General features: G+C 69.2%; 49 protein-coding genes (1 of these 49 only partly in view). 33 read left to right on the plus strand and 16 right to left on the minus strand.

Annotated features, from left to right (window positions below; genetic code table 11):
- Positions 1–70 precede the first annotated feature (70 nt).
- The 7 genes from SLW55_RS18195 to SLW55_RS18225 all read left to right on the plus strand — a co-directional run bounded on the left by SLW55_RS18195 (position 71) and on the right by SLW55_RS18225 (position 9,998).
- Positions 71–700 carry a DUF3828 domain-containing protein gene (locus SLW55_RS18195; RefSeq protein ID WP_295965215.1) on the plus strand — a complete coding sequence of 210 codons (630 nt, stop codon included), beginning with the start codon at positions 71–73 and terminating at the stop codon, positions 698–700.
- 332 nt (positions 701–1,032) lie between these two features.
- A complete protein-coding gene (locus SLW55_RS18200) occupies positions 1,033–3,411 on the plus strand; it encodes a TonB-dependent receptor (protein WP_320745514.1) in 2,379 nt (792 codons plus the stop codon).
- A gap of 856 nt (positions 3,412–4,267) precedes the next feature.
- A complete protein-coding gene (locus tag SLW55_RS18205; RefSeq protein WP_320745515.1) occupies positions 4,268–6,523 on the plus strand; it encodes a TonB-dependent receptor in 2,256 nt (751 codons plus the stop codon).
- Entirely contained in the window at positions 6,523–6,813 is a 291-nt protein-coding gene (locus tag SLW55_RS18210) for a hypothetical protein (RefSeq protein WP_267103381.1), read from the plus strand. Before SLW55_RS18205 ends, SLW55_RS18210 begins: the two co-directional genes overlap by 1 nt.
- Positions 6,803–7,075, plus strand: coding sequence for a hypothetical protein (locus tag SLW55_RS18215; RefSeq protein ID WP_017916978.1), 273 nt, complete (start codon positions 6,803–6,805; stop codon positions 7,073–7,075). Before SLW55_RS18210 ends, SLW55_RS18215 begins: the two co-directional genes overlap by 11 nt.
- The gene (locus tag SLW55_RS18220; protein WP_320745516.1) at positions 7,072–8,619 is read left to right on the plus strand and encodes a PepSY-associated TM helix domain-containing protein; all 1,548 of its coding nucleotides are present in this window, start codon (positions 7,072–7,074) and stop codon (positions 8,617–8,619) included. Before SLW55_RS18215 ends, SLW55_RS18220 begins: the two co-directional genes overlap by 4 nt.
- Before the next feature lie 203 nt (positions 8,620–8,822).
- Positions 8,823–9,998 (plus strand): GGDEF domain-containing protein, encoded by a 1,176-nt coding sequence (locus tag SLW55_RS18225; RefSeq protein WP_320745517.1) that lies wholly within the window; start codon positions 8,823–8,825, stop codon positions 9,996–9,998.
- Positions 9,999–10,181: 183 nt separating this feature from the next.
- On the opposite strand, the gene SLW55_RS18230 is transcribed toward SLW55_RS18225, so the two are convergent.
- Both SLW55_RS18230 and SLW55_RS18235 read right to left on the minus strand, forming a co-directional pair.
- Entirely contained in the window at positions 10,182–11,681 is a 1,500-nt protein-coding gene (locus tag SLW55_RS18230; RefSeq protein ID WP_320745537.1) for a carboxylesterase family protein, read from the minus strand.
- A gap of 302 nt (positions 11,682–11,983) precedes the next feature.
- The gene (locus tag SLW55_RS18235; RefSeq protein ID WP_320745518.1) at positions 11,984–13,087 is read right to left on the minus strand and encodes an alpha/beta hydrolase; all 1,104 of its coding nucleotides are present in this window, start codon (positions 13,085–13,087) and stop codon (positions 11,984–11,986) included.
- A gap of 254 nt (positions 13,088–13,341) precedes the next feature.
- On the opposite strand from SLW55_RS18235, the gene SLW55_RS18240 reads away from it, so the two are divergent.
- The 9 genes from SLW55_RS18240 to SLW55_RS18280 all read left to right on the plus strand — a co-directional run bounded on the left by SLW55_RS18240 (position 13,342) and on the right by SLW55_RS18280 (position 21,874).
- Positions 13,342–14,166, plus strand: a complete 825-nt coding sequence (locus SLW55_RS18240; protein WP_152239778.1) for a 2-keto-4-pentenoate hydratase — start codon at positions 13,342–13,344, stop codon at positions 14,164–14,166.
- A gap of 35 nt (positions 14,167–14,201) precedes the next feature.
- Positions 14,202–15,203, plus strand: coding sequence for a TRAP transporter substrate-binding protein (locus SLW55_RS18245; protein WP_017914540.1), 1,002 nt, complete (start codon positions 14,202–14,204; stop codon positions 15,201–15,203).
- Between the two features lie 10 nt (positions 15,204–15,213).
- Entirely contained in the window at positions 15,214–15,732 is a 519-nt protein-coding gene (locus tag SLW55_RS18250) for a TRAP transporter small permease (protein WP_167522044.1), read from the plus strand.
- 2 nt (positions 15,733–15,734) lie between these two features.
- Positions 15,735–17,018 (plus strand): TRAP transporter large permease, encoded by a 1,284-nt coding sequence (locus SLW55_RS18255; protein ID WP_017907812.1) that lies wholly within the window; start codon positions 15,735–15,737, stop codon positions 17,016–17,018.
- A gap of 188 nt (positions 17,019–17,206) precedes the next feature.
- Positions 17,207–18,265, plus strand: a complete 1,059-nt coding sequence (locus SLW55_RS18260; protein WP_017907811.1) for a LacI family DNA-binding transcriptional regulator — start codon at positions 17,207–17,209, stop codon at positions 18,263–18,265.
- A gap of 592 nt (positions 18,266–18,857) precedes the next feature.
- Complete coding sequence (locus tag SLW55_RS18265; protein WP_017907810.1) at positions 18,858–19,247, plus strand: VOC family protein; 390 nt, start codon at positions 18,858–18,860, stop codon at positions 19,245–19,247.
- Between the two features lie 157 nt (positions 19,248–19,404).
- The gene (gene kduI, locus SLW55_RS18270; protein ID WP_010343055.1) at positions 19,405–20,259 is read left to right on the plus strand and encodes a 5-dehydro-4-deoxy-D-glucuronate isomerase; all 855 of its coding nucleotides are present in this window, start codon (positions 19,405–19,407) and stop codon (positions 20,257–20,259) included.
- A 61-nt stretch (positions 20,260–20,320) separates the two neighbouring features.
- Positions 20,321–21,076: a 2-dehydro-3-deoxy-D-gluconate 5-dehydrogenase KduD gene (gene kduD, locus SLW55_RS18275; protein ID WP_010343054.1), complete on the plus strand. Its 756-nt coding sequence runs from the start codon at positions 20,321–20,323 to the stop codon at positions 21,074–21,076.
- 141 nt (positions 21,077–21,217) lie between these two features.
- Positions 21,218–21,874 carry an RpiB/LacA/LacB family sugar-phosphate isomerase gene (locus SLW55_RS18280; RefSeq protein WP_267084915.1) on the plus strand — a complete coding sequence of 219 codons (657 nt, stop codon included), beginning with the start codon at positions 21,218–21,220 and terminating at the stop codon, positions 21,872–21,874.
- Positions 21,875–21,953: 79 nt separating this feature from the next.
- Here the strand turns inward: SLW55_RS18280 and SLW55_RS18285 are convergent, their stop codons facing one another.
- Positions 21,954–22,472 carry a hypothetical protein gene (locus SLW55_RS18285; protein WP_148827398.1) on the minus strand — a complete coding sequence of 173 codons (519 nt, stop codon included), beginning with the start codon at positions 22,470–22,472 and terminating at the stop codon, positions 21,954–21,956.
- Positions 22,473–22,896: 424 nt separating this feature from the next.
- On the opposite strand from SLW55_RS18285, the gene SLW55_RS18290 reads away from it, so the two are divergent.
- The 3 genes from SLW55_RS18290 to SLW55_RS18300 are packed head-to-tail and all read left to right on the plus strand — an operon-like array spanning position 22,897 to position 24,739.
- Entirely contained in the window at positions 22,897–23,691 is a 795-nt protein-coding gene (locus SLW55_RS18290; protein WP_267084916.1) for a CsgG/HfaB family protein, read from the plus strand.
- Positions 23,692–23,711: 20 nt separating this feature from the next.
- Positions 23,712–24,083, plus strand: a complete 372-nt coding sequence (locus tag SLW55_RS18295; RefSeq protein ID WP_017914534.1) for a DUF4810 domain-containing protein — start codon at positions 23,712–23,714, stop codon at positions 24,081–24,083.
- On the plus strand, positions 24,080–24,739 hold the full coding sequence (locus SLW55_RS18300) for a DUF799 domain-containing protein (RefSeq protein ID WP_167522045.1): 660 nt from the start codon (positions 24,080–24,082) through the stop codon (positions 24,737–24,739). The genes SLW55_RS18295 and SLW55_RS18300 overlap by 4 nt, the downstream gene beginning before the upstream one ends.
- A 55-nt stretch (positions 24,740–24,794) precedes the next feature.
- Here the strand turns inward: SLW55_RS18300 and phhA are convergent, their stop codons facing one another.
- On the minus strand, positions 24,795–25,685 hold the full coding sequence (phhA, locus tag SLW55_RS18305; RefSeq protein WP_267084917.1) for a phenylalanine 4-monooxygenase: 891 nt from the start codon (positions 25,683–25,685) through the stop codon (positions 24,795–24,797).
- A gap of 127 nt (positions 25,686–25,812) precedes the next feature.
- On the opposite strand from phhA, the gene SLW55_RS18310 reads away from it, so the two are divergent.
- The 4 genes from SLW55_RS18310 (at position 25,813) to SLW55_RS18325 (ending at position 31,090) form a co-directional block, all read left to right on the plus strand.
- Positions 25,813–26,292: an Lrp/AsnC family transcriptional regulator gene (locus SLW55_RS18310; protein ID WP_010343045.1), complete on the plus strand. Its 480-nt coding sequence runs from the start codon at positions 25,813–25,815 to the stop codon at positions 26,290–26,292.
- A 235-nt stretch (positions 26,293–26,527) separates the two neighbouring features.
- Positions 26,528–28,723, plus strand: coding sequence for a TonB-dependent siderophore receptor (locus SLW55_RS18315; RefSeq protein WP_267098963.1), 2,196 nt, complete (start codon positions 26,528–26,530; stop codon positions 28,721–28,723).
- A 132-nt stretch (positions 28,724–28,855) separates the two neighbouring features.
- Entirely contained in the window at positions 28,856–29,725 is an 870-nt protein-coding gene (locus SLW55_RS18320) for a hypothetical protein (RefSeq protein ID WP_267098964.1), read from the plus strand.
- Positions 29,726–29,758: 33 nt separating this feature from the next.
- The gene (locus SLW55_RS18325) at positions 29,759–31,090 is read left to right on the plus strand and encodes an XVIPCD domain-containing protein (protein WP_167522046.1); all 1,332 of its coding nucleotides are present in this window, start codon (positions 29,759–29,761) and stop codon (positions 31,088–31,090) included.
- 169 nt (positions 31,091–31,259) lie between these two features.
- Here the strand turns inward: SLW55_RS18325 and SLW55_RS18330 are convergent, their stop codons facing one another.
- Entirely contained in the window at positions 31,260–32,291 is a 1,032-nt protein-coding gene (locus SLW55_RS18330; RefSeq protein ID WP_267098965.1) for a patatin-like phospholipase family protein, read from the minus strand.
- Between the two features lie 206 nt (positions 32,292–32,497).
- Positions 32,498–33,511: a TIGR00266 family protein gene (locus SLW55_RS18335; protein WP_267082466.1), complete on the minus strand. Its 1,014-nt coding sequence runs from the start codon at positions 33,509–33,511 to the stop codon at positions 32,498–32,500.
- Between the two features lie 280 nt (positions 33,512–33,791).
- Here SLW55_RS18335 and SLW55_RS18340 point away from each other — a divergent pair, with 280 nt between their 5' ends.
- The 3 genes from SLW55_RS18340 to SLW55_RS18350 are packed head-to-tail and all read left to right on the plus strand — an operon-like array spanning position 33,792 to position 37,579.
- Positions 33,792–34,961 carry a hypothetical protein gene (locus SLW55_RS18340; RefSeq protein ID WP_017908406.1) on the plus strand — a complete coding sequence of 390 codons (1,170 nt, stop codon included), beginning with the start codon at positions 33,792–33,794 and terminating at the stop codon, positions 34,959–34,961.
- A gap of 10 nt (positions 34,962–34,971) precedes the next feature.
- Positions 34,972–35,391 (plus strand): hypothetical protein, encoded by a 420-nt coding sequence (locus SLW55_RS18345; protein ID WP_017917181.1) that lies wholly within the window; start codon positions 34,972–34,974, stop codon positions 35,389–35,391.
- 19 nt (positions 35,392–35,410) lie between these two features.
- Positions 35,411–37,579 (plus strand): methyl-accepting chemotaxis protein, encoded by a 2,169-nt coding sequence (locus SLW55_RS18350; protein WP_267098966.1) that lies wholly within the window; start codon positions 35,411–35,413, stop codon positions 37,577–37,579.
- A gap of 52 nt (positions 37,580–37,631) precedes the next feature.
- Here SLW55_RS18350 and SLW55_RS18355 read toward each other — a convergent pair whose 3' ends face one another.
- From SLW55_RS18355 to SLW55_RS18365, 3 genes are all read right to left on the minus strand, one after another.
- Positions 37,632–38,462 carry a phosphatase PAP2 family protein gene (locus SLW55_RS18355; protein WP_267098967.1) on the minus strand — a complete coding sequence of 277 codons (831 nt, stop codon included), beginning with the start codon at positions 38,460–38,462 and terminating at the stop codon, positions 37,632–37,634.
- Positions 38,463–38,660: 198 nt separating this feature from the next.
- Entirely contained in the window at positions 38,661–39,446 is a 786-nt protein-coding gene (locus SLW55_RS18360) for a rhomboid family intramembrane serine protease (RefSeq protein ID WP_267098968.1), read from the minus strand.
- Between the two features lie 102 nt (positions 39,447–39,548).
- Entirely contained in the window at positions 39,549–40,502 is a 954-nt protein-coding gene (locus SLW55_RS18365) for a TerC family protein (RefSeq protein ID WP_017913055.1), read from the minus strand.
- Positions 40,503–40,760: 258 nt separating this feature from the next.
- Between SLW55_RS18365 and SLW55_RS18370 the strand changes: the two genes are divergently transcribed.
- The 3 genes from SLW55_RS18370 to SLW55_RS18380 all read left to right on the plus strand — a co-directional run bounded on the left by SLW55_RS18370 (position 40,761) and on the right by SLW55_RS18380 (position 44,147).
- Complete coding sequence (locus SLW55_RS18370; RefSeq protein WP_295911634.1) at positions 40,761–41,942, plus strand: class I SAM-dependent rRNA methyltransferase; 1,182 nt, start codon at positions 40,761–40,763, stop codon at positions 41,940–41,942.
- A gap of 87 nt (positions 41,943–42,029) precedes the next feature.
- Positions 42,030–43,187, plus strand: coding sequence for a glycerate kinase (locus tag SLW55_RS18375; RefSeq protein ID WP_320745519.1), 1,158 nt, complete (start codon positions 42,030–42,032; stop codon positions 43,185–43,187).
- A gap of 558 nt (positions 43,188–43,745) precedes the next feature.
- Entirely contained in the window at positions 43,746–44,147 is a 402-nt protein-coding gene (locus tag SLW55_RS18380) for a DUF2628 domain-containing protein (protein WP_017909243.1), read from the plus strand.
- A 45-nt stretch (positions 44,148–44,192) separates the two neighbouring features.
- Here the strand turns inward: SLW55_RS18380 and SLW55_RS18385 are convergent, their stop codons facing one another.
- From SLW55_RS18385 to SLW55_RS18410, 6 genes are all read right to left on the minus strand, one after another.
- Entirely contained in the window at positions 44,193–44,918 is a 726-nt protein-coding gene (locus SLW55_RS18385) for a DUF6882 domain-containing protein (protein WP_152239766.1), read from the minus strand.
- A complete protein-coding gene (locus SLW55_RS18390; protein ID WP_152237227.1) occupies positions 44,915–46,360 on the minus strand; it encodes an amino acid permease in 1,446 nt (481 codons plus the stop codon). Before SLW55_RS18390 ends, SLW55_RS18385 begins: the two co-directional genes overlap by 4 nt.
- A gap of 287 nt (positions 46,361–46,647) precedes the next feature.
- Positions 46,648–47,265, minus strand: coding sequence for a response regulator (locus tag SLW55_RS18395; RefSeq protein WP_017912890.1), 618 nt, complete (start codon positions 47,263–47,265; stop codon positions 46,648–46,650).
- On the minus strand, positions 47,262–48,332 hold the full coding sequence (locus SLW55_RS18400; RefSeq protein WP_320745520.1) for an ATP-binding protein: 1,071 nt from the start codon (positions 48,330–48,332) through the stop codon (positions 47,262–47,264). The genes SLW55_RS18395 and SLW55_RS18400 overlap by 4 nt, the downstream gene beginning before the upstream one ends.
- A 42-nt stretch (positions 48,333–48,374) precedes the next feature.
- Positions 48,375–49,103, minus strand: coding sequence for an MgtC/SapB family protein (locus tag SLW55_RS18405; RefSeq protein ID WP_017912892.1), 729 nt, complete (start codon positions 49,101–49,103; stop codon positions 48,375–48,377).
- A 126-nt stretch (positions 49,104–49,229) separates the two neighbouring features.
- The gene (locus SLW55_RS18410) at positions 49,230–49,556 is read right to left on the minus strand and encodes a hypothetical protein (protein ID WP_148827365.1); all 327 of its coding nucleotides are present in this window, start codon (positions 49,554–49,556) and stop codon (positions 49,230–49,232) included.
- 383 nt (positions 49,557–49,939) lie between these two features.
- Between SLW55_RS18410 and rmuC the strand changes: the two genes are divergently transcribed.
- From rmuC to SLW55_RS18430, 4 genes are all read left to right on the plus strand, one after another.
- Complete coding sequence (gene rmuC, locus SLW55_RS18415) at positions 49,940–51,529, plus strand: DNA recombination protein RmuC (RefSeq protein WP_295966269.1); 1,590 nt, start codon at positions 49,940–49,942, stop codon at positions 51,527–51,529.
- A 527-nt stretch (positions 51,530–52,056) separates the two neighbouring features.
- Positions 52,057–52,599, plus strand: coding sequence for a glutathione peroxidase (locus SLW55_RS18420; protein WP_320745521.1), 543 nt, complete (start codon positions 52,057–52,059; stop codon positions 52,597–52,599).
- Positions 52,600–52,741: 142 nt separating this feature from the next.
- Complete coding sequence (locus SLW55_RS18425) at positions 52,742–53,686, plus strand: IS481 family transposase (protein ID WP_320745522.1); 945 nt, start codon at positions 52,742–52,744, stop codon at positions 53,684–53,686.
- A gap of 765 nt (positions 53,687–54,451) precedes the next feature.
- Positions 54,452–54,742, plus strand: a complete 291-nt coding sequence (locus tag SLW55_RS18430; protein WP_320745523.1) for a hypothetical protein — start codon at positions 54,452–54,454, stop codon at positions 54,740–54,742.
- Positions 54,743–54,753: 11 nt separating this feature from the next.
- On the opposite strand, the gene SLW55_RS18435 is transcribed toward SLW55_RS18430, so the two are convergent.
- Positions 54,754–55,749: the 3' portion of a VacJ family lipoprotein gene (locus SLW55_RS18435; RefSeq protein WP_267093233.1), read on the minus strand. Its footprint extends 90 nt past the window's final position; 996 of the gene's 1,086 nt are visible here — the last part of the coding sequence; its start codon lies off the right edge, out of view — the gene reads right to left on this strand; the stop codon is at positions 54,754–54,756.

Below are 55,749 nucleotides of genomic sequence, written 5' to 3' on the forward strand. Positions count from 1 at the left end.
AACGGGCATTCCCGGGAAAGCCTGTCGCGGCTGAAGCCGCTCTACGTGGTTGGAGTTCCGGTGAAATCGGATGTCTCCTGTTCCTAGGCATCTGGTTGCTGCGGCCACGCCGGCCGCTGGCGCACGAGGCAGCGCTCGCATTGACGCCGCGCAGCCACTGGTCGAGGATCGCCATGCCGCATCTGGCGGCCCGAGGTGGCAACGGTCCATGAGGGGAATGCGCGTTCTGTGTGCGATAAGTCTGTGGCTGAGCGCGTTCGCCGCCATCGCGGGCGAGTCGCCGGCGCGCACGGTCCAGACGTTCTATGCCTGGGCGATCGCGCCCAAGCACGCCGATGGCGACGTTGCGCAGGTGCGGCATCTGCTTGGGCGGGAACTGTTCGCGGCGCTGGAGGCGCAGCGCGCCTACGAGGCAGCCTGCGCCAAACTTGTGCCTGCAGACGTCAAGCCGCACATGCTCGACCAGAGCCCATTCTTCCTGTGGCCGGACCAACCGACGGCGCTGGTCTCGACGACCGCGCAAGTCGCCGGCGACACCGCGCAGGTGCGCGCCCGTCTGGCCATCGATGACCAGCAGTGGACGGATACGTTGGTGCTCGGTCGCCAGGACGATCGCTGGGTGATCCTCGACATCGCGTGGCAGGAAGGCACGCTCACCCAGCGCCTGGCCGCATTCGCCGCGCAGCGCTGCGCGCCTTGATGGCAACGACGCAGACGAGGGAAGGCGCGGTGGATGAGTTCGGTCGCCGCACCGCGTTCGACCTTGGCCTCGCTGTCTGCAACATGCGGTGAAGTGCGGACCCGCTCGGGCGATCGGGCAGCGTGTGCAGACCCAGGCATGTCCACGGCACGCACCTGGCGTGACGTGATGCGGTCACGCATCGTCGCGCCGTGGCCGCCGCGCCGTCATTGCAATGGCGGTGCAACACAGACGACATATCGTGCCGCGCTGCGCCACAGTCTGGCGCATGCCGTCGCGGGCTGCTGCGCAAGCCGAACGGACTCGATTTTGCGCGCTCACAAGGATCCGACATGCTGCATCCCCATCTCTCCCCGCGGCCGCTGACCGCGCGCGCCGCGCCGGCCCGTACCCGTCTGGCGCAGGCCTGCGCCGTCCTGGTGCTGGCCTCGGTCGCCGCCGCCGCCGCCGCGCAGGACAGCGCGCCGTCGCTGGCCGGCAGCGAGACCCGCCCGGCCAACGCCGCCGGTACTGGCGATGCGGCGACCTCGCTGGACACCATCATCGTCACCGCCGAGCACCGCGAGCAGAACCTGCAGGACGTGCCGGTATCGGTGGGCGTGGTGCAGGGCGAGGCGATGCGCGACTTCACCGCCGGCGGCGACGACACCCTGCTGGCGCTGTCCGGCCGCGTGCCCAGCTTCTACGCCGAAACCACCACCGGCCGCATCTTCCCGCGCTTCTACATCCGCGGCCTGGGCAACATCGACTTCTACCTCGGCGCCTCGCAGCCGGTGTCGATCATCCAGGACGACGTGGTGCTGGAGCACGTGGTGCTGAAGTCCAACCCGGTCTACGACGTGGATCAGGTGGAAGTGCTGCGCGGCCCGCAGGGCTCGCTGTTCGGCCGCAACACCACCGCCGGCATCGTCAAGTTCGACAGCATCAAGCCCAGCGACGACTACACCGGCCGCGTCACCGCCAGCTATGGCAGCTACAACACCGTCTCGGTGGACGGCGGCATCGGCGGCCCGATCAACGACGTGCTGTCGTTCCGCGTGTCCACGCTGTACCAGCACCGCGACGACTGGGTGGACAACACCTACACCGGCCCCAGCGCCGACGGCACGGTCACCCCGAAGAAGGACGCGATGGGCGGCTACGACGACCGCAACGCGCGCCTGCAGCTGCTGCTGAAGCCGAGCGAAAACTTCTCCCTGCTGGGTTCGTTCCATACCCGCGACTACGACGGCACCTCCACCCTGTTCCTGCGCGGCGCGCTGCGCAAGGGCTCGAACAAGGTCGACGTGCCGCGCGACCAGGTGGCCTACGACGAAGCCCACGACAACCCGCAGGCGTACAAGACCCACGGCGCCTCGCTGAAGGCGATCTACGACTTCGGCGGCGTCTCGCTGACCTCGATCAGCGCCTACGAGACCACCTCCGGCTACAGCCGCGGCGACACCGACGGCGGCGCCGCGGCCAACTTCCCGGTCAACGGCGTACCCAACGGCTACGGCCAGTCGATGGGCCAGGTGCGCGACCTGGACCAGTACACCCAGGAACTGCGCCTGGCCAGCGAAGGCGACGCCCCGCTGCAGTGGCAGGCCGGCGCGTTCTACTTCGACGGCAAGGACACCACCGACTTCTACCAGCGCGCCTATTTCCTGCAGACCGCTGCGCGCAATCCCAACAACTGGGTGCGCCTGCACAACAGCAACACCTCCTGGGCCGGCTTCGGCCAGCTGACCTACAAGGTCACCGACGCGTTGACCCTGACCGCCGGCGTGCGCCAGACCCGCGACAGCAAGGAGACCAAGCTGCTCAAGACCGCCGACACCGCGTCCGGCGTGGTCACCTACAAGGGCCGCCGCGACGTGCGCCTGGCCGACACCCAGCCGAGCTGGGACCTGAGCGCGATGTATGAGATCAACCCGAACGTCAACGTGTATGCGAAGGTCGCGCGCGGCTTCCGTGGCCCGACCATCCAGGGCCGTTCGGCGGTGTTCAATTCCGACTTCACCACGGCCGACTCGGAAACCATCCTGTCGTGGGAAGCCGGCATCAAGAGCAACCTGTTCGACAACCGCCTGCGCCTGAACGTCACCGGCTTCACCTACACCGTCGACGACATCCAGCTCAACGGCAACGACTCCAACGGCAACGGCGTGCTGTTCAACGCCGACAAGGCCAAGGCCTACGGCATGGAGGCGGACCTTGACTGGCGCCCGATCCCCAATCTGTCGCTGACCGCGGGCCTGAGCCTGCTGCACAGCGAGATCCAGGACAAACGCGTGTATGCGCAGGTGTGCGGCCTGAACGGCGTGGTGGTGTGCACGGTGAAGGACCCGACCATCCGCATCGGCAACAACACCTTCGCCCAGATCGACGGCAACCCGCTGCCGAACGCGCCCAAGTACAACGTCAACCTGGCCGCGCGCTACGACATCCCGGTCAACGACGGCGGCGCCTTTTTCGTCGCCACCGACTGGAACAAGCAGGGCTACACCAGCTTCGTGCTGTACGACTCCACCGAGTTCACCTCCAACGGCAACTTCGAGGGCGGCCTCAAGCTGGGTTACACCGGCGACTACGGCGCATGGGAAGTGGCCGCTTTCGCCCGCAACATCACCAACGAGAAGAACCTCAAGGGCGTGATCGAGAACTACATGGCGGCCGTGTACAACGAACCGCGCATCGTCGGCGTCTCGTTCAACCTGCACTGGCACTGATCGCAGCACGTCGTAGCACCACGCCGGCAGCACCTGCCGGCACCAGCGGGCGGGAGGGCGACAGTCCTCCCGCCCGTTTACGTTTTCGCAGCAGTAAATAGCCGGTAACTGTAGCCATGGCGATAGCCTTGCTGTTGCTGTTGTCGTGCTGTTGTCGTGCTGTTGTCGTGCTGTTGTCGTGCTGTTGCTTGGCGTTGGCTCTTGCTTTTGCCTTGCCGGGTTCCCTTCCGAAGCGGCGGATGGACCGGGGAAAAACCCCGAAGGGGCGGCGCACAGGGACGTGCGCCGTTCGCGGCAGGGGCAGGATGCCCCTTCCGCGAATCCCCGGTGCATCCGCGGACCCGGAGCGCGCAGCGCGGAGGGCGCGTAGGCAGGGCGCGCTTTCTTTTGGTTACCTTTTCTTTGCGCGAGCAAAGAAAAGTAACTCGCCGCCAGGCGAAAGCCTTTGCTGTTGCTTCAAGCTTTACTGTTGGATGAGAAGAACCGTAGTAGCGAGCGGCTTCAGCCGCGACGCGCGACGCGCCAGCCTCGCTATGCCCCTGGGACGATGGCCCCCTGCATCGCGGCAGCCGCCGGTCACGGCGTCGGGACTGAAGTCCCTCCCACAACACGTGTCTGCGCGTGACGCATACGTTGGCGATGCCCACCCGTAGGAGCGGCTCCTACGCTCCCAAGACCCCCGAGCAAACCTGCTACCCATCCCAAATCCCATGGCAGCCCCGCCCCCGCTCTGCTAAAGTCCGCGCCCAGCGCTGCCGCGTCCGGCAGCCAGGCACAGCCGCCGCCATGCCTTCAACCGTGAGTCTTTCGGGGGAAGTGGTGTATGCGCGTCGCGCGGTCCGTGTTGTCCTTATGCGTGGTATCCGTCTTGCTGAGCTGGGCGCCGCCAACGCGCGCTGCCAGCGCCGATGCCGCGCCGCCTCCTGATCCCACCACCCTCGACCAGATCGTCGTCACCGGCGAGAAAAGCGGCCGCAGCGTGCAGGACACCACCAGCTCGGTCGCCGTCACCACCGAAGCGCGCATCGAGCAGGAGAACCTGCAGAGCGCCTACGAGGTGTTCAACCGCACCGCCAACATGGCCCAGACCTACGGCGATGCCGGCTTCAGCATCCGCGGCATCCGCAACATCGACGGCGGCAGCGATGCGCCGCTGGCTACCATCTACCTGGACGGCGCCGCCCTGCCGTGGAAGGCGATCAGCTGGGCGCCGCTGAGCCTGTGGGACCTGCAGCAGGTGGAAATCCTGCGCGGCCCGCAGTCCACCCTGCAGGGCGAGAACGCCCTGGCCGGCGCGATCGTCCTGCGCACCGCCGAGCCGACCATGGACTGGCAGGGCAAGCTGCGGGTGCTGGCCTCCGATCCGTCCGACCGCAGCGTGGCCGGCGCGGTCGGCGGGCCGATCGTGGCCGACGAACTGGCGTTCCGCGCCTCGGTGGAGCAGCGCAGCTTCGACGGCTACACCTGGAACCTCACCCGACAGGCCGCCGACGACGCGCAGGTCTCGGCGATCTACCGCGGCAAGCTGCTGTGGACGCCGTCGGCGATCGCCGGGCTGAAGGTGCAACTGGGCTACACCCGCTCGCACCGCACCGGCCCGTACATGTACACCTACGTGCGCACCGACCTGCCCGATTACCTCGAGCACCGCTACGCCACCAACAACACCCCGGACCGCACCCGCAGCGACAGCGACATCGTCACCCTGCAGGCCGATTACGTGCTCTCCGACGCCTGGTCGCTGTCCTCGGTCAGCGCCTGGAACAAGGTCACCTCGTCCAGCCTGTGGGACATGGACCATGGCCCGGACAACGCCGGCTACGCGCGGCGCCAGCTCGACGACACCACCGCCTCGCAGGAATTGCGCCTGCACTACGCCGGCACCGCGGTGCAGGGCCTGCTCGGCGCGTACTGGGCGCGGCACGTGGAAGACAACGACGCGCAACTGCTGAACAACGTCGCCACGCCGACCACCACCATCGCCGGGCTGCTGCGCAGCGCCGGCTTCCCGGCCGCCACCGCCAGCGCGATCGCCACCCGCTACGCGCAGGCGCTGCCGGTGATTCCGGTCGACTACGTCAGCGCCAGCCCGACCCGCTCCAGCAACCGCGCGCTGTTCGCCGACGGCCAATGGCAGATGGGCAGCGGGTTCTCGCTGCTCGGTGGGCTGCGCTACGACCGCCAGCGCTACGCCATGGCCTCCGACACCACCGCGGCCTTCGCCGGCCGCTATCCCGACCCGGCCGCCTTCGCCGCCAGCGGCACCGCGTTGTATCGGGCCATCGTCGCGATCAACCAGGGCGTGGCCGGCATCGTGCGCTCGGCCAACGGCGAGGTGGCCTGGAACACGCGCGACTTCGACGCGCTGCTGCCCAAGCTCGGCATGCGCTACGACTGGAACCCGGACCTGTCGACCAGCCTGGTGGTGCAGCGCGGCTACCGCTCCGGCGGCTCCAGCTTCAACTCGGCGCGCAGCCAGGCTTTCCCCTACGATCCGGAATACACCTGGAACTACGAAGCCGCGCTGCGCTCGCAGTGGCTGGACCGGCGCCTGACCCTCAACGCCAACGCCTACTACATCGACTGGAAGGACAAGCAGACCACCGCCTACTTCGGCCTCAACAGCTTCGACTTCAACACCGTCAACGCCGGCCGCGCGCATCTGTACGGGGCCGAGCTGGAGGCCAGCCACCGCCCCAACGAGGCGTTCGACTGGTACGGCTCGCTGGGCTATGCGCGCACCCGCTACGACAGCTTCGCCACCATCGCCGGCGCCTCGGTGATCGACTACGCCGGCCGCGAGTTCGCCTACGCGCCGCACTGGACCGCGGCGCTGGGCGCCAACTGGCGCTTCGCCGAGGGCTGGCTGGCCAACCTCAACGCCAGCTTCCGCGACCGCGTGTACACCGACATCGGCGCCGGCGCCGTGCAGCTGGCCTCGCGCACCGTGGTCAACGCCAAGTTCGGCTACGAAAACCTGGACTGGAGCGCGTGGATCTTCGCCAACAACCTTCTCGACCGCCACTACGTGCAGTACCGCTGGGCCACCGATCCGGTCGCGATCCTGGGCGCGCCGCGCGTGGTCGGCATCGGCTTCGAGGCGCGCTGGTGATGCTCGCCTTTGCCACCGCCGGTTATCTGCTCGCCGCCGCGCTGGCGGCGCTGGCCTTCTACCTGGCCACCGCGCACCAGCGGCTGCGTCCGGCCTGGCGCCGGCACGCGCGCGCGCTGCGCGTGGCCGGCACGCTGCTGTGCGTGGCCGCATTGGGTGCGGCGATTTCGGCGCTGGGCGTGTGGGCCGGCGTGTTCGCCGCGCTGAGCGCGACGATGCTCGCGGCGGTGGCCCTGCCGTATCTGGATGCGTGGCGGCAATTGCACCAAGGGGCTGGCGATGTGGGCTAGGTGGCTGGCGGCGATCGTGCTGGGCCTGCCGCTGGCGGTGGGCGTCATCGGCTTGTGCGTGCTGCTGTGGCCGGGCGACCTGCAGGTGCACACGCTGCCGTGGCTGTTGCTGGTGTTCCCGCTGTGGGTCGGCGCCATGTCGCTGGCTTTCGTGTTTCGCAGCGGCGCGCGCGCGTGGCTGTGGCTGGGCGCTGCGACCGCACTGTGCTACGTGGCGCTTTACCTGCTCAAGGCCACCCACCTCGTGCAGGTGAGCGCATGAAGGCCGCGACCCTGCGCCAGTTCCTGTCGGCGCACAGCTGGATGGGCCTGCTCGCCGGCATGGCCTTGTTCATCGCCTTCTACGCCGGGGCGATCAACGTGTTTACCCACGACCTGGAGCAGTGGCCGCGCCCGGCCGCGGTGCAGGCCCCGGCGTTGCCGCCGGAGCAGGCCGCGCAGGCGCTGGCCGATGCGGTGCTGGCACGGCATCCGGCGCTGGCCGAGTCGTACACGCTGATGCTGCCCGGCGAGGGCCGCACGCAGCCGCAGTTGTTCGCGTTCGGGCCGGCTGCGGAGCAGGCCTTCGGCGGCATGGTGCAGTTCCAGCCCGGTGCCGACGGGCAGCCGGTGCAGCTGCCGCAGCGCAGCGGCTTCGTCGCGTTCCTGTACGACCTGCACTTCACTGCCGGGCTGCCGCGCACCTTCGGCACCTACCTGTTCGGCGTGGTCTGCCTGCTGTACGGGGTGGCCCTGGTCAGCGGCGTGGTGCTGTACGCGCCGGTGCTGCTCAAGGACCTGTTCGCGCTGCGCCGCGGCCGCAACGTCAAGCGCCTGTGGCAGGACGCGCACAACGCCATCGGCATGCTGTCGCTGCCGTTCCACGTGATCTTCGCCTGGTCCGGCGCGGTGCTGACCCTCGGCGTGCTGCTGCTGGCGCCGTTCCAGTACCTGGTGTTCGACGACAAGCTGATGCAGGTGCTGCAGCCGGACTTCGAACTGGCGCCGCACGTGCAGCCCGCGCACGTGCCTGCGCCGATGCTGCCGGTGGCCGAGCTTGTGAAGCGGGCACGCGCGGCCAATCCCGGTTTCGTGCCGGAGAGCCTGTCCTTCCACGATGCCGGCGACGCCAACGCGCAGGTGGAGCTGTACGGCCACCAGGAGCAGCGCCGGCTCAACACGCTCGGCGGCGTGGCGCTGCGCGCGGCCGACGGCCAGGTGTTGCGGGTGCTGTCGCCGCAGACCATGTCGCCGGGTGTGGCCGCGCTGCGCGGCCTGCAGACCCTGCACTTCGGCGACTACGGGCGCTGGCCGCTGCAGTGGCTGTACTTCCTGCTCGGGCTCGGCGGCGCGTTCCTGTTCTACAGCGGCAACCTGCTGTGGGTGGAAGCGCGGCGCAAGCGCCGCCAGGTCGCGCAGCCGTTGCGCACCCACGTCATGGCGCGGCTGACCACCGGCGTCTGCCTGGGCTGCGTGGCCGGGGTATCGGCGCTGTTCGTGGCCGCGCGCCTGCTGCCGCCGGGGATGGAACGCGGCGCGTACTACGCCGTGTTCGCGCTCGGCGTGGCATGGGCGCTGCTGCGGCCGACCGCCCGCGGCGCCTACGAACTGCTGCTGGCCTGTGCGGTGCTGACCGTGCTGGTGCCGCTGGCCGGGTTGCGCGGCGCCGCCGGCTGGGTGGCGCCGTGGAGCAGCGGGACGCTGCTGGCCATCGACGCCTGCGCGCTGGCGCTGGCCTGGGCCTACTGGCAGATGGCGCGCGCCGCGTATCGCCGAGGGCAGGGCGGCGATCCACACAGCGTGTGGGCGTTCCCGCCGCCGCGCTGACGCGCGCCCTGCCGTGCCAAGGCGGCGCGGCAGGGCGCTGCTGTCACGCAACCGATCGTCCCAAAAGTGGACAATCACGCGCCGGTGCTTTTTCATGGTCTCGACGTGGGCACCGCAGCGTCCGCGCGAAACCGAATCGGGTGACACGATCTGATGTGACCTGATCCGCACTTCGCGCCGCGTTGCCGTCGACAGGGGACTGCATGCACGAGCGTTACCAGGAGCCACACGACGCACCGCCGGGCGAGGCCTACGCGGCGCAATTGCGCAAGGGATTCGCCGCGCTGCGTTTCGATCCTCCGCTGGAACGGGCGTACCGCCACTACACCGCCGCCACGCTGGGCTTCGCGCAGCGCGTGGCGGCCTCGCTGGGCGTGTTGATCGCGCTGCTGCTGCTGGGCTGGGACGCGGTGCATTTCGGCTGGCGCGGCGGCGGCCTGCTCGGCTATGCGGTGGCGGTGCGCGTGGCGACCCTGCTGGCGTTGCTGTGGGTGGCGGCGGCGATCCATCGCGCCGACACGCACGGCCCCGGCCATGCCGCGCTGTTGCTGCTGGTCGGCGGCACCGGGCTGGTGCTGTCGAGCATCGGCTACCCGCCGCAGGAACTGCGCTATGCGGCGGCGGTGATGACCCTGGTGATCGTGGCCGGCTTCTTCCCGTTGGGCATGGCGTTGTGGCAGAGCGTGGCGGTGGCGCTGCTGCTGTGCGCGATCAGCGCCGTGGCCGGCCACCTGCTGTTGGACGGAGCAGCGCACGATGCCTACCTGCGCCTGCAGTGGCTGCTGTGGACCGCGGTGCCGGTCGGTGCGGCCGGCGGCTACCTGCGCGAACACTCGCGCCGCGAAGGCTTCCTGCAGCGGCGGGTACGCGACGACGAGGCCTTGCGCGACGCGCTCACCGGCCTGGGCGACCGCCGCCGCTTCGACGAACACCTGGCGGTGGCGCTGGCCGAGCGCGGGCGCCTGCAGCGCGGGCTGGCGCTGATCCTGGTCGAACTCGACGGCTTCGCCGCACTGAACCAGCGCAGCGGCGCCGGGGCCGCCGACCGCGCGGTGTTGGAGGTGGCCGAGGCCATGCAATGTCTGCTGCGGCCGCTCGATGTGGCCATGCGCATCGGTGCCGACCGCTTCGCCCTGGTGCTGTACGACGCCAGCGGCGCGCACCTGCGCCAGGTGGCGCCGGCGCTGCGCGACATGGTCGAGGTGATGGCAATCGCGCAGGATGCGGCGGATGCACAGGCGCTGACGGTCAGCGTCGGTGCGCTGCTGGCCACGCCCGAGGACACGCCGGCCACGCTGATGCAACGGGCCGAGGCATTGCTGGATTCCGCGCGCGCCGTCGGCAACCGCGTGGTGCTGGCCGAGGACACCGGTTGGTAGCGCGGTGATCCGGCGCACCAGCCCTCGCGACCGACGCCGCCGCAGCCGCCGCCACTGTGGGAGGGACTTCAGTCCCGCCGCAGCACCCCAACCGACCCGGGAAGCGCGCCTCTGCTTTCGACAGGCGCGCACGGGTGTTTCGTCACGGCCACGCGCGCCGCGCGCGGCGATCGTGGCACCGCCTCAGAACGTCCCTCGCTGCACGAACGGCACCTGCGCATAGAGCCGGCGTTCGCCTCCACGCGGGTCGTGCGCCAGGCGGCTGTCGGTGTCGAACAGCAGGGTTTCGCGCTGGGCCAGCGAATACGGTTCCCAGCGGGGCAGGCCGGCGTGGTTGGGGTCGCCGTGGCGGGCGAAGGCCAGCAGCGCTGCGCTCATCGCATCGGCCATGCGCTGCGCGCCGGCGCCGTCGCCGGTGCGCGACCCGGGCTGGCGGATGTTGTCGAACACCAGCGGGATGTCCAGGGTGTGGAAGGCGCCGAACTTGCCGCCGTCCAGTGGCGAACCCCAGTCCAGTTGGTAGACCCAGGTCGGTGCGCCCTGCCGCGCGCGCGCCTCGGCTTCCTCGACCGCGCCACGCCAGGAGCGGCCGGCGGTGGTGGCGGCGAAGAACACCTCGCTCGGTGTGTAGTGCGGATACAGCCGTCGGTACTCGGCGATCACCACCTGCGGCGACAGGTCCACGTACTGCTCCTGCGCCAGCTTGTCCGGCAGCGCGTCCCAGGTCAGCGCGAAGTTGGCCGGATCGTGGCCGAGGAAGGCGCGGGTCTCGTCGTGGGTGTTGCCGATCACCATCGGGATGCGCGCCGACTGCGGCGGCGCGTCCGGCCAGAACGGATGCCGGTGCAGCACCTGCGCATCAAGCACCGGGCCCAGGTACAGCGCGGTGTCCTCCGCGCGCGATGGATCGCGGATGCGCGTGGCCTCGAGCACGCGCTGCAGCGGCAGCGTGCGCAGCGCGTTCAGTTGCGATGGTTCCAACTGCAGGGCTTGCAGCAGCAACTGCGCGCGCTGGCCGGCGGCACGTGGCCCGGCGGCGGTGACCTGCTGCCCGCTCATGGTCCAGGCGCGGTGGAACAGGCTCTGCGCCGCCGGCATCGCCATCAGCGTGGCGATCTTGGCGCCGCCGCCGGACTGGCCGAACACGGTGACGTTGCCGGCATCGCCGCCGAACTCGGCCGCGTGCGCGCGCACCCACTGCAGCGCCTGTACCAGGTCGAGCTGGCCGACGTTGCCGGAGGCGGCATAGGCCTCACCTCCGAACGGCGCCAGGTACAGATAGCCGAACGCGTTGAGGCGGTGATTGACGCTGACCACCACCACGTCGCCGCGCTGGCACAGGCGCACGCCGTCGTACAGCGGGTCGCTGCCGGAGCCGTTGTTGTAGGCGCCGCCGTGGAGGTAGAACAGGATCGGACGCTTCGCACCGTCGCGCAGGCCCGGGGTCCAGACGTTGAGGAACAGGCAGTCCTCGCTGACCGGCTCGGACCCGCGCTGCGGCGCCAACGCACCATAGGCGCCGCAGTCGCGCACACCGTGCCAGGGCCGTTCCTGTAGCGCCGGCTGGAAGCGCCGCGGCGCGGTGTCGGCGCCGTAGGGAATGCCTTTGAACACGCACACGCCCTGCTCGCGCACGCCACGGATGCGGCCGCTGCGGGTGTGCGCCAGCGGCGCCGCCGGCATCGGCACCGAGGCCGGCGCCAGACCGGGCAGCGCGCCGCTCAAGGCCAGCGCGCCGAGCGCGCCGTCGCGCAGGAAGCGGCGGCGGCCGTGGTCGTCGGGGGCGGCTGCGTCGGGCACGGTGAGGAGCGGGGCAGGCAAGCGAGGGCGGGCGGTCATGCGTGGACGGTGTCCTGGCTAGGCGATCGGGGACGCGAGAGGTGTGGCGGCGTGGCCGTGTTTGCGACGGCCGGCGGTCCGGCGGCGTGCGTGGGACGGGCGAGGCGGGCGCCGCCGCGTGGTGGAGAGACCGTTCATGGGCAGGCTCACGGCGTGCCCGCCGGTGGCGGGATCGGCGCGCGGGCGCGGGGATCGTCCTGCACGCTGCGCATCCAGCCCAGCGCCAGCTGCGGCCATGCCGCCAGCGGCAGGCCGGCGATGCCGCGGGTGCCGAAGCCATGGCCGCCGTGCGCGAACAGGTGCAGCTCGGCCGGCACCCCGGCCTGGCGCAGCGCCTGGTAGAACAGCAGGCTGTTCTCCTCCGGCACTACCGAATCGTCCTGCGCGTGCACCAGGAAGGTCGGCGGCATGCCGGCATGCACCCGGTTCTGCAGCGAGTAGGCGGCCATGGTTGCCGCGTCCGGATGGCGGCCCAGCAGCCGCAGCCGCGAGCCGGTGTGCGCCGCGGTGCCGCTACCCATGTCGATGACCGGGTACAGCAGCAACAGGAAATCCGGCCGCGCGCTGACCCGGTCGATCGCATCGCGCGCCGGATACACCACGTCGTCGTAGCGGGTGCCGAGGCTGGCGGCGACGTGGCCGCCGGCGGAGAAGCCGATCGCGCCGATGCGCTGCGGATCCACCCCGTAGTCGGCGGCATGCGCGCGGATCAGGCGCAGCGCGCGCTGCGCATCGGCCAGCGGCTGGTCGCGCGCGGCGGCGCCGTCGACCGCTGCGTCGGGAAGCCGGTAACGCAGCACGAACAGGGTGATGCCGGCCTGTTCGGCGAAGATCGACACCAATGCCGTGCATTCCTTGTCCAGCACCACGCGTGCATAGCCGCCGCCGGGCGCCACCAGCAGCGCGCTGCCGTTCGGGTGCTTCGGCCGGTACACCACCATGTAGGGCTGGTAACGGCCGCTGAGCGCGCGATCGGGCAGGGCCGGGTCGTCGCTGCGCTCGACCAGATGCGCTTGCTCGGAGCCGGCCGTCGACCCCGGTGCCGGACCGGGCCACAGCGGCAGCCGAGCCGCCACCTCGGCGGCGCTCTCGCTGGCCGGCCGCTCGGCCGCTGCCGCCGGGCCGAGGGCGCCCAGCAACAGGCACAGCGCCGCCAGCAGGGCGATGCCGGAGCGGGGCCGGCGCCTGCCGCAGGATGGGGACAGTGGTTCGGCGGGACGTACGCGGGTGGCGAGGAGTCGGGCCGACATCATCGAGATCTCGTCGTGGATGGAAGAAACCCGCGGCGCGTGGCCCAGGGCACGATGGCCCAAGTGTGCGCGCCGCCTGCGCCAACGCATGGCGCTGTATCGCTGTTGCTGTTGCTGTTGCTGTTGCCGATTCCCGATTCCCGGCCTTTTGCCGCACCGCACATTGCCAATGACACCGGTTTACCATATACAACGGCGCAACGCGCTGTCGATGCGCGGCGCAGCAATTCCGATCCCCCACATTCCTTGCGGAGATGCCCTTGAGCCTTCCTTCCGGCCCGTCGCAGACGCCACCGCCCGCGTTGGCCGACATCGCGGCCCGCTTCGTCCAGGCCCGTCGCCAGGGCCGCTCGTTGCCCGATTTCCCCGGTGTCATCCCCGACGATCTGGAGACCGCCTACCGCGTGCAGGACCTGGCGATCGCGCAATGGCCGGACCGCGTGGTCGGCTGGAAGGTCGGCTACATCGCCCCCGAGCGTCGCGACCACTCCGGGGACGAGCGCCTGCTGGGCCCGATCTTCGCGGCTGCGCTGTGGAATGCTACCGGTGGAACAACGGACATCCCGGTGTTCGAGGGCGGCTTCGGCGCGGTCGAGGCCGAGTACGTGCTGCGCCTGGACGCGGACGTGCCGGCCGACCAGTTGCACTGGACTCCACAGCAGGCCGCGCAGGTGCCGGCGACGCTGTTCGTCGGCGTCGAGGTGGCGAGCAGCCCGCTGGCCACGATCAACCAGCTGGGGCCGCGCGTGGTGATCTCCGATTTCGGCAACAACAACGGCCTGCTGCTGGGGCCGCAGGTGCCGGACTGGACCGCGCTGGACGAGACCGCGCTGCGCGCCGAGACCTGGATCGAGGGCCAGTGCGTGGGCACCGGCGGCGCCACGCTGTTGCCGGGCGGCCTGCGTGCGGCGTTCGCGTTCGCGCTGGCGCGCTCGGCCAGGCGCGGCCGGCCGCTGCGCCGCGGCGAGCTGATCGCCACCGGCAACGCCACCGGCATCCACGACATCGCCATCGGCCAGCAGGCGACGATCCGCTTCGACGGCTACGGCGAACTTCACTGCAGGGCGGTCGCGGCCTAGGCTGGCGACGGCAATGACGCGCGGGAGGGCGCAGCATGATCACTCGTAGACGATTCCTGGGCGCGGGCCTGACCGCGGCGGCCGCGGCCGGCGTGCCGCTGGGTGCGCTGGCGCAGGCCGGCGGTAGCGGTACGCGCCTGCTCACCGCCACCGACGTGCACGTGGCCGACTATCCCACCGTGGAGGCGGTACGCTGGTTCGGGCAGATCCTGGAGCAGAAGACCGGCGGCCGTCTGCGCCTGCGCGAGTATCACTCCGGCCAGCTCGGTCGCGAGGCGGAGGCGATCGACATGGCGCGCTTCGGCGCCATCGACATCACCCGCGTGTACTCCGGCGCGCTGAACAACGCCTTCCCGCTGACCCAGGCGCTGTGCCTGCCGTACGTGTTCGACTCGGTGGCGCACCTGCGCCGTGCGATCGACGGCCACGTCGGCGACAGCATCCTGCGCAGCTTCGAACAGCGCGACCTGGTCGGGCTGGCGATCTACGACTCCGGCGCGCGCTGCTTCTACAACACCAAGCATCCGCTGCGGCAGCCCAAGGACCTGCACGGGCTCAAGCTGCGCGTGGCGAACTCGGACATCTTCCTCAAGCTGATGCGCATGCTCGGCGCCAACCCCACGCCGATGTCGCTGGGCGAGACCTTCTCGGCGATGGAAACGCACATGATCGACGGCGCCGAGAACAACATGCGCAGCTTCCAGTCCAGCCGCCACTTCGAGGCCGCGCACTACTGGTCGCAGAGCGATCACTCGTACGCGCCGGACGTGCTGGTGATGTCCCGGCGCAGCTTCGAGACGCTGACGCCGGACCAGCGCGCGCTGGTGCTGGAGACGGCGCGGCAGTCGGTGACGGTGATGCGCCGGCTGTGGGACGCCTCCGAGGCGCAGGCGCGACAGCAGGTGATCGACTACGGCGTGGCCATCAACGAGGTGGACATGCCGGCCTTCCGCAAGGCCGCCGCGCCGCTGCTGGCCGAGTACCGGCAGCAGCCGGAGATCGAAGCCCTCTACCGCCGCATTCGCGATTTCGCCTGAGCCCATGCCGATGACCGACCACGCCCCCGCCCTCCCGGTGCCGCCGCTGCAGCGGCTGCTGGACCGGATCGCCAACCTCGCCATCGGCACCGCCGCCGCCGCCCTGCTCGGGCTGGTGGTGGTGCAGGGCTGGCAGGTGTTCACCCGCTACGTGCTCAACGACTCGCCGAGCTGGACAGAGCCGGTGACGCTGCTGCTGCTGAGCACGGCGATGAGCCTGGGTGCCGCCGCCGGCGTGCACACCCGCCGCCACTTCGGCTTCTTCCTGCTGGCCGAGACGCTGCACGCCAGCCTGCGCCGCGTCATCGACCTGGTGCGCCCGCTGCTGGTGGCCGCCATCGGTGCGGTGATCGCGTGGTGGGGCGCGGTGCTGCTGCTGGACGGGCTGGACATCAAGATGGCCGGCGCGCAGATGCCGCAGAGCATCAACTACCTGCCGCTGTCGATCGGCGGCGCGCTGATGAGCGTGTTCGCGCTGTACCAGGCCTGGCGGGTGCTGCGCCCGGGCACCACCATGGGGAGGAACTGAGCATGGCCATCGCCATCCTGTTGGGCTTGTTCGTGGTGCTGCTGCTGATCGGCGTGCCGGTGGCGTATGCGCTGGGCACGGCCGCGCTGGCCACGCTGCTGTATCTGGACCTGCCGGCGGTGGTGCTGGTGCAGCAGATCTCCGCCGGCAGCGGCTCGGCGTCGCTGATCGCGATCCCGTTGTTCATCTTCGCCGGCGAACTGATGCTGCGCGGTGGTATCTCCGACCGCCTGATTGCGCTGGCGTCCTCGCTGGTCGGCCGCATGCGTGGCGGCCTGGGCCAGGTCAGCGTGCTGTCCTCGCTGTTCTTCGGCGGCGTGTCCGGCTCGGCCATCGCCGACGTCTCGGCGGTCGGCGGCACCATGATTCCGCAGATGATCAACCGCGGCTACGACCGCGACTACGCGGTCAACGTCAGCATGACCGCGGCGCTGGTGGCGCTGCTGGTGCCGCCCTCGCACAACCTGATCCTGTTCTCGGCCGCGGCCGGTGGCGGCCTGTCGATCGCCGACCTGTTCGCCGCCGGCATCGTCCCGGCGCTGCTGATGACCGCGGCGATGATGCTCACCGGCTATGCGGTGGCGCGCTCGCGCGGCTACGGCACCGAGGCGTTCCCGGGCTGGCGCGCGGTGGCGCTGCGCCTGGTCGGCGCGTTGCCGGGCCTGGGCCTGGTCGCACTGATCTTCGTCGGCATCCGCGCCGGCATCTTCACCGCGGTGGAGAGCGCGGCGATCGCGGTGGTGTACGCGTTGCTGGTCACCGCGCTGCTGTACCGGCAGCTGCGCTGGGCGGAGTTCTTCGGTGCGGTGACGCATGCCGCGCGCACCACCGGGGTGATCCTGTTCGTGATCGCCACCGCGGCGGTGTTCGGCTGGCTGCTGGCCTACCTGCAGGTGCCTGCGGCGGCGGTGCACTTCCTGCAGTCCATCGCCCACAGCCAGCACACCGTGCTGCTGATGATCGTGGTGATGCTGCTGCTGCTGGGCATGTTCATGGACCTGGCGCCGAAGATCCTGATCTGCACGCCGATCTTCCTGCCGGTAGCCAAGGCCTACGGCATCGACCCGATCCATTTCGGCCTGGTGATGGTGCTGGCCGGCGGCATCGGCCTGATCACCCCGCCGGTGGGCTCGGTGCTGTTCATCGGCACCTCGATCGGGCAGATCACCGTGGCCCAGAGCATGCGCACCATCTGGCCGTTCTGGCTGGCGGCGCTGTGCGTGCTGCTGATCGTGGCGTTCTTCCCGGAGCTGTCGCTGTGGCTGCCGCGCGCGCTGCGCGCCTGAGCCGGCCCGGCGGCGCCGGCTCGCGCCAGGCGGGTGACCGCGGGCCGTTCGCGCCGATGGCCGCTGCCGGCCTTGGCAGCGCCGCGGCCGGTCACCGGGGCGCTGCGCCTACACCGCTTCCGTGACCGTGCGCTGGAGCGAACATGACACCCAGTAGAATCCCCTTTCTTTCGCCCGGTTTTCCGTCCATGGCGCCGAACAAGCCCCGTTCCGTCGATGCTCCCGCTTCCGCCCACGGCAAGGCCGCGACGATCAACGACATCGCGCGCCTGTCAGGGGTGTCGAAGAAGACCGTGTCGCGGATCATCAACAACTCGCCGCTGGTGCGCAAAGACACCCGCGAGAAGGTCGAGGCGCTGATGCGCGAGGTCGGCTATGCGCCGGACCCGCTGGCGCGCGGGCTGGCGTTCCGTCGCTCGTTCCTGATCGGCATGGTCTACGACAACCCCACCGCGCAGTACATCGTGGACATGCAGTACGGCGCGCTGGACGCACTGCGCGGCTCCAGTTTCGAACTGGTGGTGCATCCTTGCGACAGTCGCAGTCCCGGCTACATCGAGGGCGTGCGCCGCTTCGTGCAGCAGCAGAAGCTGCACGGGGTGATCCTGGTGCCGCGCGCCTCCGAGGACCAGGCCCTGGCGGACATGCTCGCCGGCATCGGCGTGCGCTACACCCGCATCGCCTCGCTGCCGCTGGACGACACCTCGCAGATGGTGGTCACCCACGACCGCGACGGCGCCGCCGAGGCCGCCGACTACCTGCTGTCGCTGGGCCACCGCGACATCGCCCTGATCACCGGCCCCAGCGCGTACCGCTCCGCGCACGAGCGCACCGCCGGCTTCATCGACGCGCTGACCCGGCGCGGCATCGAACTGCCGCCGGCGCGCATCGTCGAAGCCGGCTACACCTTCGAATCGGGCGTGGCCGCGGCGGAAAAGCTGTTGCTGGGCAAGCAGCGGCCCAGCGCGATCTTCACCGGCAACGACGAAATGGCCGCCGGCGTGTACAAGGTCGCGCTGCGCGCCAACATCAACATCCCGCGCCAGCTGTCGATCATCGGCTACGACGACAGCCCGCTGGCTTCGCGGCTGTGGCCCTCGCTGACCTCGGTGCGCCGGCATACCCGCGACACCGGCCGCACCGCCGCGGCCATGCTGATCCAGCCCGAGGGCACGCCATCGCTGGCGGTGGCCAGCGTGCGCCCGCACCTGATCGTGCGCGACTCCTGCCAGCCGCCTGAAGACTGAGCGCAGCGGCGCGCCGCCGCACGCGGCGGCAGACGGAGGCTTGCGGCCTGCCAGGCGCTCGCGAAGACACAGCGAGATGCGTGATTCGCGCCCCGGCAGTTCGCCTGGCTCGGGCTCACGCGCATCCGCCGCTGCGGGAGCGGCGTCAGCGACCTGCAATGCGGGTGTCAGGCGCTTTATGGGGAGTTGACGGTCGTGCAGAGGCGACAAGCGAAGCCGAAAGCCGACTGACAGCCTCCGTCGTCGGGACTGAAGTCCCTCCCACAGGGAGGCCGAGTGCATTCCTGTGGGAGCGGCTTCAGCCCCGACGCGCACGAACCGAACTGCCGCGGCGAACGATTCCCGGCAGACCGGGAGCCGTTCCCAGGCAGCAGTGAAGCGCCTGCTGACCGCGGGGCGTGCGCGTTTCAACGCCATCCGTGCGTCGCACCCACATGTCGGCCGGGGCACGTGTCCCCCACCGCCTCCCGACTCGCCGCAAACGGTCTACACTGCCGCCGACCGTGCGGACACCGCTCCGCCCATCGAAGGCCCGCTCCGTTCCGGCACCGCCCGGGCGGACCGCGCGGCCTTCCTGCGAGGAGCCTTCGCCATGTCGTCCCCCATCCCCGCCCCCGTCGCGGTCCGTTTCGGCCGCCTGGCGCCGACCGTGCCCGTCGCCGAGATCGCCCGCGCCGTCGCCTTCTACACCGAGCGCCTGGGCTTCCGCAGCGTGTTCCAGAACGGCAATCCGGTCGGTTTCGTGATCCTGAAGAAGGACGACGCCGAACTGCACCTGACCCTGCGTCCCGACCACCGCGGCAGCACCAGCAACGTCGCCCACCTGATCGTCGACGACGCCGCGGCCCTGTACGACGGCCTGCAGGCGCAGGGCGTGCGCATCATCAAGGCGATCCGCGATGCCGACTTCGGCCTGCGCTGCTTCGTCTTCGCCGACCCCGACGGCAACCGCATCGACGTCGGCCAACAGCTCCCGCGGTGAGACCCGCGCCGCCTGGGCGGCGCCGCTTGCCAATCCCGAATCCCGACTCCCCAATCCCGGCCCTTCGTGCACTGCGGAATGACACCGGTTTACCAGACCCGCTAGACTGTCCTCCGTGGCGGGCTGACACATGCCGTCGCCTGCCTTGGAGCGCCCCATGTCCCTGTACTGCAAGACCCACTACGCGACCCATCCCGACGCGATCAAGGGCGCCAGCAACGACCAGCTGCGCGACCTGTACCTGCTCGATGGCCTGTTCGTCGACGACGCGGTGACCCTGAAGTACACCCACTACGAGCGCTTCGTGCTCGGCGGCGCCGCCCCGCGCACGCGGGCGCTGACGCTGCCGGCGCAGACCGAACCGGCCTCGGCCGCGGGACACCCGTTCCTGGAGCGGCGCGAGCTGGGCGTGATCAACGTCGGCGCCGGCAGCGGCACCGTCACCGTCGACGGCACCGCGTATCCGCTGGGCCCGAAGGACGGCCTGTATGTGGCGATGGGCAGCGCCGAGGTGGTGTTCGCCTCCGACGACGCGGCCAACCCGGCGCAGTTCTATCTGGCCTCCACGCCGGCGCACGCGCGCTTCGCCACCAAGCGGCTGTCGATCGCCGAGGCGGTGGCGCTGGACCGCGGCGCGCTGGAGACCAGCAACGAACGCACCATCTACCAGTACATCGTGCCGGCCACCTGCCAGTCCTCGCAGCTGCTGCTGGGCCTGACCGTGCTCAAGCCGGGCAGCGTCTGGAACACCATGCCGCCGCACCTGCACGACCGCCGCAGCGAGGTCTATTTCTACTTCGATCTCGGCGCCAACGACCGCGTCTACCACTTCATGGGCGAGCCGGACGCGCAGCGCCACATCGTGGTGCAGAACAACGAGGCCGTGGTGTCGCCGCCGTGGTCGATCCACATGGGCGCCGGCACCGCCAACTACGCCTTCATCTGGGCGATGGGCGGCGAGAACCTCGACTACACCGACATGCACGTGCTGGACATCTGCCAGCTCAAGTAGGCCGCCGTCGCGCGCGCCGCTCCCATTCCCGTCGTCCGCATTCCCTCAAGGAGTCCACGCAATGACCCACCCGTTCAGCCTCGAAGGCAAGGTCGCCCTGGTCACCGGCGCCAACACCGGCCTCGGCCAAGGCATCGCCGTGGCGCTGGCGCAGGCCGGCGCCGACATCGCCGCCGCCGGCATCGCCGCGCCCACCGAGACCGAGGCCAAGGTCACCGCGCTGGGCCGCCGCTTCGTCGCCATCGAGGCCAACCTGATCAGCATCGAGCCGGTGCAGCGCATCCTCGACGAGACCCTGGCGGGGCTCGGCCGCCTCGACATCCTGGTCAACAACGCCGGGCTGATCCGCCGCGCCGACGCGGTGGACTTCAGCGAGCAGGACTGGGACGACGTCATGAACGTCAACATCAAGTCCGCGTTCTTCATGTGCCAGGCCGCCGGCCGCCACTTCATCGCCCAGGGCAGCGGCAAGATCATCAACATCGCCTCGATGCTGTCGTTCCAGGGCGGCATCCGCGTGCCCTCGTACACCGCCAGCAAGTCCGGCATCGCCGGCATCACCCGCCTGCTGGCCAACGAGTGGGGCGCCAAGGGCGTCAACATCAACGCCATCGCCCCCGGCTACATGGCCACCGACAACACCGCGCAGCTGCGCGCCGACGCCGCACGCAACCAGGCGATCCTGGACCGCATCCCGGCCGGCCGCTGGGGCGTACCGGAGGACCTGGGCGGCACCGCGGTGTTCCTGGCCAGCAGCGCCTCGGACTACGTCAACGGCACCGTGATCCCGGTCGACGGCGGCTGGCTCGCCCGCTAACGCTACTCCTTCTCCCTTCGGGACCTCGGCCCCCTTTTTGGGGGAAGGTGCCCGAAGGGCGGATGAGGGTACGACCACCGCCGACCCATCCCAACCAAACCACCCTGCCCACCAACAATTCCCCCACCCCAAAGGACCCCCATGAAAATCGCCCTAATGAACGAGTTCAGCCAGGCCGCCAAGAACCCGGTGATCCTGCAGCAGCTCAACGACGTCGCCGCCGCACAGGGCCACAGCGTGTTCAACGTCGGCATGGACGGCGACGCCGACCACCGCCTGACCTACATCCACCTGGGCATCTGCGCCGGCCTGCTGCTCAATGCCGGCGCGGTGGACTTCGTGGTCGCCGGCTGCGGCACCGGCCAGGGCGCGATGATGTCGCTCAACGCGCACCCGGGCGTGTTCTGCGGCTACTGCATCGAGCCGACCGACGCCTACCTGTTCGCCCAGGTCAACAACGGCAACGCGCTGGCGCTGGCCTTCGCCAAGGGCTTCGGCTGGGGCGCGGAGATCAACGTGCGCTACATCTTCGAGAAGGCCTTCAGCGGCGAGCGCGGCATGGGCTACCCGGCCGAGCGCCGCGAATCGCAGCAGGCCAACGCCGGCATCCTGACCCAGGTCAAGCAGGCCCTGGCCAAGTCCTACCTGGACGGCCTGCGCGCGCTGGATCCGGAACTAGTCAAGCAGGCCGTGGGCGGCCCGCGCTTCCAGCAGTGCTTCTTCGACAACGCCAAGGACGCCGACCTGCGCGCCTTCGTCGCCGGCGTGTTGGGCAAGGCCGACGCCGCCGCGGCCTGAGGTCGCGCCCGCCCAGGCGGGTGTGTCCGGTAGCGTGTTCGCCAAACGCCCCGCATCTGCGGGGCGTTGGCATGCGAACTTACTGCACCAGCAGCAGGCCTTCCGCCAGCGGATAGTTCCGCTCCGGGCAGGCAATATGCATGCTGTCCACCACGTAGAACGTCTGGCCCAGCTTCTGCTCGGTGTGCACGAGGTAGGTCAGCGTGCCGCGCGGCGCGTACAGCTTGGCGAGGATGCCGTGGCCGACCAGCAAGCGCTTCAGGTCCTTGGCGAAGTTGTTGGCGATGGAGTTGGTTTGGCTCTGCGCGCCGACCTGGCAGGCCATCAGCACGATCTCCTCGAACGACTCCTTGCCCAGTCCCTTGGCCAGCAGTTGCTGCAGGAATGCCTCCGGTGCAAGCCCGGCGAAGACGTTGACGTTGCCGTGCGAATTGATCACCAAGCGCTTGCCGCGCGTCTTGTTGCTGGGCGATAGCGAGGCCGCGTCGAGCAGGGTCAGCGCATGCGATTGGTTTTCGCCGAAGTGGGATTGCAAGGCTTTCAGCTTGGCGCCGCGCTGATCCGCCTGATCGCCGTCCAGGCCGACATAAATGAGCATGAGGATTCTCCCGACGCACAGGGCCGCCAACATGCGTTGGGCGGGAGCATCCGGAAATCCGGGGTGGCCGCGTCGTGGCGCACCGATCTCGCTCGCTGCGCAGCGTAGGGTCGCCGTCGGTGGCCCGGGATCGGCGCATTGCCGATTCTCCTCTGTGGATTGGCCGATCTCTGGCGCGATGCAGTGTGCCGCAGCGCGATGGCGCAGCATCCAGGTCCGGCGACCGAGCAACACGACCCGTGCACGCCCGCATTGCGACGGCCCCGCAAAAATTTCTAAAGTTCCACCTAGCGCCGCCGATACACATCACCTAGCTAGGTCCCGCTGCGTCGCGGGACGACATGGATTTTTCTTTCCCTGCCCTGCGCAGGATGGTCATGGAGCGACATCGATCTTCCGCTGTGCCTATTTCCTACTCTCGCCGATGGTCTGGATCGCGTCGTACGCGTGCGGTCGTGCATGCCTGTCGCATGCAGCGACGCTGGGCAAGGATAGGGCCGCCGGCGAATGGTTTTTTCGTAGCTGTATCAACAAGGGGCAATCGATGAAGAACAGTGTGATCAAGGGGGCCATGGGGTTGACGCTTGCGTTGGGCTTGGCGGCCTGCGCGACCGAAACCCATCAGAGCGTCAAACCGCAGACAGTTTCGGCGGCCAGCGTGCCTTACGCCGGCGCACGCGCGCCGATCGCGGTGGGCAAGTTCGACAACCGCTCGTCCTTCATGCGCGGCCTGTTTTCCGATGGTGCGGATCGCCTGGGCAGCCAGGCCAAGACCATCCTGATCACCCATCTGCAGCAGACCAATCGTTTCCGTGTGCTGGATCGCGACAACATGGGCGAGATCAAGCAGGAAGCGCAGATCAAGGGCCAGGCGCAGCAACTCAAGGGCGCCGACTACGTCGTGACTGGCGACGTGACCGAGTTCGGCCGCAAGGAGACCGGCGATACGCAGCTGTTCGGCATTCTCGGCCGTGGCAAGCAGCAGCAGGCCTATGCCAAGGTCAGCCTGAACGTGGTCGATAGCGCGACGTCCGAAGTGGTGTATTCGGTGCAGGGCGGCGGCGAGTACACCTTGTCCAACCGCGAGGTCGTCGGCTTCGGCGGGACCTCCAGCTACGACTCCACGCTCAACGGCAAAGTCCTGGATCTGGCGATCCGCGAGGCTGTCAACAATCTCACCGCCGCGATCGACTCCGGCGCCTGGAAGCCGGTCAAGTGACCCGCAACGGACCCTTGCACATGAATACCCTCAATGTCCGCACGCGGTTCTGGCTTGGCGCCTGCGCCATGCTCGCGCTGGTCGGCTGCGCCCACCAGAGCGCCTCGCTCTACCAGTGGGGCAGCTACCAGGATCAGGTCTACAGCCACTTCAAGGGCGGTAGCCCGGAACAGCAGATCCAGGCGCTGGAAAAGGACCTGCAGGTGATGCAGGCCGCCAACCGCAGGCCGCCGCCGGGACTGCAGGCACATCTGGGCATGCTGTACGCCGAAACCGGCAACGATGCCAAAGCGCAGCAGGAACTCCTCGCCGAGAAGACGCAGTATCCCGAGTCCGGCACCTACATCGATCTGTTGTTGAAGAACGCCAGCAACGCGAGGAGCGCGCAATGAAGAACGTCGCAAGAATGGCCTGCGTGGCCGTGCTCGGTCTGCTGCTGAGCGCCTGCGCGACGCAGCCGATGTCGCGCGATTACAGCGCGTACAAGGCCAGCAAACCGCGGTCGATCCTGGTCTTGCCGCCGGTCAGCCATGCACCGGACGTCAACGCCAGCCTGAGCGTGCTGTCGGTCACCACGTTGCCGCTGGCCGAAGCGGGCTACTACGTGATGCCGGTGGCGCCGGTCTACGAGACCTTCAAGCAGAACGGCATCACCGTGGCGGATGAAGCACAAGCGGTGTCTCCGGAGAAGTTGCGGGAAATCTTCGGCGCCGACGCCGCGCTGTACATCACCGTGGAAAAGTACGGTGCCGTCTACCAGATCATCAACAGCGTGGTCGTGGTCTCGGCCAACGCCAAGCTGGTGGATCTGCGCACCGGGACGGTGCTGTGGCAGGGCCAGGCACAGGCGTCGAGCGGCGAAAATCAGAACAACGCCGGGGGCGGCCTGGTCGGAATGCTGGTGACGGCTGCGATCAATCAGGTCGTCAACCAGGTCACCGACCAAGGGCATCAGATGGGGAACGTGGCCAGCCAGCGTCTGCTGTCCGCCGGCCACCCTGGCGGCTTGTTGTACGGGCCCTACAACCCGAAGTACGGCACCGACTGACCCGGCGCCCTGCCCCGTCTGCGTCAGGTTTGGCGGGGACGGGTAATGCCGCGATTCACACGTCGCCGCCGTCCGCCCAGCCTTCGCCGCTGCCGGCATGGAACACGCGGTCCTGCGCCTGCACCTGGCCAGCCGGCAGATGCGCCTGGTCGGCCAGTGCCGCATAGATCGGGGTGAAATCCGGCGAGGTCGCCTGCATCAGCTGTTCGAAGCTGTCGATGACGAAGTAGGTCTTCTGGTAGGTGTCGATGCGGTAGCGGGTGCGCATGATCCGCTGCAGGTCGAAGCCGATGCGGTTGGGGGCGTCCGACTCCAGCGAGTAGAGCGATTCGCCCTTCGACGAGACGATGCCGGCGCCGTAGATGCGCAGGCCGTCCGGGGTGTCGATCAGGCCGAACTCCACCGTGTACCAGTACAGCCGGGTCAGGTTCTGCAGCGCGTCCGGACCGATCGCGTGCGCCTTGACGCCGCCGCGGCCGTAGGCCTGCATGTAGTCGGCGAACAGCGGGTTCATCAGCAGCGGCACGTGGCCGAACAGGTCGTGGAACAGGTCCGGCTCGGCGATGTAGTCGATCTGTTCGGGACGGCGGATCCACCAGGTCACCGGGAAGCGGCGGTTGGCCAGGTGGTCGAAGAAGTCCAGCTCCGGCAGCAACCCTTCCACGCCGACCAGGGTCCAGCCGGTGGTCGCCTGCAGCACCGCGTTGAGCTCGTCGAAGCGCGGGATCGCCTGCGAACTCATGCCCATCGCGTCCTGCGCCTGCAGGAACTCGGCGCAGGCGCGGCCGACCAGCAGCTCGCGCTGGCGCGTGTACAGCGTGCCCCAGGTGGCGTGGTCGTCGGCGCTGTAGCTGTCCCACGGCTGGGTCACCACGGCCGTGGTGTAGACCGGCACGTAGCCCTTGTCGGTCTGCTGGTGTTCGACGCGGCGCGGTGCGGTGTCCATGGTCGGCGCTCCGGAAAGGAATAGCCACGATGGTAGGCGCGCGGGCGCGCAATGGGCTTGCGAAGTTGCACGGATCGGCGCGCTGCGCGCAAGATTATTGCGTATAAGCCATGTTGCAGAGCAATAAATGACCGGATCGCCGACCTTCGACCGCACCGACCTGCGCCTGCTCGCCCTGCTGCAGCGGGAAGGCCGCGCCAGCAATGCCGAGCTGGCCGCGCAGGTGAACCTGTCGCCCTCGGCCTGCCTGCGCCGGGTGCAGCGGCTGGAAGCGGAGGGCGTAGTCGCCGGCTACGCCGCGCGGCTGGTGCCGGCGGCGATCGGCTTGGGCCTGCAGGCCTTCGTGCGCGTGCAGCTGGAGAAGCACGGCCAGAGCGGCATCGCCCATTTCGCCGACAGCGTGCAGGGCTGGGACGAGGTGGTCGCCTGCCATGCGCTGACCGGCGACATGGACTACCTGCTGCACGTCTACGTCCGCGATCTTGCGCACTTCTCCGCGTTTCTGCTGGACAAGTTGCTCAATGCCGCCGGCGTCGCCGACGTCAATTCCAGCTTCGTGCTGCGCACGGTCAAGGACTTCGCCGGCCTGCCGCTGCCGCGCGGCTAGCGGCCCGGCATCGGCGTGTGCCACTGCGTGTCGGCGTATGGCCGCCCTTGTTAAGTTGTTGCTAACGATTTACATTTGCGTTCTGCGACGGCCATCCACGGCCACAGCCCCTCCGCCAGCCCTGCCGGGCCAGCCACGCCGGTTCCCCGCCGTGGAGTGCGGCTGCGCCTGTCCTTTTCCTGCCACCCGCGGCGCGACCGTGTCGCCCCGTGCCCAAACTTCGCGAGATCGATTCATGCTTTCCTCCGCTCCACGCCGTCTGTTGTCCCTCGCCGTGCTGTCCGCGCTCTCCGCCGCCTCGGCACCGTTGTTCGCCGCCGAGGCCGAGGCCGACGTGCAGCCGACCACGCTGGACAAGGTCGAGGTCAGCGGCAGCCCGAGCCGTGCGCAGCCGTCCACCACCACCCGCCTGCCGCTGACGCTGCAGGAGACGCCGCAGTCGGTGAGCGTGCTGGGCCAGCAGCGGCTGGAGGAGGAATCGCTGTTCAGCGTCAACGACGTCATGCGCAACGTCACCGGCGTCAACGTGTCCTTCTACGACACCCAGCGCCCGCTGTACTTCGCGCGCGGTTTCCAGATCACCGACTTCCAGGTCGACGGCCTGCCCACCTACAGCGGCTCCACCAACCAGGAATACGACATGGTCTTCTACGACCGCGTCGAGGTGATCCGCGGCGCCAACGGCCTGCTCAGCGGCGCCGGCATTCCCTCGGCCACGGTCAACCTGCTGCGCAAGCGCCCCGGCAAGAGCTTCGATGCGTCGTTCGCGGCCTCGCTCGGCACCTGGGACTTCCGCCGCACCCAGGCCGACGTCACCGCGCCGCTGACCGCCGACGGCCGCTTCCGCAGCCGTTTCGTCGCCGCCTGGCAGGACCGCGGCTACTACTACGACCACTACACCGAGCAGAAGATGTCCGGCATGGCGGTGCTGGAAGGCGACCTGACCGACACCACCACGGTCACCGTCGGCTACCAGCGCCAGGACAACGACCCGGTCGGCTCGACCTGGGGCACGGTGCCGTACTTCTTCGCCGACGGCAGCTTCGCCGACCTGCCGACCTCCACCAACCTGGCGCCGAAGTGGGCGCGCTGGCAGCGCAACACCCATACCACCTTCGCCAACCTGGAACAGCGCTTCGGCGACAACTGGCTGTTGAAGGTCAACCTGGCGCGCACCGAGGGCGAGGTCGAAAACCTGCGCGTCTACGGCAGCGGCTATCCCAAGCGCGACGGCAGCGGCATCTACCTGCGCGCCGCCGCCGGGCAGACCACCGACACCCGCGACGGCCTGGACGTGTACCTGTCCGGCAGCTTCCCGCTGTTCGGCCGCGACCACGACCTGGTCCTCGGCGGCAGCTGGCAGGACCTGCAGTCGACCACGCCGACCCTGGCGCTGCGCTATCCGGGCGACTGGACCACCTGCGGCCGCGAGCGCTGCTACTACATCCCCAACGTCTACGACTGGCACGGCGACGTGGGCCAGATCACCACCACGCGCACCGGCGCGCGGCGCGAGGCACGCACCACCCAGCGCGGCGTATACGCCTCCACCCGGCTGCGCCTGGCCGAACCGCTGTCGCTGATCGCTGGCGCACGTCTGAGTTCCTGGCAGACCCGCACCCAGGCCTTCGCCGCCGACGGCAGCTACACCGGCACCAGCGGCCGCTACCGGGTCAGCGACGAGGTCACGCCCTACGTCGGCCTGGTCTACGACCTCACCCCGGCCATCTCCACCTACGCCAGCTACACCGAGATCTTCAATCCGCAGAACTACAAGGACAAGGACAACAACCTGCTGGCGCCGGTGCAGGGCTCCAACCTGGAAGCGGGCATCAAGGCGCAGCTGGCCGACGGCCGCGCGCTGCTCAGTGCGGCGGTGTTCGAGGCCAGGCAGGACAACTATGCGGTGCGCGACATGACCCAGCCCGAGGCCTCGCTGCCCGACGGCAGCTCGGCCTACATCGGCGTCGACGGCACCAAGAGCCGCGGCTGGGAACTGGAATACAACGGCGAGTTGCGCCCGGGCTGGACGCTCAATGCCGGCTACACCCACGCCAAGGTCACCCGTGCGCCGACCGACGCGATCTACGCCAACCTGCCGGAGGACTATCTGCAGCTGTCCACCCAGGTGCGCCTGCCCGGCGCCTGGCAGCGCCTGAGCCTGGGCGGCGGCGTGAGCTGGCAGAGCGCGGTGCGCGGCTACAACATCCAGCGCCCGCTCGGCGACGGCAGCGCCGCCACGCGCCCGGTCACCGTGGTGCAGGACCCGTACGCGCTGGTGCACTTCAATGCCAACTACCAGCTCAGTACGCAGTGGACCGCGACGCTGGCGGTGACCAACGCGCTGAACAAGAAGTACTGGGCCAACCTGGATTACCAGAACTACGGCGAGCCGCGGTTCGTCAGCTTTACGCTGCGCTGGCGCTACTGAACCGCGGCGCATGACAGGCAAGGACGCCCGTCGCGCAGCCCGTCATTGCTGCGGTGGTGGTCGCCGTGGCGATGCGTGCCGATGGCCGGCACTGCGCGTCTATACTGCCGCCGCCATCATCGGAGGATGCAGATGCGACCCGCCACGCGCTTGGCCCAGTGCTTGTTGCTTGCCGGCATTCTGCCCCTGGCAGGGTGCGCACAGTCCGGCTCTGCCGACACGCCGGCGGCTACCTCCACCAATGCCCAGGGCTGCGTGAGACAGCGCCAGCTCGGCCCACAGGATCCGTTCAAGACGCCGCCGCCATTGATGGAGGCATGCCTGGGTCCGTACAAGCTACGCATTCCGGCCAACTACTTCGGCGACCAGATGGGGCCGAACTTCGACGACAGTTTCGGCCTGTACCTGGAATACCCGTCGCTGCAGCCGTTCGCACCGGGCGAACGCGCGCATCTGAGCCTGGATGTGTCGACGCGGACGGTCGATATCGGGTATCACTATTTGGATGGGGTGTATCCAAATAACGTCCTATACGCGCCGAACTCTACGGATGATGGCGACCCGGCTGAACGTCTTGAGGGCAGAATTCAGGGTAAGGAGATTTATGGCCTGACGCCATACTATGCCGATCTGAAAAAATCCTTCACCTATTATCGCAAAAAGGGCTATAACGAGTCGCACTCGGATGAGCCAACAAGCATTTTCAATGTCGCCAGTCAAAAAGACTGGTATGTGGCGCGCGACCACAATGGGCAGATCAGCACGCTGATCAAGTGCACCTCTCATGAAGTGACCGAGTCAGGTGTCGAGTACCGCGATGGGAGACTAGTCCGAAGCAAAGAAGATCCACTTCCGGACTGTACTCATTTGTTTGTCATAAAAGATTTGAGCGCCATGGTGGAAATCCGGTACGTCCGCTTCGCGCTGCCAGATTGGAAAAAGATCGAAGCAGCCGCGCGCGACAATCTGAAGAAGTTCATGGTGCAGAGTCGAGGGCTGTAAGGTGCGATCTATTCGGGATAAGGAGAATCTCTGATGACAGGACTTGATGAAAAGGATATCGAAATCCTCAAATACTATGCCCAAGATGGAAACCGGGAGCTTTATTGGAACTACCTCGCGCACAAGCAGGGCAATGACGGCTATGGCTTGCTTGCGCTTGGCGTAGTTCGCAACGACAACGCGCCAGGTGCCACTGCCAATGCGTTTGCAGATCGCCAGGCGCGGGAAGATGGCGTCCGCATGAGTGAGCGCCAATGGAATGGTTTCGGTGTCGACTTGATGAGGAGTGATTTCGAGCAGCGTGAGCTCTATCAGAAGAAAGCGCATCGCCCCGATCTGGCGCTCAATCTTCCAGTCAAGGACGTCGAAGCCGTCCATGACGCGACCTTCCAGAAGCATCACATCAACCCCAATGGCTGGACGCCGCGCGAACTGCTCGACGCCGCGCGCCGCCATGGTGGCGAGCCCGAGGCGGAGAAGGTCTGGTCGATGATGCTCGACAATTCCGCACTCGGCTTGAGCCGCGCCGGTTTCACCATGAACGACGTACGCAAGTACGACGACGCGCAGCTGGATGCGATGTCCTATATCGGGCGCATGACCGCTGCGCGGGCGCTCGCGCACGAAGCGCGGCCGATCGCCGATCCGGAGCGGATCGGCGATCGGAGCGTCTACTACGAGCGCGATGCGCGGACCGGCAAATGGACCAACTGGGTCGATGGCGGCGAGCAGACCATCGCCCAGCCGGTGCGCGACCCGCAGCAGCTGCGCGAGCTTGACGATACGCGTGCACTGCGACTGGAGCGCCAGCAGTTACGCGAGCAGTTCCATCCCGAGGATCCGTACCGCCACCAGCCGATCCTGCGCAGCCCGCAGACGCTGGCCGAAGCCGATCCGGTCCAGGCGGGACCGGCGGTCGCGCAGGCCGCGCGCACGTCCGATCCCAGCGAGCCAGGCCATCGGCGTCATGCGCTGTACCAGCAGTGCGCCGCCGGCACCCAGGCGCTGGATCGGCAGTTGGGGCGCAGCCCCGATGCGGACAGCGCCTGCATGGCGGCCAGCGTCACCGACCTGGCCGCACGCAACGGTCTGCAGCGAGTGGATCACGTGCTGTTGAGCGAGCGCGGGCGCACGGCGCAGCCGGGCGAGCTGGTGTTTGTCGTGCAGGGCGATCCGAAGGATCCGGCGCACCTGCGCGCGCACATGTCCACCGAAGAGGCGATCCGCACGCCGGTAGCGCAGTCCTTCGAGCGGCTTGCCGAGTTCGATCGCCAGCAGGCGTTGGTCCAGGCGCAGCAGGTCGCCCTGCATCAGGATGTCCACCAGCAGGACGCGCAGCGGCAGAGTGCGGTGCCGCGGATCTGAGTGACGCGACGCCTGCGGGACCTGTGGTCATGTCCGCAGTGCGCATGCTGGATGCGACTGCTGTGCGTCCCACGCCAGGCGTCACAGCGGCGCGCGCGGTTCTGCAAATGTGACTGGTGTGCTTACCCTCACCCCCGGCCCCTCTCCCGGGGGGAGAGGGGAGCAAGCGTTAGTCCTTCTTGCAGGGATCGTCGCGGCGCAGCAGGCGACCCAGTCGCGATTGCGGCTCGCACGGCGGCGGCGCCGGTTGCGCGGCCTTTGCCGCCGCGGCTGCGGCGGCCGCGCGCTGCTGCTGCAGTTGCGCCAGCTTGGCCTTGATCTGCGGCATCGCTGCCAGCGCGGCCTTTTCGCCTTCCAGGATCGCGGCGTTGCGCTGGGCGAAGTCGGCCGCGCCGATGTCGTTGACCTTGGGCCGGATCACGATGTCGGCGCGGCCCAGTTCCTGCTGGCCCAGGCGCTGGCCCATGATCGCGATCGACTGGTTGACGGTGCCGAGCATGCTGCCCGGGTTCTTGCCGCTGGCCTTGCTGGAGATGTCCACGGCGATGACGAAATCGGCGCCGAGCTGGCGCGCCGCATCCACCGGCACCGGGCTGACCACGCCGCCGTCCACGTAGTGGAACTTGCCGATGGTCACCGGCTCGAACACGCCGGGGATGCTGCTGGACGCGCGCACCGCCTGGCCGGCATTGCCGCGCACGAACACGGTGCGCTCGCCGTCTTCCAGCCGGGTGGCGACCGCGGCGAACGGCTTGGCCAGCTTCTCGATCGGCTTGCCCTTGAGCTGCGCGTTCACATAGTCCTGCAGCGCCTGGCCCTGCACCAGGCCGCCGGAGAACAGGCGCATGTCGCGGATGCTGCTCTCGTCGAGCGCCACCGCCGCCTGCTGCATCTGGAACGCGTCCATGCCGCTGGCGTACAGCGCGCCGACCACGCTGCCGGCGCTGGTGCCGGACACCACCGTCGGCTCCAGGCCATTGGCCTGCAGCATCTTGATCACGCCGATGTGGGCGAAGCCCTTGGCCGCACCGCCGCCCAGGGCGATGCCGATGCGCAGCGGCTGGGCCGCCGGCGTGGGCACCGGTGCCGGTCCGCTCACCACCGGGGCCGGCGGCGCCGGCTTGGGTTCGCCGCCGCAGGCGGCAAGCAGGCCGAACAGGGACAGGGACAGCAGCAGGCGCGGGGAGCGGAACACGGTCATGGATGCGTCGCGGAAGGAAGAAGAAGGGAGGAGCCGGCGCGAGGATAGCCGCATCCTCCTGCACCGCCCACGACTGGAGGTCATGGCGTGGAGTGCGCGGGTGCTTGGGTGAGGGTGTGGAGGCTTGTACTACGCATTCTGCGAGACGCTGCGCGCCGTACCCTCACCCCAACCCCTCTCCGGGGGGAGAGGGCTGATGCGCCGCTTTAGAAGTTGTTGTCGCCGTCGAGGATGCGGCCGAAGCCGCCCAGCACCGAGCCTTCGCCGCGGTTCTGCCCGCCGCCCTGCGGCGCGGCGGCGAACATGCGTCCGGCCAGGCGCGAGAACGGCAGCGACTGCAGCCACACCTTGCCGGGTCCGGTGAGGGTGGCCAGGAACATGCCTTCGCCGCCGAAGAACATGCTCTTGATGCCGCTGACCGGGCGCACGTCCATGTCCACCGAGGCGTGGAAGGCGACCACGCAGCCGGTGTCCACGTCCAGCCGCTCGCCGGCCGCCAGCTCGCGCTCGATCACGCAGCCGCCGGCATGCACGAACACCCAGCCGTCGCCCTCGAGCTTCTGCATGATGAAACCTTCGCCGCCGAACAGGCCGGTCATGATCTTGCGCTGGAAATGGATCCCCAGCGACACGCCGCGTGCGCCGGCCAGGAAGCTGTCCTTCTGGCAGATCAGGCGGCCGCCATGCTGGTCCAGCTTCATCGCCAGCACCGTGCCGGGATAGGGCGCGGCGAAGGCGACCTTGGCCTTGCCCTGGCCCTGATGGGTGAACACCGTGGTGAACAGGCTCTCGCCGGTGACCAGGCGCTTGCCGGCCGACAGCAGCTTGCCCATCAGCCCGCCCTGGTTGGCGCCGGAACCGTCGCCGAACACGGTGTCCATCTGCACCGCCGCGTCCTTGAACATCAGGGCGCCGGCCTCGGCCACCGCGCTCTCGCCGGGGTCCAGCTCGATCTCCACGAACTGCATTTCGTGGCCGACGATGCGGAAGTCGATCTCGTCGGCGCGGCCGCCTGCGGCCGGCGGCGGCGGCAGGCCCGGCGGCAGGAACGTCGCGCCTCCCTGCAGGGCCGCGATCTGCGCCACCGGCAACCAGCCGTTCTGGCCCTGGCTCCAGGCCAGTGCCGTGGGGTTGTTGCGGGCGAAGGCGACCGCATCGGCATCGTCGAACGGGCCGGAGCGGGTCTGTTCGCTGCCGGTCAGGAAGTACCACTGGGTCATGGGTGCAGGTCCTTGGCGGGTCATGGCGGCGAGTCTAGCGGGCCGCCGCGACGGCCGACATCTGTCCAACGGCAGGGTGGCGGCTGCTGCCGCTGGCCGGCCGCCGGGAGACACCGCGGCACGGGTTCTGCGAACCGTTCGTCGTAAAAACCATGACAGCGCTCAAGAACGCGGCGCGAACGCCGTTATCGGCTCACTGTCGTCACGGGCCGCATCCACGGGGATGGGTGCGGTCGCATCGTCGGCCATCGCCAACCCGCCATGTAACTGGGGAAATTCAATGAAATTCAAGGTTTTACTGTTGAGCGGTGCGCTGGCACTCGCCTCTGCCGGCAATGTCCAGGCCCAGGACGGCCCCGAGCTGTCCTTCAGCGGCTTCGGCACCCTGGGCCTGGTGCACTCCACCGAGGACCGTGCCGACTTCACGCCGGACCTGCAGACCACCGAAGGCGCCGGCGCCAGCCAGCGGACCTCGCCGCGTCCGGACTCGCGCATCGCCGGGCAGGTCAACGCCACCTTTACCGACAAGTTCAGCGGCGTGCTGCAGGTCACCAGCGAGTACGCCGAGCGCGCCTCGTATGCGCCGAAGGTCACCCTGGCCCACGTCAAGTACCAGTTCGCGCCGGACTTCGCGGTGCGTGTCGGCCGGATCACCGCGCCGCTGTACATGCTGTCCGAGTACCAGCGCGTCGGCTACGCCACGCCGTGGGTGCGTCCGCCCTACGAGGTCTACAACTACCTGATGGCGATGGACGGCGTGGAAGGCGTGTACACGCGCAATGTCGGCCAGAGCGTGCTCAGCGTGCAGGGCTTCTACGGCCGCATCGATTCCAAGAAGGCAGAAGTGCACGCGATGCGTGGCCTGTCGCTGGTGCTGGACCAGGGCGCTTCCACCTACCGCGTGGCCTACATCAAGGGCAATGCCGACTACCGCACCGACGATCTGGACCGCCTGTTCGGTCTGTATCGCCGGATCAACCCGGCTCTGGCCGAACGCCTGGACACCGTCGGCGTCGCCGGCAGCTTCGCCAGCGCCGGCTACAGCTACGATCCGGGTCCGTGGTTCGCGCGCGCCGAAGTCATCCGCGCCGACTACTCGCCTTCGCTCAACGGCAAGACCACCTCCGGCTACGTGAGCGCCGGTGCGCGCTTCGGCGCGCTGACCCCGTCGCTGACCTACGCCAACGTCGACAAGAAGGCACCGGTGATCGCGCCGGGCGCCGATCCGCTGGGGCTGATGACCCGCGCCGTCGCGCTCGCCGAGAACGGCCGCCACAGCTACACCGCCTCGCTGCGCTGGGACGTGTACGAGAACGTGGCCTTCAAGTTCCAGGCCAGCCACATCGTCAACAACGCCGGCTCGTACGGCAGCCTCGGCAACATCCAGCCGGGTTTCCGTCCTGGCGGCAGCTACAACCTGCTGTCGGCCTCCTTCGATTTCGTGTTCTGAGGACGACACCATGAATGCTTACAAGATTGCCGGCGCTGCAGCGCTGGCCCTGTTCTGCACCGCCGCGCAGGCCGAGGTGGTGGTGGTGATGTCGTCCAAGAGCCCGGTGGACAGCCTGAGCAAGGACCAGGTGTCGCAGATCTTCCTGGCCAAGTCCAACAGCCTGCCGGGCGGCGCGCAGGCCACGCCGATCGACCAGGACGAGGGCGCCAAGGCGCGCGAGGAGTTCTACAAGAAGGTCACCGGCCGCGATGCCGCGCAGCTGAAGTCGTACTGGTCGCAGCTGATGTTCACCGGCAAGGCGCAGCGTCCCAAGCACGTGGCCGGCGACGATGCGGTCAAGAAGGCGGTCGCCGCCTCGCCCGGCGCGATCGGCTACATCGATGCCGGCACGCAGGATGCGAGCGTCAAGGTCGTCTTCAAGCCCTAATTGCCTCCGGAGAGCCTCCATGATGAGACGTCTGCTTTCCCTGCCGTTGTTCTGGAAGATCCTGCTGCCGGCGGCGGTGTCGATCCTGTGCCTGCTGGGCTACATCGGCTTCAGCACCGTGGTGTTCCAGCGCAACAACGGGCATCTGGAGGCGATCCGCGACGTGCACTTCCCGGTGCTGGACACCATGACGCGCAACGTCGCCGCGCTGGACAAGATCATCAATGGACTGAACGGCGCGGCGGCGGCCGGCGACATGGACATGCTCAAGGCGACCGCGCCGATCGCGTCGCAGATCCACGCGTCCTACCAGAAGCTGCAGCAGACCGACCCGGGCAATGCCCGGGAACTGGCGCGGCTGGGCAAGGAGTTCGACGAGTACTACGCGCATGCGGCGGCGGTGGCCACGGCCTTCGCGCAGCAGCGCGAACCGGATGCGGCGCAGATGGAGGCGATGGCACCGTCGCTGGAGCGCTACCGCACCCATCTCAACGCGATGCACCACAGCGCCGACGCGCGCTTCCGCGCCACCGTGCAGAACGCCGTGGACAGTTCGATCGCCGCCAGCGTCGGCGGCCTGATCGTCGGCGTGCTCGGCGCGCTGGCCTGCATCGCCTTCGGCTGGATCGTCGCGCGCGCCATCACCCGTCCGTTGCGGCGTGCCATCCGCACCGCGCATGCGGTGTCGCAGGGCAAGCTGGACAACCCCATCGCCATCGACAGCGGCGACGAGGTCGGCCAGTTGCTGCAGGCCATGGACAGCATGCAGCGCCAGCTGCGCCGCGTGATCCAGGCACAGACCGAGATGGGCGCGCAGCACGAGGCCGGCGTCACCAGCCACCGCATCGTCGCCAGCGAGTTCCCCGGCGAGTTCGGCAGCATGGTCCAGGCCGGCAACGCGCTGGTCGAGGGGCACATCGCGGTGACCCTGCGCGTGGTCGAGCTGATCAAGCGCTACGCGCGCGGCGACCTGTCGCAGGAACTGGAAGCATTGCCGGGCGAACGCGCGGTCATCACCCAGTCGCTCAACGACGTGCGCCGCAACCTGCTGCGAATCAATGGCGAAATCAAGCGGATGGCCGCGGCGGCGGCCGCCGGCGACTTCACTGCGCGCAGCGACGAGGCCGACTTCGACTTCGACTTCCGGCAGATCCTGGTCGACCTCAACCAGCTGATGAGCACGGCGGACCGCAACCTCAACGCGCTTTCGTCGCTGCTGCAGGCGGTGGCCAGCGGCGACCTGACCGGGCGCATGCACGGCGAGTTCGAAGGCGTGTTCGCGCGGATGCGCGACGACGCCAATGCCACCGTCGCGCGTCTGACCGAGATCGTCGGCCGCATCCAGCACTCGTCCGCCGCGATCGATGCGGCCGCCGCCGAGATCGCCGCCGGCAACGACGACCTGTCGCGGCGCACCGAGCAGCAGGCGGCAAGCCTGGAAGAAACCGCCGCGTCGATGGAAGAACTGACCTCCACGGTCAAGCAGAACGCCGAGTACGCGCAGCAGGCCAACCGCCTGGCCGCCGGCGCTGCCGCGGTCGCCGTGCAGGGCGGCAACGTGGTCGGCCAGGTGGTGAGCACGATGGAGGGCATCGCTTCTTCGTCCCGGCGTATCGGCGACATCATCGGCGTGATCGACGGCATCGCCTTCCAGACCAATATCCTCGCGCTCAACGCCGCGGTGGAAGCCGCGCGTGCCGGCGAACAGGGCCGCGGCTTCGCGGTCGTCGCCAGCGAGGTGCGGACGCTGGCCCAGCGCTCGGCCAATGCGGCCAAGGAGATCAAGGGCCTGATCGACGAGTCGGTGGAGCGCGTGGCCGATGGCTCGGCCCTGGTCGGCCAGGCCGGCACCACCATGCAGGAGATCGTCGCCTCGGTGCAGCGCGTCACCGACATCATGGGCGAGATCTCGGCGGCCTCGCGCGAGCAGTCGGCCGGCATCGAACAGGTCAACACCACCGTGGCGCAGATGGATCAGGCCACCCAGCAGAACGCGGCGCTGGTCGAAGAAGCCACGGCCTCTACGCGCGCCATGGAGGAGGAGGCCGGGCAACTGAGCCAGTCGGTCGCGCTGTTCCGCCTGGGCGAGCCGGCGCCCGCAGCCAGACCGGCGCAGGTGCCGCGGTTTGCGGAAGACACCGCGGCGGCGTCGCCGGCCGTGGCGGTGGAGGACGCGCTCGACGCGTGAGGTGTCGGCCGCCGTGCGCGTGGTCGTCGTGTGGCCGCGTGCGGCGGTCGCCTTACAGCGCGCTTGCCGGGCGCACCTGCAGAACCGCGTTCTCCGCGGTGCAGTCGCCTGCCGGCATCCGCCCGGCCGCGCGGGCGGCGGCGATCTCGCCGCGCGCCGCGGCCAGATCGGCGCTGAAGGTCGGGTCGTCGTGCAGCCGCGCCACCGTGGCCGCGCCCATGAAGCGGCCGGCGAGCACGTCGCTCTGCCAATGCACGTTGCACACCAGCCGGCTCTCGCCGTAGTTGCGGCCACGCGCGATCAGCGCGGTCGCGCGCTCGGGCGCGATCTCGCTCAGGATCAGCGCCCAGGCCCAGCCGATGGCGCTGTGTCCTGACGGATAGGAGCCGCTCTGGCGCAGGTCGTCGAGATCGCCCGGGGTGCACACCGCCTGCGCGTTGCGCAGGAACGGCCGCGCGCGCTGGTACCGGCGCTTGGCCGCCTTGGTGGCGGCACTGGCGTCGATGCGGCTGCGCTCCAGCAAGGTGTACAGATGCGGGGTGTGCTGCGCATCGATCGCCACGCCCAGCGCGCAGGCGAACTGGCCGGCGCCGTTCGGGAAGCTCAGGTCGGCATCGCGCGCGGCCTGCTGCCAGCGCGCGCTGCCGCGCAGGGCCAGCGCCTCGCGGTTGACTCCCAGGTCCAGCGCGTCGCCGGGCGAGTCGGCCGCCGGGGGCGCCGGCAGCAGCTGCAGGCTGTCCGGCACCGCCGCGGCCGGCAGATAGCCCACCGCCTTGGCCGGGACAGGTGCCGGCGCACGCAACGCGGGGCCGCTGCACGCGGCCAGGGCGAGCGCCAGCACGGCGGCGGCGGAGCGGACACGGCAGGCGGGCGACACGGACATGCGGACTCGGACAGCGATGGCGGATCGGTCAGTGTACGGTGCGATGCAGCGACGGGTCGCCCGAGGCGGCATGCCGCGGCGCGCGACTGCGGAGAGGAGCGGCTTCAGCCGCGACGGGCGTGACCGGGAAGGCCCGTCGCGGCTGAAGCCGCTCCCACGGAAGCAGGTTTGCGTATTTCTGGAAGCACTGTTCCCGCCTCAGCCCCCGTCACGCTCCTCGCGCGGCGGGAAGCGCAGCACGACCCCGCGCGGCGGCGCCGGCGGTGGCTGCCACAGCACCGGCACCTGGGTCGGCGGCGGCGGTTCCAGTTCGTCGTCGGCGGCGAGGATCTCGTCGGTGTCCTCCTCGTCCTCCCAGCTGTAGCGCTTGCGCGGTGGCAGCGGATCGCGATGGCGCAGCAGCAGCGCGGCGACCACGCCGCCCACCGCGCCGCCCAGGTGCGATTGCCAGGACACCCCATCCTCGTGCGGCAGCACCGTCACCAGCATGCCGCCGTAGAACAGGAAGGCGATCATGCTGGCGGCGATCGCGGCGCGGTCGCGGCGCAGCAAGGCCAGCACGAACACCAGGAACAGCAGGCCGTGAGCGACGCCGCTGGCGCCCAGGTGATGGCTGCCGGGATCGCCGAGCCACCAGGCGCCCAGGCCCGAGCCCAGCCACAGCAAGGGCAGCCCGGCCAGGGTGGCGCGCGGATACACGCTGCCGGCCAGGGTGCCCAGGATCAGCAGGGCGCCGGCGTTGGCCCCCAGATGCTCCAGCGAGCCGTGCAGCAGCGGTGCGGTCAGCACGCCGAGCAGGCCGGCGGCCGTGTGCGGCGCGACCGCCCAGGGCCGCCAGTCGAACAGGCCCTGGCTGGCGAACACCGCCACCAGCACCGCCACGAAGGCCAGGCTGGCATTGAACGCACGCAGGATCCGCGCGCGGTCGAAGCGGCCCTGCGCATCGGGTTCGGGCGTGGGCGAGGGGAGCGAAGAGGTGTCCATGCTCCCTGGATGGCGGCGCCGGGCGTCCAAGGCAAGGCGCCGCCGATGGGAGGGACTGGCCGCGGCCGCGGGACAATCCGCGGCCGCGGCGCCCGCGCCGGGTCAGTGCGCCGGCTTGGCCGGGCGCAGCAGGCTCAGCACCACGGTGGCGCCGATCACCACCGCCACCGCCAGCAGCGACACCAGCACCGGGATCTTGTACAGGTCGATGATCAGCATCTTGGTGCCGATGAACACCAGCACGATCGCCAGGCCGTAGGGCAGCAGGTGGAAGCGGTCGGCCATGCCCGCCAGCAGGAAGAACATCGCGCGCAGGCCCAGCACCGCGAACACGTTGGAGGTCAGCACGATGAACGGGTCGGTGGTGATCGCGAAGATCGCCGGAATGCTGTCCACCGCGAAGATCACGTCGGTGATCGCGATCAGCATCAGCACCGCGAACAGCGGAGTGAACCAGCGCTTGCCTTCCTGGGTCACGCTCAGCGCGTTGCCGTGGTACTGCGGCGTCAGGCGCAGATGCTTGCGCATGAAGCGCAGCACCGGGTTGGCCTCCAGGTCCGGCTCCTTGCCCGCCGAGAACCACATCTTGATGCCGGTCAGCAGCAGGAACGCGCCGAACACGTACAGCAGCCAGTGGAACTTGGTCAGCAGCACCGAGCCGGCGAAGATCATCACCGCGCGCAGCACGATCGCGCCGAGCACGCCGATCACCAGCACGCGCTGGCGCTGCTCCTCCGGCACCGCGAAGTAGCTCATGATCATCAGGAACACGAAGATGTTGTCGACCGCCAGCGACTTCTCGACCAGGTAGCCGGTCAGGAACTCAAGGCCGAGGCGGTTGCCGGTGGCCACGTCGATGGTCTCGCGCAGGTACCACCACAGGCCGGCGTTGAATGCCAGCGCCAGCGCGATCCAGCCGATGCTCCACCACAGCGCTTCCTTGAAGGTGACCTTGTGCGGACCGCCGTGGCGCATCAGCACCAGGTCCGCCAGCAGCGCCACGACCACCACGATCGCGAAACCGCTCCACAACCACACGTTGCCTATCGTTTCCATTGGGAATTTTCCGTCAGTGAACAGGGAACCTCGGGGCCGCGGTGGCGGAGGCGTTCCGGACGGAGACGACGGATGTCGTCCAGAGGGTGCCTTCGCCACAGCGGCGAAGGTCTCGCTCGCAGCCGATGCACCGGCTGCCGTTGCACCGGAGCCCGCAGGCTCGAATTGACGGCGACAACGTCGGGAGCTACTCCCCTTCTTCGCGCATTCTTGCGGCTGCCGGCGGTGCCGTCAATCGGGGCGGCTACAATGGCGTTCATGAATAGTCCCCTGCCCGTAGTCCGTCTCAAGAACGCCTGGCGCTCCAGCCATCCTTGGATCTTCCAGAAACTGGTCGAAAAACCCGCCGCCAGGCCCAAGCCGGGCGCGCTGGTGGACGTGGTCGGGGTGGACGGCGACTGGATCGGCCGCGGCTTCTACAACGGCCACTCGCGCATCGCCGTGCGCATCCTCGAGACCCACCCCGACATCGCGGTCGATGAGTCCTGGTTCGCGCGCAAGATCGCCGAGGCGGTGTCGCTGCGCCGTGACGTGCTCAAGCTGGACGCGGTCAGCGATGCCTGGCGCGTGGTGCATGCCGAGGGCGACGGCCTGTCCGGCCTGGTGGTGGACCGCTACGGCGACCTGCTGGTGGTGGAGTTCTTCAGCGCCGGCATGTTCCGCCACCGCGAGTGGATCTACGCCGCGCTGCGCACGCAGTTCCCTGGCGCGCGCTTCTACAGCTTCGCCGAGGAGCACGTGCAGAAGCAGGAGAGCTTCGACTACCGGCCGGTGTCCAGCAGCGGCGAGCGCCCGGAGCCGGCGATCATCAGCGAGTACGGCGTGCGCTTCCGCGCCGACCCGGCCGGCGCGCACAAGACCGGCTTCTTCGCCGACCAGCGCGAGAACCGGCAGTGGCTGAGCCAGCAGGTGGAGGGCAAGCGCGTGCTCGACCTGTGCTGCAACACCGGCGGCTTCGCGGTCTACGCCAAGGTCCGCGGCGCCACCGAGGTGGTCGGCGTGGACATCGACGAGGACGTGATCGAGATCGCCAAGGGCAACGCTCGCCTCAACGACGTGCGGCCCAAGTTCGTGCAGGCCGACATCTTCCCGTACCTGCGCGATGCCGCTGCCCGCGGCGACCAGTACGACGTGGTGATCCTGGACCCGGCCAAGATGACCCGCGACCGCGACCAGGTGATCCCGGCGCTGAAGAAGTATCTGGACATGAACAAGCTGGCGCTGGGCGTGGTCGCTCCGGGCGGCCTGTTCGCCACCTTCTCCTGCACCGGCCTGGTCGCCGAGCACGAGTTCCTGGACATGCTGCGCCGCGCCGCCTATTTCTCCGGCCGCACCATCCAGATCCTGAAGGTGGCCGGCGCCGGCGCCGACCACCCGTTCATGGCCCACGTGCAGGAATCGCGCTACCTCAAGGCGGTGTTCTGCCGCGTGCTGGACTAGCGCGCCGCGCATGCGCAAGGCCGACCCGCGATGCCTGCGTGACGGCCTGATCCGGGCGCGCAGGCCGGCGATCGACGCCGCCGCTGCATGAAGATCGTCATCGCCCCGGACGCGTTCAAGGAAAGCCTGTCCGCGGCGGAGGCGGCCGCGCAGATCGCGGCCGGCTTCCGCAGCGTGTTCCCGGAGGCGCAGTACGTGCTGCTGCCGTTCGCCGACGGCGGCGAGGGCACGGTGGACGCGCTGGTCGCCGCTGGCGGTGGGCGCTGGGTCGCCTGCACCGTGACCGGGCCGCTGGGCGCGCCGGTCGCCGCGCAGTTCGGCCTGAGCGAGGACGGCGGCACCGCCCTGATCGAGATGGCCGCGGCCAGCGGGCTGATGCTGGTGCCGCCGCAACAGCGCGATCCATGCCTGACCGGCACCCGCGGCGTCGGCGAACTGATCCTGGCCGCGCTGGATGCCGGTGCGCGCCGGCTGCTGATCGGTATCGGCGGCAGCGCCAGCAACGACGGCGGCGCCGGCATGATGCAGGCGCTGGGCGTGCGCCTGCTGGACGCGCACAGCCGCGACCTGGCCGCCGGCGGCGCGGCGCTGGGCGCGCTGGCGCGCATCGACCTGGACGGGCTGGACCCGCTACTGCGCGAGTGCACCATCGAAGTCGCCTGCGATGTCGACAACCCGCTGACCGGGCCGAGCGGCGCCTCGGCGGTGTTCGGGCCGCAGAAGGGCGCCACGCCGGCGATGGTCGCGCAGCTCGATGCCGGGTTGCGGCACTACGCCGAGGCGATCGAACGCACCTTGGGCGTGGCAGTGGCGCAACTGCCCGGCGCCGGCGCGGGCGGCGGTATCGGCGCGGCCCTGCTCGCCTTCCTCGGCGCGCGGCTGCGGCCGGGCGTGGAGATCGTCGCGCAGGCGCTGGGGCTGGAAGCGCACCTGGCCGGCGCCGATCTGCTGGTCACCGGCGAAGGCCGCCTGGACGGGCAGAGCGCGCAGGGCAAGGTGCCGGTCGGCCTCGCCCGCATCGCCCGGCGCCACGGCGTGCCGGTGCTGGCCATCGCCGGCGGTCTGGGCGAGGGCGCGGCGGATCTGCAGGCGCAGGGGATCGACGCGCTGTTCGGCGCGGTGCAACGCGTGTCCACGCGCGAGGCCGCGCTGGCCGACGCCGCCGACGCCCTGCGCCAGGCCGCGCGCAACGTGGCCGCGGCGATCGCCCTGGGCCAGCGACTCGGCGGCTCCCGGGCGCAATAGCGGCGCTCGGCTTTGGCGGCGCGCTGCAGCCGCGGCGTTTGGAATCCTGTGTGGGAGGGACTTCAGTCCCGACGCGGTGACTGGTGGTTACCGCAGGACCCCGCGAGGCCGTTCCCCCGCGCGTCGCGGCTGAAGCCGCTCCCACATGTGGAAATGCTGCCAGCGGATGCGCCACGTGCAGGCAAGCCCTGTGGGAGGGATTTCAGTCCGGACCCGATGACCGGTGGTTACCGCAGACCCCGCGAGGCGGCTGCCCCGCGCGTCGCGGCTGAAGCCGCTCCCACATATGGGTATGTCGCAGCGGATGCGCCACGTGCAGGCAAGCCCTGTGGGAGGGACTTCAGTCCCGACGCGACGACTGTCGGTCTCCGCAATGCTGGCAGGGAAGCCCGTCCCCAAGCCAGGCCTGACGTCGGCGCCCGCCCGCTGCGACCAATCCCGAATCCCCAATCCCAACTCTCCAGGCCCGCACCAAACTGGTGCGGCAGCCGCGCCCATTTGGCGCGCGCTGCCCCGTTCAGGTAAACTGAAAACGTTTACAACACGGATTCTAACGCCATGGAAACCCCCAATCTCCCGCAACGTGCGCCGCTCAGCCCGAAGTGGCAGTTCCGCTTCGACTTCTTCGACCGTTACGGCGCCCCGTCCACGCCCGAGTACAAGGCCGCGTTCAAGGCACTGCCGTTCATGGAACGGTTGAAGATCAACATGAACTTCTTCGCCCTGTTCTTCGGCTTCATCTACTTCTTCATCCTCGGCATGTGGCGCAAGGCGCTGGGGTTGATCGGCATCTGGCTGGCGCTGGCTGTGGTCGCGGCGTTCCTCCCCGAGGCGATCGGCCGCGGCCTGGGCATCGCCTACTCGCTGCTGGTCGGCATGGCCGCCAACTACGCCTACTACCTGGACCAGCGCAAGGGCAGCGTCAGCTGGAACCCGTTCGAAGGCCTGCGTTGGTGGTAAGCGTCGGGCACGGCGGCGCGCACGTGCGACACGCCGCCGCTGCGCTCAACGCTTGCGCTTCCAGAACTGCCAGGCCGGTGCCGGCTTCGGCGTGACCGCCGCGGCCTGCGCCGGGGCCAGCTGGCCCTGAATGCCGGTCAGCCGCGCCTGCGCATCGAATGCCAGGACGATGCGGGTGTTGCCGCGCGTCGCCACGGTCTGCGCGGCGTCGCGCTGCAGGGCATAGCCCTGATCGGCCAGGAAGCCGTCGGTCATGGCCCGGTGGTCGAGTTCGAACTGCATCGGCAATTCGCCGAGCAGGCGCAGCACGCGGGCGTCGTCGCACGGCGCGAAGACCGCGGCCGGTACGTCCTCGAGCAGGAAGAACAGCGCGCCGCCGTCGTACGGCGCGCGGTAGTAGCAGCGCCCGCGCAGGGCACCGGCGAGCAGGGCGATCTGGTGGCCGCCGTCCTCGCCCAGCGCCGAGGACGGCGCGGCCAGTTCGGCGATGCCCTCGCGCTCGCCGTGCGCACGTAGCGCATTGGCATCGGCCAGCAGGGCCGGTGGCAGGTTGCTGGCGGTGTTGGCCCAGGCCCACAGCCAGCTGGCGCTGGCTTCTGCGGCGGTGCCCAGCAATTGAATCGGGAACTGCAGGTCCTCGCCGAAGTACACCTGGCCTTCGCCCAGGTCCATTTGCCAGCGACGCTCGGCCAGCACGTCGGCCAGCGCCAGCTGGCGGGCGTAGGCGCTGCCGATGTGCCGTGCCAGCGCTGCCTGGAACGCCGGGCTCATCGCGGCGTCTGCGGCGCGCGCTGCAGCAGGCTGTTGCGGCGGCCGTACAGCAGGTAGGCGACCACGCCCAGCGCGTTCCACAGCCCGAACCAGATCTTCGTGGTATCCGGCAGGCTCCAGAACAGGTACAGGCAGCCGCCGATCGCCAGCGGCCCGACCAGCCACGCCAGCGGCGTGCGGAAGGTGCGGGCGCGGCCGGGTTCGCGGCGGCGCAGGACCAGCATGCACGCGGCCACGGCGATGAAGGCGGCCAGGGTGCCGGCATTGGCCAGCGCGGCGATCTCGTCCAGCCGCGCCACGCCGGCCAGCGCCGCCACCAGCACCGCGGTGAACAGCGTGGTCGCCACCGGGGTGCCGGTACGCGCGTTGACCTTGGACAGCCCGCGCGGCAGCAGGCCGTCGCGCGACATCACGAAGAAGATCCGGCTCTGCCCGTACAGGAAGGCCAGCAGCACGGTGGGCAGCGCGATCACCGCGACCACGCCGATCGCCGCCGCCGCCTTGCCGTGGCCGAGTTCGCGCAGGATCAGCGCCAGCGGCTCGGCGCTGGCGCCGAACACGTCGTAGCGCATCGCGCCGACCGCGGCCAGCGCCACCAGGATGTAGATCAGGGTGCAGCCGATCATCGAACCGACGATGCCGATCGCCAGGTCGCGCTTGGGGTTCTTGGTTTCCTCGGCGGCGGTGGAGATCGCATCGAAGCCGTAGAAGGCGAAGAAGATGATCGCCGCCGCCGCCATGACCCCGTGCGCGACGCCGTCGGCGCCGACCGTCTTGGGGAAACCGTAGGGCATGAACGGGTGCAGATTGGCGCTCTGGAACGCCGGCAGCGCCACTGCCACGAAGATGCCCAGGGCGATCAGCTTCAGCACCACCAGCACCGCGTTGAGCGTGGCGCTCTCCTTGGTGCCGGCCATCAGCAGGCCGGCCACGGCGAAGGTGATCAGCACCGCCGGCAGGTTGACGATGCCGCCGGCATGCGGCCCCGCGGTCAGCGCCGCCGGCAGGTTCAGATCCATGCCGGTCTGCGCACTGGCCCAGTGCAGGAAGCCGACGAAGTAGCCGGACCAGCCCACCGCCACCGTGCTGACCACCAGCGAGTACTCCAGGATCAGGCTCCAGCCCACCACCCAGGCGATCGCTTCGCCCAGCGCGACGTAGCTGTAGGTGTAGGCGCTGCCGGCGGCCGGCATCATCGTCGCCATCTCCGCATAGGCCAGCGCGGCGCAGGCGCAGATCGCCCCGGCCACCGCGAACGACACCAGCACCGCGGGCCCGGCCAGCTGTGCGCCGACGCCGATCAAGGTGTAGATGCCGGTGCCGACGATCGCGCCGATGCCCAGCGCCACCAGATGCGGCCAGCTCAGCGAGGGCACCAGCCGGCGGCCGGCCTCGTGGACGGTGACCAGGTCGAGCGACTTGCGCCGGAACAGGAACGACATGCGGGCCTCGGGGTGCGGAAGTGACAAGCCCGGCAGTGTCGCCGAATGCGGTGCAGCAAAGCTATGCCTGCGGCGCGGTATGGCACGGCGCTTGTGGAGGTCGATGCGAAGCGCAAGTCCGGCTTTATCGAGCGGAGACCGCTCTCTCTCTCTGTCTCGTAGCAGCGGCTTCAGCCGCGACGGACGTCATCGGGAAAGCCCGTCGCGGCTGAAGCCGCTTCTACGGAATACCGGTGCGTCAGGACCTGTTCCGCCGCGTCCGGCAATCGTGGGTTCTCGCAACCGACCTACCGCCCCAGCCGCTCCGCCAGCCGCACCAGCTCGGCCAGCGAACCGACCTCCAGCTTGCGCATCGCATTGCCGCGGCGCACCTTCACCGTGATCTCGCTGAGCTGCAGCCGCGCCGCCACCTGCTTGTTCAACAGGCCCTGCACCACCAGCTCCACGACCTCGCGTTCGCCGGCGCTCAGCCGCGCCCAGCGCGCCTGCAGTTCCGCCTGCGCCGCATCGGCGGCGCGCCGCGCGCGGTCGCGGGCGATGCCCTGGCCGATCGCATCGAGCAGGTCCTGGTCGCGGAACGGCTTGGTCAGGAACTCGATCGCGCCGTTCTTCATCGCTTCCACGCTCATCGGGATGTCGCCGTGGCCGGTGATGAAGATAGTCGGCAGCGCCAGCCCGGCCTCGTGCATGTTGCGGTGGAAGTCCATGCCGCTCTGCCCGGGCATGCGGATGTCCAGCACCAGGCAGCTCGGCGCGTCGGCGCGCGGATGCGCCAGGAAGTCGCGGGTCGAGGCGAAGGCGTGCACCTGCAGGTCCACCGAGGCGAACAGGTCTTCCAGCGCGGCGCGGATCGAGGCGTCGTCGTCGATCAGGTACACCACCGGGCGTGCGGTCGCGTCATTCATAGCGTGGCTCCGCCGGCGGTGGGCAGGCACACGCAGAACACCGCGCCGCGCGGCCGCCCGGGTTCGGCCCAGATGCGCCCGCCGCCGGCCTCGACGATGCTGCGGCTGATGCTCAGGCCGATGCCGATGCCGCCCTGCTTGGTGGTCCAGAACGCATCGAACAGATGCGCCTGTGCCTGCGCGGACAGGCCTTCGCCGCTGTCGGCCACGCTCAGCCGCACCGAACGCGCGTCCTCGCGCTCGGTGACGATGCGCAGCGCACGCTGCGCCGGCGGCGTGGCGGCCATCGCCTCGATCGCGTTGAGCAGCAGGTTGCCGATCACCTGCTGGATCTGCACCGGGTCGGCCGACACCGGCGGCAGCAGCGCCGACAGTTCGGTGTGCACGCTGACCGCGCTGCGTTCCAGTTCGCCCTGCGACAGCGCCAGTACCTCGGCCACCGCGGCATTGAGGTCGAAGGCGCGCTGCTGCGGCGCCTCGCCCCGGGTCAGGCTGCGCACCCGCGCGATCACCTCGCCGGCACGCTCGGCGTCGGCGAGGATGCGCGCCAGCGCCGCACGCGCCTTGTCCAGGTTCGGCGGCTGCTGGTCGAGCCAGCGCTGGCAGGCGTTGCCGCTGGTGACGATGGCCGCCAGCGGCTGGTTGACCTCGTGCGCGATCGACGCGGTCAGGCTGCCCAGGCTGCGTACCCGCGCCAGCCGCAGCAACTGCGCCTGCGCCGCGTGCGCGGCGGCCTTGGCCCGCTCCATGCGCACCGCGATGGAGGCGGTGACCGCCACCACCACGATGCTGATCGCCGAGTTGATCACGCCGACGTGGTAGGCCCCGGCATGCGTGAGATGGAAGCTGAGCACGACCAGCACCACGCAGATGCCCGCCAGCACGCCCAGCCCGGCCGGGGCCAGCAAGCGCACCGCGCCGAGGATCGCCACGGTGTAGAACAGCGCCGCCGCCACCGCGTAGTCGGTGACCGTGTCGGCGACGAAGATCGCACCCAGCGCCAGGCCCAGCGCGGCCAGGCCGAGCAGGCGGCGATGCGGCGGCAGCGGCTTGAACCAGGCGATCATCGGCGGCGTGGCGTGGGAGTGACGGGGATAGGCATGACTGGCTCAGGCTTCGGCGCCGGCGTTCCAGAACGCCTGTTGTACACCCGGTTCGCCCTCCAGGCGCTGCACCACCGCATCCAGTTCCTCGGCACGCACCGCGGTGGCGTACAGGGTGGCGGCGATCTCCACGTCCTTCTGCCCGAACGGATGCTGCTCGACCTCGCGCGCCGGGTAGTGCGCCTCCTCCAGCAGTTCGATCAGCCGCTCGCGCACGTCGCCGTGCACCTCGCGCGCGCAGATCGCATAGAACATGTAGGTGGCTTCCAGCGAGGATTCCTTCAGCGGATGCCGGTTGATGCGGTTCACCATCGGCCGCAGCAGGGTATTGCTGAGCAGCACGAACATGGCCGCCAGCACCGCCTCGGCGACCAGCCCGGCACCGGCGCAGGCGCCGACCGCGCCCGACCCCCACAACGTCGCCGCGGTGTTGAGCCCGGTGACGTTGGCGCCCTCCTTCATGATCGCGCCGGCGCCGAGGAAGCCGATGCCCGAGACCACGTAGGCCACCACCTGCACCGCACCCTGGGTGCCGCCGTGGATCTCGAACAGGCGGTCGCCGAGCGAGACGAAGATCGCCGCGCCGACCGCGACCAGGGTGTTGGTGCGCAGCCCGGCGGTGCGCTGACGCACCTGGCGCTCGAAGCCGATGATCGCGCCGAGCACGAAGGCGGCGGTGAGGCTGACCAGGGTGTCGAGCAGCGAGCCGAGATTGAACAGGCGCAGGGCTTCCATCAGGGCGCGTTCCGGTAGGCGAGGGGAGCGAGCATGGCGGCTCCGGGGAAGGGAGTGGGCGGGGACGGGGGCCGATGATGCCGCGGCGAGATGGCATTCGACACCGTGGCGGCAGGCGCGCGGGTGTCAGCGTACCCCGGGCCACCACGCCAGCGCGGCATGCAGCCAGTGCGCGGCCGGGGCGTTCGCCCCGGCGTCGTGCAGGCGCCGCTGCGCCGCATGCGGCAAGCGCGCGCGGACCCGGATGCGGTCGGCGACGGACAGCAGCGACAGCGCATCGGCCATCACCCGCGGCGACTGCGCGGAAAGCGCCAGCGCGAAGGCGCGTGCGCCGTGGGCGGCGAGCAGATGGCGCAGCGCTTCGGTGCGGCGCATGGCGACCGCGGCGCGCAGCGCGCGCTGCAGGCCGCGCTGCAGGCGGAAACGGCGGGAGAACAGCGAGAACAGGAACATGACGACCTCCTTGCGGCGCGTGGCCGGCAAGGACGTCGCAGCGTGTGCGCGGCGTGCGTCTTCCGGCTCAGCGCCGGGCAGCGACCAGGCGAGGGGAACGGCGGGGGAATGCGGCGCTGATGCCGCGTCGATGCGGATCGGGGTCCATGCTCGCCTCCGGTATCAGGGGAACGGATCGCGCGGAGCGCGATGGTCTGGCGCGGTCGGATGCCGCGGTACCGCCCACTGGCCGGGCCAGGAGCGGGTGGCGCAAAGCTTGGCATGCGGCCCAGGTGTGCACCAGCCTGCATGAGGCCATGACGGCGATACCAAGGTATATCCGGTCTGGTCCGCCTGCCGGCGCGTGGCGCAGCGATTGAGACGCGGCCGGCTACACTGGCCGCATGCAGAACGATGCCCATTTCCTGATCCTCGCCGGCCTGTTGTGTGCCGTCATCGCCCTGTTGCTGGCCGTGTTGCTGCGGCGGGGCAACCACGCCGCGCTGGAGGCGGCCCTGCGCGAGGAGCAGCGCAGCGGTCGCGGCGAACTGCGCGAGCAGCTCGACAGCCTGGCGCGGCAGCAGGACGCACGCAGCGAAGGCTTCGCCCGCCACCTGGCGGATCTATCCACCCGCACCGATCAGCGCCTGGACCTGCTGCGCGAGGCGCTGACCGAGGACGCGCGGCGCGGCCGGGTCGAGGCCGGCGCCGCACAGCAGCGCATGGCCGAGCTGCTGAGCCAGCGCCTGGTCGAGATCCGCGGCCAGCTCGACGCCTTCGGCCAGCAGCAGGACGCACGCATGGCCCAGTTCGGCCAGCAGCAGGCCGAGCTGATCGCGCGCATCGACGCGCAGCTGGGCGCGTTGCGCGAGGCCCTGATCGAGGATGCGCGCAAGGGCCGCCAGGAAGGCGCCGACGCGCAGCAACGCTTCGCCGACACGCTCGGCCAGCGCCTGAGCGACCTGGTCCAGCGCAACGAGCAGCGCCTGGGCGAGATGCGCGCCACCCTGGAGGAGCGGTTGAAGGAACTGCAGGCCGACAACGCGGCCAAGCTCGAGCAGATGCGCGGCACCGTCGACGAAAAGCTGCAGACCACCCTCAACACGCGCCTGGACGCCTCGTTCAAGCTGGTGTCCGAACGGCTCGAGCAGGTCCAGCGCGGCCTGGGCGAGATGCAGCAGCTGGCCACCGGCGTCGGCGATCTCAAGCGCGTGCTGAGCAACGTCAAGAACCGCGGCGGCTGGGGCGAGGTGCAGCTGGAGAACATCCTCGAGCAGACCCTGACCCAGGAGCAGTACGCGCGCGGCGTGCGGGTGCGCCCGGAGCGCAACGAGATGGTCGATTTCGCGGTGCGCCTGCCCGGCCGCGGCCACGAGGACACGCCGGTGTGGCTGCCGATCGACGCCAAGTTCCCGCGCGAGGACTACGAGCGCCTGCTCGACGCGCAGGAGCAGGGCGATCCGGAGTTGGTGCAGGCGACGGGCGCGCAGCTGGAGCGCGCGATCCGGGTGCAAGCCAAGTCGATTTGCGACAAGTACATCGCCCCGCCGCACACCACCGACTTCGCGGTGATGTTCCTGCCCACCGAGGGCCTGTACGCCGAGACCCTGCGCCGCCCCGGCCTGGCCGACCTGCTGCAGCGCGAGCACCGCATCGTCGTCGCCGGTCCGACCACGATCACCGCCCTGCTCAACAGCCTGCAGATGGGCTTCCGCACCCTCGCCATCGAAAAGCGCTCCAGCGAAGTGTGGGGTGTGCTGGCGGCGGTGAAGAGCGAGTTCGGCAAGTTCGCCGGCATCCTGGAAAAGGCCGAGAAGCAGATCAGCACCGTCGGCAAGAGCCTGGGCGAGGCCAGCCGCAAGACCCGCACCATCGAACGCCGCCTGCGCGGCGTCGAGACCCTGGCCGATGCGCAGGCCGCGCCGCTGCTGGAACTGTCGCTGCCGCTGGACGATGCCGAGGCGGAAGAGGCGGCAGGCGACGACCGGGAGTGAGGGCTTGCGGTGCGTGGCGGCTGGGGTGTCGAGGTGGAATGACTGGTCGTGGCGGTTGTGTTGGCGCGGGATGGCGTGCGACCAGCACGCGCCATATTGGATGCAACGCCGCGACCTGGACGGGCCAGCGGCGGCCGCTTCGTACGCGCGCGCTGTACAGATGGCGTAGCATGCGGGTGTCCTGGTCTTGCCTGCAGTGTCGATGCGATTCGACATCGCGGATGCGTTGTCGTCTCCAGGCCGCTCGCCTGCTCGCCTGCTGGCCGATACGCGCGCTGCCGATCACGACGAGAGGCACATGTGTAGTGGCGGCTCTTGTTTCTTCTGCGGCAGTCGCGAGCAGGTGTTGCGGACGCGCTGTCGCGGCTGAAGCCGCTCCTGCGGGATCACATGATCCGCAGCAAAAGCGGGTGTTACGTGCCTGCACAGGCTAGCTGTCGGTGCGCTGAGTCACGCGGTCACGGCGCTGCGCATGCTGCGCCGGCAGCGACTATGCTGGCGCTCCCTTTCGATCGAGGTAATGCCCCATGTCCGAGTCGTTGACCGCCATTCCGCTGACCCGCATCGACGGCCAGCCGGCCACCCTCGCCGCGTTCGAGGGCAAGGTGTTGCTGATCGTCAACGTCGCCTCCAAGTGCGGCCTCACCGCGCAGTACGCGGGTCTGGAAGCGCTGTACCGCGAGAAGCAGGCTGCGGGGCTGGAAGTACTGGGCTTCCCGGCCAACGATTTCAAGGGCCAGGAGCCGGGCAGCGAGGCGGAGATCCAGCAGTTCTGCCAGCTCACCTACGATGTGACCTTCCCGATGTTCTCCAAGATCGCGGTCACCGGCGAGGACACGCATCCGCTGTACCGCGGGCTGATCGCCGCGCAGCCGCAGACCGAGGGCGAGGGCCCGATGCGCGAGAAGCTGGCCGGTTACGGCATCGAGCCGAATCCGGCGCCGGGCGTGCTGTGGAATTTCGAGAAGTTCCTGGTCGGCCGGGACGGCCAGGTCCGCGCGCGCTTCGCTCCGGACGTTACCGCCGAGGATCCGCGCCTGCGCGCGGCGATCGACGCGGCGCTGGCGTAACGGCGCGCGGCGCCATCTGGCTGTGCTTGGACGAGCTGAAGGTGTGTTTCGGCGTCTAGGTGTGATCTCTCAGTAGGTTGTTCATCCGGGGCATCTCTGGAAGATGGGGGTTACCAAGCCAACCCAGCCCCAGGAGCCCCGGATGAACCTGCATAAACATGCCCGTTTGAGCCCTCGCGGTCGAGCCCTGCTGGTGGATCGCATCCTTGTTCATGGGCTGCGCGTGGAAGAAGCGGCGCATGCGGCCGGTGTGAGCGTCCGAACGGCCTACAAATGGCTCAAGCGCTTCAAGGAAGAGGGGGCGCAAGGGCTGAGCGACCGCACCTCCCGGCCTCACGACTGCCCCCATGCCACGCCTCGGGGCGTGGTGGATCAGGTCATCGCGCTGCGCCGTTCACGCCACACGTATCGGCAGATCGCCGAGCAGCTGCCTGTGGCGCCGAGCACCATCGCCCGGTTGCTGCGCCGCGCCGGCCTGCACCGGCTGGCCGAGCTGGAACCGGCGCTGCCGGACAATCGCTATGAATACGCCCAACCCGGCCAACTGCTGCATCTGGACATCAAGAAGCTGGCCCGTTTCCGCCAGCCCGGCCACCGCGTGACCGATGATCGGACGGTCACCTCCCGTGGCATTGGCTGGGAGTACGTCCACCTGGCCATCGACGATCACTCCCGCGTGGCCTTCGGCACCATCGAGCCCGATGAGCGCGGTCTCAGTGCCTGCAGGGCCCTGATGCAGGCGGTTCGCTACTACCGCAGCCTGGGCGTGCGCTTGGAGCGCGTGTTGACCGACAACGGCGCCTGTTACACATCACGCCGCTTCCGACGCCTTGTCCGACGGCTCGGCTTGCGCCATCTGCGAACCCGACCCTATACGCCACGCACCAATGGCAAGGCCGAGCGGCTGGTGCAGACCAGCCTGCGCGAATGGGCCTATGCGCGCTCCTATATCGACTCCACACAACGCGCCAACGCCTTCCCCGGCTGGCTGCATCACTACAACTGGCATCGACCACACGCCAGCCTCGGCTACAAGCCGCCCATCTCCCGAATTCCACTGAACAACGTAGTGGGTTTACACATCTAGGTAGTTGGTGAACGAGCCGGAGAGGTGATCGATGTCCTCGTTGGCCGGCGTCGCTTGTTGCGGCTGAACCGCTCCTACGCAAGGCGTGCAGCATCGAAACCGTTGCCGTTGCCGTTGCCGTTGCCGTTGCTTTGGCTGTTGCTTGGCATTAGCTGTTGCTTGGCATTAGCTGTTGTTTGGCTTTGGCTTTGGCTTTGGCTGTTGCCCTGGCTTTTGATTTACCGGGTTCCCTTCCGAAGCGGCGGCCATCGCGGGGAAATACCCGAAGGGCGGCGTACATGGATGTACGCCGTCCGCGGCAGGGCAGGGCTCGCCGGAAAAAGGCGAAGCACTGCTTCGCCCCGGCGGGCGGGCTGGCGCCGTGAGGCGACTGCCCCGGACTTGGCTGCGAAGCAGCCAAGCCCCTTCCGCGGATCCCCGTGATGGACGCGGACCCGGAGCGCGCAGCGCGGAGGGCGCGAGGCAGGGCGCGCTTTCTTTTGGTTACCTTTTCTTTGCGCGAGCAAAGAAAAGTAACTCGCCCGCAAGGGCGAAAGCTTTGCTTCTGCTGTTGTCGTTGATGTGGTTGCTTCGTTTGGAAGCTTGAAAGCAACAGCAAAGGCTTTCGCCTTGCGGCGAGTCACTTTTCTTTGCTTGTGCAAAGAAAAGTAACCAAAAGAAAGCACACCCCGCAGCGCGCCTTCCGCGCTTCGCGCTCCAGGTTCGCAGCCACGACGGGGATTCGCGGAGGGGGCATCCTGCCCCTGCCGCGAACGGCGTACATCCATGTACGCCGCCCTTCGGGTTTTTCCCCGCCGTGGCTGCCGCGCCGAGGGGACCCCGGTAAATCAACTGCAACAGCAACAGCAACAGCAGGAACAGGAGCAGGAGCAGGAGCAGGAGCAGGAGCAGGAGCAGGAGCAAAGCCGGCTGCACCCTGTAGTCCGCCGCGACACTCGATCACCCACTGCAAACCGCGCGCTCATCCGGCACATCGCGCTGCGCCCACAGGCGATGTCGGCAAAAACTTCGGACACAAAAAACCCGGCCGAAGCCGGGGTTTTCTGTGCTGCCTAAGTGCAGGCGACTCAGCGACCGCCGCGCCACTCCGGGACCGGCATCGCATCCACCGGCACCGTCGGATTGGTCTCTTCCTCGCGCAGATAGGCCGGCAGATCGTCGTCCTGACGCTTGTGCCCGCGCATGTCGCTCTCGATCTGATAGTTGCGGCGTTGCAGCCACGCATCGCGGGTCAGCTGGTACTCGTCCGGCGCCTGGTCGCGCAGACTGTCCAGCGACAGCAACTGCGCGCGCGTGTCGACCAACTGCAGGCCCTGCAGACCGATGCGCACTCGGTCTTCCTCGATCTGCTGCAGTGGCGACAGCGGCGCGTCGCCGACCAGGCCGAACGCATCGCGCACCGTGCGCGGGCCGAACAACGGCAGTTCCAGGTAACGCGAGCGGCGCCAGCCCCACACACCCAGGGTCTGGCCGAAGTCCTCGCTGCGCCGCGGCAGGTTGGCGTCGGTGGCCGGGTCGAAGATGCCGCCGATGCCCAGCGTGCTGTTGATCAGGAACCGGCTCAGGGTCTGCCCCGCCTGCAGCGGACGGCCCTGCAGCAGCTGGTTGACCATGGTCAGCGGCGAACTGAGGTTGTCGAAGAAGTTGGTCACGCCCAACCGCACCGGCCGCGGCACCACGTTGACGTAGGCGCGTGCCAGCGGCCGCGCCACGCCACGGTCGACCACGTTGTTGAAGGCATGCACCTTGCGGTTGAACTTCTCCCACGGATCGTAGCTCTGCGGTGCAGGCACGCCCTCCGGCAGGGTCGGATCGGCGACCGGGTTGTACGGGTCGCCGCCGTACAGCGCGGCGTAGTCGTCCTCGGCCGAGGTCGGCGTGCCGTTGGCCGACCCGGCGCCCGGGGCAGCACTCGCCGGCGGCATCGCCGCAGGCGCGCTTGCCGATGCCGGCGCGGCGCCGGTGTCCATGCCGGTGGCGCTGTCCGCGGTCGCCGGCGCGGCGTGCGCATCCGGAGTCGCGGCGCTGTCGCTGGCGGCCGGCGCGGTCTGTGCCACCGGCGG

Source organism: Xanthomonas sp. LF06-19, from assembly GCF_034105425.1.
GTDB classification, from domain to species: Bacteria; Pseudomonadota; Gammaproteobacteria; order Xanthomonadales; family Xanthomonadaceae; genus Xanthomonas_A; species Xanthomonas_A sontii.

What these genes read in the sequence shown, in the direction of transcription:
- SLW55_RS18195 (WP_295965215.1), top strand. Translation starts at nt 71, where the DNA reads ATGTCTCCTGTTCCTAGGCATCTGGTTGCTGCGGCCACGCCGGCCGCT.
- SLW55_RS18200 (WP_320745514.1), top strand. Translation starts at nt 1,033, where the DNA reads ATGCTGCATCCCCATCTCTCCCCGCGGCCGCTGACCGCGCGCGCCGCG.
- SLW55_RS18210 (WP_267103381.1), top strand. Translation starts at nt 6,523, where the DNA reads ATGCTCGCCTTTGCCACCGCCGGTTATCTGCTCGCCGCCGCGCTGGCG.
- SLW55_RS18215 (WP_017916978.1), top strand. Translation starts at nt 6,803, where the DNA reads ATGTGGGCTAGGTGGCTGGCGGCGATCGTGCTGGGCCTGCCGCTGGCG.
- SLW55_RS18220 (WP_320745516.1), top strand. Translation starts at nt 7,072, where the DNA reads ATGAAGGCCGCGACCCTGCGCCAGTTCCTGTCGGCGCACAGCTGGATG.
- SLW55_RS18225 (WP_320745517.1), top strand. Translation starts at nt 8,823, where the DNA reads ATGCACGAGCGTTACCAGGAGCCACACGACGCACCGCCGGGCGAGGCC.
- SLW55_RS18230 (WP_320745537.1), bottom strand. Translation starts at nt 11,681, where the DNA reads ATGCCGGCGGCGCCGCTGGCGCACACCCGCAGCGGCCGCATCCGTGGC.
- SLW55_RS18235 (WP_320745518.1), bottom strand. Translation starts at nt 13,087, where the DNA reads ATGTCGGCCCGACTCCTCGCCACCCGCGTACGTCCCGCCGAACCACTG.
- SLW55_RS18240 (WP_152239778.1), top strand. Translation starts at nt 13,342, where the DNA reads ATGCCCTTGAGCCTTCCTTCCGGCCCGTCGCAGACGCCACCGCCCGCG.
- SLW55_RS18245 (WP_017914540.1), top strand. Translation starts at nt 14,202, where the DNA reads ATGATCACTCGTAGACGATTCCTGGGCGCGGGCCTGACCGCGGCGGCC.
- SLW55_RS18250 (WP_167522044.1), top strand. Translation starts at nt 15,214, where the DNA reads ATGACCGACCACGCCCCCGCCCTCCCGGTGCCGCCGCTGCAGCGGCTG.
- SLW55_RS18255 (WP_017907812.1), top strand. Translation starts at nt 15,735, where the DNA reads ATGGCCATCGCCATCCTGTTGGGCTTGTTCGTGGTGCTGCTGCTGATC.
- SLW55_RS18260 (WP_017907811.1), top strand. Translation starts at nt 17,207, where the DNA reads ATGGCGCCGAACAAGCCCCGTTCCGTCGATGCTCCCGCTTCCGCCCAC.
- SLW55_RS18265 (WP_017907810.1), top strand. Translation starts at nt 18,858, where the DNA reads ATGTCGTCCCCCATCCCCGCCCCCGTCGCGGTCCGTTTCGGCCGCCTG.
- kduI (WP_010343055.1), top strand. Translation starts at nt 19,405, where the DNA reads ATGTCCCTGTACTGCAAGACCCACTACGCGACCCATCCCGACGCGATC.
- kduD (WP_010343054.1), top strand. Translation starts at nt 20,321, where the DNA reads ATGACCCACCCGTTCAGCCTCGAAGGCAAGGTCGCCCTGGTCACCGGC.
- SLW55_RS18280 (WP_267084915.1), top strand. Translation starts at nt 21,218, where the DNA reads ATGAAAATCGCCCTAATGAACGAGTTCAGCCAGGCCGCCAAGAACCCG.
- SLW55_RS18285 (WP_148827398.1), bottom strand. Translation starts at nt 22,472, where the DNA reads ATGCTCATTTATGTCGGCCTGGACGGCGATCAGGCGGATCAGCGCGGC.
- SLW55_RS18290 (WP_267084916.1), top strand. Translation starts at nt 22,897, where the DNA reads ATGGTCTGGATCGCGTCGTACGCGTGCGGTCGTGCATGCCTGTCGCAT.
- SLW55_RS18295 (WP_017914534.1), top strand. Translation starts at nt 23,712, where the DNA reads ATGAATACCCTCAATGTCCGCACGCGGTTCTGGCTTGGCGCCTGCGCC.
- SLW55_RS18300 (WP_167522045.1), top strand. Translation starts at nt 24,080, where the DNA reads ATGAAGAACGTCGCAAGAATGGCCTGCGTGGCCGTGCTCGGTCTGCTG.
- phhA (WP_267084917.1), bottom strand. Translation starts at nt 25,685, where the DNA reads ATGGACACCGCACCGCGCCGCGTCGAACACCAGCAGACCGACAAGGGC.
- SLW55_RS18310 (WP_010343045.1), top strand. Translation starts at nt 25,813, where the DNA reads ATGACCGGATCGCCGACCTTCGACCGCACCGACCTGCGCCTGCTCGCC.
- SLW55_RS18315 (WP_267098963.1), top strand. Translation starts at nt 26,528, where the DNA reads ATGCTTTCCTCCGCTCCACGCCGTCTGTTGTCCCTCGCCGTGCTGTCC.
- SLW55_RS18320 (WP_267098964.1), top strand. Translation starts at nt 28,856, where the DNA reads ATGCGACCCGCCACGCGCTTGGCCCAGTGCTTGTTGCTTGCCGGCATT.
- SLW55_RS18325 (WP_167522046.1), top strand. Translation starts at nt 29,759, where the DNA reads ATGACAGGACTTGATGAAAAGGATATCGAAATCCTCAAATACTATGCC.
- SLW55_RS18330 (WP_267098965.1), bottom strand. Translation starts at nt 32,291, where the DNA reads ATGACCGTGTTCCGCTCCCCGCGCCTGCTGCTGTCCCTGTCCCTGTTC.
- SLW55_RS18335 (WP_267082466.1), bottom strand. Translation starts at nt 33,511, where the DNA reads ATGACCCAGTGGTACTTCCTGACCGGCAGCGAACAGACCCGCTCCGGC.
- SLW55_RS18340 (WP_017908406.1), top strand. Translation starts at nt 33,792, where the DNA reads ATGAAATTCAAGGTTTTACTGTTGAGCGGTGCGCTGGCACTCGCCTCT.
- SLW55_RS18345 (WP_017917181.1), top strand. Translation starts at nt 34,972, where the DNA reads ATGAATGCTTACAAGATTGCCGGCGCTGCAGCGCTGGCCCTGTTCTGC.
- SLW55_RS18350 (WP_267098966.1), top strand. Translation starts at nt 35,411, where the DNA reads ATGATGAGACGTCTGCTTTCCCTGCCGTTGTTCTGGAAGATCCTGCTG.
- SLW55_RS18355 (WP_267098967.1), bottom strand. Translation starts at nt 38,462, where the DNA reads ATGTCCGTGTCGCCCGCCTGCCGTGTCCGCTCCGCCGCCGCCGTGCTG.
- SLW55_RS18360 (WP_267098968.1), bottom strand. Translation starts at nt 39,446, where the DNA reads ATGGACACCTCTTCGCTCCCCTCGCCCACGCCCGAACCCGATGCGCAG.
- SLW55_RS18365 (WP_017913055.1), bottom strand. Translation starts at nt 40,502, where the DNA reads ATGGAAACGATAGGCAACGTGTGGTTGTGGAGCGGTTTCGCGATCGTG.
- SLW55_RS18370 (WP_295911634.1), top strand. Translation starts at nt 40,761, where the DNA reads ATGAATAGTCCCCTGCCCGTAGTCCGTCTCAAGAACGCCTGGCGCTCC.
- SLW55_RS18375 (WP_320745519.1), top strand. Translation starts at nt 42,030, where the DNA reads ATGAAGATCGTCATCGCCCCGGACGCGTTCAAGGAAAGCCTGTCCGCG.
- SLW55_RS18380 (WP_017909243.1), top strand. Translation starts at nt 43,746, where the DNA reads ATGGAAACCCCCAATCTCCCGCAACGTGCGCCGCTCAGCCCGAAGTGG.
- SLW55_RS18385 (WP_152239766.1), bottom strand. Translation starts at nt 44,918, where the DNA reads ATGAGCCCGGCGTTCCAGGCAGCGCTGGCACGGCACATCGGCAGCGCC.
- SLW55_RS18390 (WP_152237227.1), bottom strand. Translation starts at nt 46,360, where the DNA reads ATGTCGTTCCTGTTCCGGCGCAAGTCGCTCGACCTGGTCACCGTCCAC.
- SLW55_RS18395 (WP_017912890.1), bottom strand. Translation starts at nt 47,265, where the DNA reads ATGAATGACGCGACCGCACGCCCGGTGGTGTACCTGATCGACGACGAC.
- SLW55_RS18400 (WP_320745520.1), bottom strand. Translation starts at nt 48,332, where the DNA reads ATGATCGCCTGGTTCAAGCCGCTGCCGCCGCATCGCCGCCTGCTCGGC.
- SLW55_RS18405 (WP_017912892.1), bottom strand. Translation starts at nt 49,103, where the DNA reads ATGGAAGCCCTGCGCCTGTTCAATCTCGGCTCGCTGCTCGACACCCTG.
- SLW55_RS18410 (WP_148827365.1), bottom strand. Translation starts at nt 49,556, where the DNA reads ATGTTCCTGTTCTCGCTGTTCTCCCGCCGTTTCCGCCTGCAGCGCGGC.
- rmuC (WP_295966269.1), top strand. Translation starts at nt 49,940, where the DNA reads ATGCAGAACGATGCCCATTTCCTGATCCTCGCCGGCCTGTTGTGTGCC.
- SLW55_RS18420 (WP_320745521.1), top strand. Translation starts at nt 52,057, where the DNA reads ATGTCCGAGTCGTTGACCGCCATTCCGCTGACCCGCATCGACGGCCAG.
- SLW55_RS18425 (WP_320745522.1), top strand. Translation starts at nt 52,742, where the DNA reads ATGAACCTGCATAAACATGCCCGTTTGAGCCCTCGCGGTCGAGCCCTG.
- SLW55_RS18430 (WP_320745523.1), top strand. Translation starts at nt 54,452, where the DNA reads ATGTACGCCGCCCTTCGGGTTTTTCCCCGCCGTGGCTGCCGCGCCGAG.